Here is a 57,671-nt window from a genome sequence, read left to right as displayed (position 1 = left end):
GTCCGATGTCGCCGGCGCCACCGTCGATGCCGCGGTAGACCTGACCGTCGATGACCACGCCGGCGCTGATGCCGGTCGCCACCTTCACCAGGACGAGCGCCGGGCAGTCGGGGTAATGGATCGCCTGTTCGCCCAGCGCCATGAGATTGGCGTCGTTGTCCACGGAGACCGGCCGGCGCCAGGTGCGGCGCAGCCGCTCGGCGATGGGGTAACCGTCCCAGCCGGGCATGATCGGCGGCTGGACGACCGTGCCGGAGTCGAACTCGACCGGGCCCGGCACGCCGACCCCGATGCCGCGCACCTGGGCGGCGTCCCACCCGGTCGTGGCCAGCACGCGCCGGAACGCGGCGTCGATCCAGGCCAGCACCGCCTCCGGACCGGCCGCGATCTTCATCGGCTCGTGCTCCTCGGCCAGCAGCCGCCCGCCGAGATCCACGACCGCGGCCCGGACGTGGTTGCCGCCGAGATCGGCCACCAGCACGACGCCGTGCGCGGTGTCCAACTCCAGCAGCTCGGCGGGCCGTCCGCCGGTCGACCCCTCGACACCGCTCGCCCGCAGGAAGCCGGCCGCGCGCAACACGTCCATGCGCTGCGTGATCGTCGAGCGGGACAGGCCGGTGTAGCTCTGCAACTCGCCGCGCGTCCGGGCGCGCCCGGTGCGCACCAGCCACAGCAGATGCCCTGCCGAGTTCTGGTTGCGGCCCCATCCATCCCTGGTCAGCACCGGCACAGCGTATGCAGTGCCGCCGCGGGGGAGCGGCTGGACCACCACCGTGGGCGCGGCCCACTATTGCTCGGCGGCTGGGCATAAGTGGGGTGGACATCGGGCGCAACTTCCGGCGTTCTGCCGCGGAACCGGCAACGGTGCGATGAAATGTCCGAGTGTCCCAGACAGTGCAGATCACCAGGCCGCGTTGCGTCGAGGTGATCGATCAGCCCACCCCGGACCTGCGCGCCGGGCAGGTCCGCGTGCGGACCAGCTTCTCCGGCATCTCGGCCGGGACGGAGCTGACCGCCTACCGTGGCTCGAACCCCTATCTGAGCAAGACGTGGGATCCGGACCTGCGGCTCTTCGTGGACGAGACCAGCGGTCTCAACTATCCGCTGGCCGGGCTCGGCTACTCGGAGGTCGGCCAGGTCGTCGAGGTCGCCCCGGACGTCGCCGACGACCCCGGCCTGCCACCGGTCGGTGCGCACGTGTGGGGAATCTGGGGTCACCGCGGCGAGGCCGTCCTGTCCGCCGAAAAGGTGCGCGGTCGCACCGTCCCGGCCGGCCTCGACCCGATCGCGGCGACCTTCGCCCGGGTCGGGGCGGTCGCGTTCAACGCGGTGCTGGCCGCCGACATCCACCTCGGCGAGACCGTCGCCGTCTTCGGTCAAGGCGTCTTGGGGCTGCTCACGACCCGGCTCGTGCGGCTCTCCGGCGGCACGGTCGTGGCCGTCGACACGGTGCCCGGCCGCCTCGAGAAAGCCAAGGAGTACGGCGCCGACGCCATCCTGGACGCTCGCGACGGCGCCGTCGGACGTCGGATCCGCGGGCTCACCGAAGGCCGCGGCGCGGACGTGGCGATCGAGATCAGCGGCTCCTATCCGGCGCTGCACGAGGCGATCCGCGCGGTGGCGGTCAACGGGCGGGTGGTGGCGGCGGGTTTCTACCAGGGCGACGGCGCCGGGCTGCGCCTCGGCGACGAGTTCCATCACAACCGGGTGGGCCTGATCTGTTCGCAGATCGGCGGGGTGCCGCCGGCGATGGCCGGGCGGTGGGACGAGACCCGGTTGAACCAGACGTTCCTGCGACTCGCTTCGGATCGCCAGATAGATCCGGCCGGGCTCGTCAGCCACGTCATTCCGGTGCAGGAGGCGCCGGGCGCCTATCAGATGCTCGACCGCAGTCCCCACGAGGCACTCCAGGTGGTGTTGACCTTCCCATGATCAAGATTTCCTGCCAGGAGCAGTTGCTGCCCGGCCAGACGCTGCAGGAGAAGTGCGAGTTCGCCCGCGGCGCCGGCTACGACGGCATCGAACTGCGCGCCCGTGGCGATCTCGCGTTTCGCGACCGCCTGCCCGAGCTGCGCCGGGCCGCCGCCGACGGGGTGCCGATGCCGTCGGTGTGTGTCGACATGCCGCACTTCTTCGCCGCGTTCGACGCCGACTTGCGCCGCGACGCGATCACCCAGCTCAAGTCGCAGCTGTCGGTGATCGCCGAGGTGGGCGGCCCCGGCGCGGTGGCCTGCACGCCGGCGTCCTGGGGCATGTTCTCCCGCCGGCTGCCGCCCTTCGAGCCGCCGCGCAGCGAGCAGGACGACCGGGCGGTCCTGCTCGACGGCCTCGCCGAGCTCGGCGAGCACGCCCTCCGCGAGGGCGCGACGCTGGCCCTGGAGCCGCTCAACCGGTACGAGGACCACATGGTCAACCGCCTGGGGCAGGCCGTCGAGCTGATCGAAGCGGTGGGGCTGCCGTCGGTGCGGGTGCTGGCCGACACCTATCACATGAACATCGAGGAGGACGAGCCCACGTCGGCGCTGGTCCACGCCGCCGCGCACCTGGGCCACGTGCAGGTCAGCGACTCGAACCGCCTGCAGCCCGGCGCCGGGCACCTCGACTGGGCGGCCCTGCTGGGCACTCTCGACGCCATCGGATATCAGGGCTACCTCGCCCTGGAGTGCCGGCTGCGCGGCGAACCGGCCGCCGCCGTGGCCGCCGTTCCCGGCTTCCTGCGCCGCCACCACGTCAGCGTGCCGGTGTGACCGTCTGCACCGGACTGGACCTCGACCGGGCCGCCCGGCGGGTGCTCGCGACCAACTGGCGGCGGCAGTCCACCGTGCCGGCCGCCCGGCTCTACCCGCACCAGTGGAGCTGGGATTCGGCGTTCATCGCCGTCGGGCTGCGCCACCTGTCGCCCGCCCGGGCGCAGCGTGAGCTGGAGTCGCTGTTCGGCGCGCAGTGGCGCGACGGGCGCGTGCCGCACATCGTGTTCGACCCGCACATGCCCGCCGATGCCTACTTCCCCGGCCCGTCGTTCTGGCGCTCCGGCGCCGTGCCGGGGGCGCCGTCGGTGCCGACGTCCGGCATCGTCCAGCCGCCGGCGCACGCTCTCGCCGCCTGGCTCACCTACCGCGCCGATCCGGCGACGGCCCGCGCCCGTGGATTTCTGCCCCGCGTCTACCCGCGGCTGGTCGCCTGGCATCGCTACCTGACGACCCGGCGTGATCTGACCGGCAGCGGGCTGATGTCGGTCGTGCACCCGTGGGAGTCGGGAATGGACAACAGCCCGGCGTGGGACACACCGCTGTCGCGGGTCACGCCGGTGCCGGCCGGCGAGTTCACCCGCCGCGACCTCGACCACGCGGCGGCCGCCGACCGGCCGACCGACGCGGACTACGGGCGCTACGTGCGGCTGGTGCGCGACTACCGCGACGCCGGGTACGACGACGCGCCGCCGGTGCACGGTTTCGCGGTGGAGGACCCGCTGTGCAACGCCCTGCTGGCCGCGGGTGAGCACGCGCTCGCGTCGATGGCCGCGGAGCTCGGCGGCGACCCGGGACCACACCTCTCGGCCGCCGCGCGGCTCACTCACACCCTGACCGCCACCCTGTACGACCCCGCCGCCGGCACGTTCTTCCACCGCGACGTCCACACCGGCGAGTTGATCCGCTCGTACACCGTCGGTGGTCTCATGCCGCTCGTCGTGCCGGACCTGCCGGTCGCGACCGAGCTGATCAAGACGGCGCTCGGCGACCGGTTCCGGCTGGCTGACGCGTGCCCCCTGCCGTCGTACGACCTCACCGCCCACGACCATGAGCCGGGCCGCTACTGGAGGGGACCCGGGTGGATCAACACGAGCTGGCTCTTCTGGCACGGGCTGGGGCTGCACGGCGAAACCTCGCTCGCCGACGACCTGCGCCGGCGACTGCTCGACCGGGTGCGCGGCGCCGGGTTCCGGGAATACTTCGACCCGCTGACCGGCGCCGGCCACGGCACCGACGGCTTCGGCTGGACGGCGGCGCTGGTCCTCGACCTGACTCGGGCGTCGTGACCGGGCACTCGGTGGTCGCGGGCACCACCTGCCTGCTCACCGTCGCCGCCGGGGCCGACCTCACGGGCGCAGGCGAGGACGGCTTCTTCGTCGACGACTGCCGGCACCTGTCTCGGCTCGTGCTGGGCGTGTCCGGGCCGCCCCTGCGGGTTCTGCGCCGCGACCCGGATTCGACGGTGTACGTGCCCGAGACCGCGCGCCACGCGGATCCGCCCTACGCGCTGGTTCGCCGCCGCAGGGTACTGCCCGGCCGCCTGACCGAGTCGCTGGAGCTGACCGGCTTCGTCGCCACCACGCAGACCATCGACCTGGGCTACGAGGTGGCGGCCGACTTCGCCGACCAGTTCGAGCTGCGTTCGGCGCGGACCTTCGACAAATCCGACGCCATTCGCGGCGCCGAGGTGTCCGGCCGCCGGCTGGTCTTCTCGTACGCCCGGCGGGGCTTCACCCGCGCCACCACGATCGAGGCGGCACCGGCGGCGGGGCTCACCGGCGACCGCGTCAGCTGGTCCGTCGAGCTGCCGCCCGGAGAGTCGGTGACACTGCGCATCACCGTGTCGGCGTCGCCGTCCTCCGAGGGCATCGGCCACCGTGCCACCGCCCCCGGCGACGACCTCTCGAAGTGCGTACGCAAAGGACTCTCCGACCTGGATGCCCTCACGATGCCGGCGCCGGGCGTACCCGGAGGGGTCGTGCCGGCGGCCGGCGCACCCTGGTTTCTCACCGTCTTCGGCCGTGACAGCCTGCTGACCTCGCTCTTCGCTCTGCACCATCGGCCGGAACTGGCCGCCGGCACGCTCCAGGTGCTGGCCGCCACCCAGGGCCGGGCCACCGACGAGGCCCGGGTGGAGGAGCCCGGCAAGGTGATCCACGAGACCCGCCGCGGAGAACTCGCCCGGACCGGCGAGGTGCCCTATGCCCGCTATTACGGGTCGGTCGACGCAACGCCGCTGTTCCTCATGCTGCTCGCCGCCCACCACGAGGTCACCGGCGACGACCGGCTGACCCGGCGGCTGGAGCAGGCGGCGCGGGCCGCGGTGGGCTGGATGCTCGGGCCGGGCGGCCTGACGACCGGTTACCTGCGCTATCGCACCGACCTGCCGGGCCTGGTCCATCACTGCTGGAAGGACTCGGCCGGCTCGATCGTCTTCCGCGACGGCACGCCGGCCGCCGGGCCGATCGCGGTCGCCGAAGCCCAGGGGTACGCCTACCGGGCGCTGCTGGGCACCGCCCGGCTTGCGATCGGGGTGTGGGACGACCCGGAGTGGTCGGCGACGCTCACCGCCACCGCGGCCGCCCTGCGCGACCGGTTCGCCGCCGACTTCCGCCTGCCGGACGGCTTCGTGGCGCTGGCACTGGACGCCACCGGCACGGCGGTCGACGCGGCGGCGTCCAACGCCGGCCACGTGTTGTGGTGCGGATTGCTCGCCGACGACTGGGCGGCCGCGGTGGCCGACCGGCTGTCCCGCGACGACTTCTTCTCCGGCTGGGGCGTGCGGACGCTGGCCGCCGGGCAGGTCCCGTACCACCCGTTGTCCTACCACCGCGGCGGCGTGTGGCCGCACGACACCGCGATCACCGTGGCCGGCCTGGCCGCGGCCGGGCGCCACGCCGAGGCGGCGCGGATCGCCGACGGGCTGCTCGCCGCGGCGTCCTACACCGAGGACCGGCTGCCCGAGGTGATGACCGGCCTGGCCCGTGAGCACGGGTGCGGGCCGGTGCCGTACCCGCATTCGTGCTCGCCGCAGGCGTGGGCCGCCGCCGCTCCGCTGCTGCTGCTGACGTTGTGACCAGGCTGACGGTTCGGCCGTCAGGACGACGTCCGGTTGCGCTCGCGATAGGTGCGGGTCTTGTGGCGGTTGCCGCAGACCTCCATCGAGCACCAGCGGCCCCGGCCGCTGCGTGAGGTGTCGTAGAACGCCCAGTGGCAGTCCGGTGCCACGCACAGCTTGACCCGGTGCCACTCGCCCCGGGCCGCGCTCCGCGCCACCGTCTCGACGATGACGTCCAGCCACGGCCGCCCGGTTCGGGCGGCGATCCGCAGGCCGCTCGACGGATCCGGAGCGAGTCGCAACTCGTAGTCGGTCAGCGCCGTCGTGGCATCGAGCTCACCGAGAAGTAGCCGCCGCAGTGCCGTGCGGAGGGCGACGGTGGCGGTCAGGTCGGCCGGCCGCGGCTGGACCCCGGCGGTCGGCAGATCGTGGGCCGCCAGCCATTCCGACAGGGCATCGGGGGAGGTCAGATGTTCGCCGGCGACGTGGTTCTCGCCGTGCCGGCTGAAGGTTCGCTCGTCGACGGTGTTGAGGAACTCCTCGATCAGGTGCAGGTCGGCCACGACACCACTATACGGCAATGCCGGTGTTGACATCGACGGAACACCGGTATTAGCGTTCAGTGGTGTCGCACCCAGATGAGGGAGGAACCAATGAACGTCTCCGACACCGAACTCGAGGATCTGCGCGACCGCCTGCGCCGGACGCGGTGGGCCACGCTCTGGCCGATCGGCCCGTGGGAGGCCGGCACCGACGGCGGTGAGCTGCGCCGGCTGGTCGACTACTGGGCGTCGGCGTACGACTGGCGCAAGCACGAGGCCGCCATCAACGCGTTGCCGTCCCGAGTCGCCGACATCGACGGAACGCCGGTCCACTACCTGCGCTACGACGCCGAGCGTGAGGGCGCGCTGCCACTGGTCCTGACCAACGGCTGGCCCAGCTCGTTCCTGGAGCTGACCGGCCTGGCCGAGCGGCTGTCCGCGCCGTCGCGTCACGGCGGCGACCCGGACGACGCGTTCACCGTCATCGTCCCGTCCCTGCCCGGCTTCGGACTGTCACCGCAACGCCCCACCTTTCCCGACAGCGTCCTGCCCACGCACGAGATCTGGCATCGGCTGATGCACGACGAGCTGGGCTTCCGGCGCTACGGCGCACATGGTGGAGACATCGGCGCGGGAGTCACCGTCCGGCTCGGACAGGCCCATCCCGAGGCGGTGGCCGGCATCCACGTCCTGAGCATCGCCGACCCGCCCGCGTACGATCCGGCCGGACTGACCGACGAGGAGCGCGCCTATCTGGAGGCGAAGGCGGCCTGGCATGTCGCCGAGGGCGGATATTCCCATGAGCAGCGCACCCGCCCGCTGACCCTCGCTCAGGGCCTGTCCGACTCGCCGTCGGGGTTGCTCGCCTGGATCCTCGAGAAGTACCGCGCGTGGAGCGACTGCGACGGCGACGTGTCCCGCCGGTTCAGCGACGACTTCCTGCTCACCCAGGCCTCGCTGTACTGGTTCACCAACTCGATCTCCACCTCGTTCCGCCCGTACTACGCCGGGGATGGCGGACTCGCACCGGACCGCGGACCGGTCGAGGTCCCGACCGCGGTTGCGCTGTTCCCGGCCGAGATCGGCGCACCCCCACCGCGCAGCTGGGTCGAGCGCGCCTACCGTCTCACCCGGTTCACGGTCATGCCGCGTGGCGGCCACTTCGCCCCGCACGAGGAGCCCGAGCTGCTGGCCGACGACCTGACCGCCTTCTTCCGCCCGCTGGCGGCGGCCGGGGAAAGGAACACGTGATGAGCGAGCACCTCGAGGGCGTCTATCGCGACTACATCGCCGCCCTGAACGACCGCCGCTTCGACGATCTCGATCGGTTCGTGCACGACCGGCTCATCTACAACGGCGAGGAGTGGACCCGCGAAAGGTACCGATCCCTGCTCGCCGATGACGTCCGGAAGATCCCCGATCTGCACTACGACATCCAGTTGCTCGTCGTCGGCCCGGATCACGTCGCCTGCCGAATCTGGTTCGACTGCACTCCGCGGCAGCGGTTTCTCGGCATTGATGCGGGCGGTCGCCGCGTGTCGTTCGCCGAGCACGTGTTCTACCGTTTCCGCGCGAACCGGATCGAGCAGGTCTGGTCCGTGATCGACGTCGACGGCATCCGGCGCCAGCTGACGCCAGGATGACGGGTCAGGGGCGGGGCAGCACGCCCAGGAGGGTCGCGGTCAGGGCCAGCTTCAAATAGTGCTTCAGATCCAGGTGGATCTGGGCCAGCTCGGGCTCGGCCTCGTAGGCCGCACGCAGGCTGGGCGGGGGTGTGCTGTATGCCGGCAGCGCCCCCGCCATGAGCATGGTCTGCAGGCTGAACAGGGCCGCGTTCTCGCCCAGCTCCGGCAGGCACTTCCGCAGCAGGCCGGTCATGGTCGCCAGGCGGTCCAGGGAGGCGCGCTTGTAGCGGGTGACCACCTCGACCGAGACGTTGTGTTCCAGGACGCTCACCTGGGCGCCGAAGAGGTCGCACAGCACCACCCGGTTCGAGAGCGAACGGCTGAGGACCTCGGCCACCGCTGCGGCTCGCTCGGTCATGGACAGATTCCCATCGACGCCGGCGGCCAGTTCGCCGGCCAGTTCCGTCAGCCACTCCCGCAGGAAGTGGTCCAGCAGCTCCAGCAGCACCGCCTCGCGGGACTCGAAATAGCGCAGCACGTTGGGCTTGGCCAGGCCGACCCGGCGGCTGAGCTCGTTCAGAGTGACCGCGGCCACCGGCATCTCGTCGAGCATCGCCGCCGCCACGTCGAGAATCGCCCGGCGGCGGATCTCCCGCTGCTCCTCGGTGCGCGCCCGCTGGAAGGTCATGACCGTCACCCTAACTTACGTACCTGCGGTACGTTGACATCGTACCGGAAGTATCTTAGCGTGGTCGGCAGAAGATACCTCCGGTACGTTGATTGTTGAGGAGCCCGACATGAGCGAGCAGTGGACGACGGCGAACATTCCGGACCAGCGCGGGCGGGTGGCCGTGGTGACCGGGGCCAACACCGGACTGGGATTCGAGACCGCCAAGGCGCTCGCCGAGCGCGGAGCCTATGTGGTCCTCGCCGTGCGCAACGTCGAGAAGGGCGAGCGGGCTGCGGCCCGCATGACCGGCGACGTGACCGTGCAGGCGCTCGACCTGACCTCGCTCGACTCCGTCCGCACCGCGGCGGCGGCGCTGCGGTCCCGGCTCGACCGGCTCGACCTGCTGATCAACAACGCCGGCGTGATGTACACCCCGAAGCAGACCACCCGGGACGGCTTCGAGATGCAGTTCGGCACCAACCACCTCGGCCACTTCGCGCTCACCGGGCTGCTGCTGGACCGGATGCTGCCGGTGCCCGGCTCCCGCGTGGTGACGGTCAGCAGCACCGGCCACCGCATCCGGGCCGCGATCCACTTCGATGACCTGCAGTGGGAGCGGTCGTACGGCCGGGCCGCCGCCTATGGACAGTCCAAGCTGGCCAACCTGATGTTCACCTACGAGCTGCAGCGCCGGCTCGCCGCGCACGGCACCACCGTCGCGGTGGCCGCGCACCCCGGCCTGTCCAGCACCGAACTCGCCCGCAACAGCCCTGCGGCCCTGAGGCTTCCGCTCGCCTGGCTGGCGCCGCTGATCACCCAGACGGCGGCGATGGGCGCGCTGCCGACCCTGCGCGCCGCCACCGACCCCGCCGTTCTCGGCGGCCAGTATTACGGTCCCGGCGGGCGCAACGAGATCAAGGGTCACCCGCGGGTGGTCACCTCCAGCCCGGATTCGTACGAGGTGGCCGTCCAGCAGAAGCTCTGGGCCGTCTCCGAGGACCTCACCGGGGTGAAGTTCGAGCAGGACCCGGCCGGCCTCACATCAGGCATCGCTCGAGGGTGACGGCGAGCCAGCGCTGATAGTCGTCGTCGCTCTCCTGGCTCTCGCGCATCCGCAGCAGATACAGCTCCGGCGAGTTGATCACCCACACCAGGTCGGCGACGGCGTCGGCGTCGAGGCCCGGCCGGGCGAAACCCCGGGCGACGAAGTTCTGCGCGAACATCGTGCTCCCGATCCGCCGCTCGGCGGCACCGGTCCTCGCCAGCTGGTCCAGATCGGGCTCGACCGCCCGGGCGCCGTGCACGAGCTCGAGCACCGGTCGCAGACGCTTGGCCATCTGGGTCGCGACCGCCGCGTACGCGGACAGCAGCGCGCGGCCGTCGGGCGCGTCGCGCATCCGCTGGAACTCCGGGCGCTCGGCCATCGGGATCGGCTGGTCGTCGCCGGCGAGCACGACGTCGTAGACCGCCTTGAGGATCGCGGCCTTGTTGCCGATTCGGGTGTAGACGGTCTGCTCCGACACCCCGGCGGCGGCGGCGATCTGCCGGACCGTGGTGCCGGAGTAGCCGTTGGCCAGGAAGAGCCCGCGCGCCGCTTCGACCATCCGCTGCCGGGTTGTCCGGGCCGCCTCGTCGCGTACCTGGCTGTCGTACTTGCGTGGGGCCATGTCGCCTTTCCGTCAGTAATTCGCTAGTGAAATCTAAATTCAAATTAGTAGCCTCAAGCCATGACTGCTGCAACCACCATCTTGCCGTCCGCCGCGGACCGCCGCGCCCGCCGCACCACGGCTCTGTTCACCGCCACCGCCGTCCTCACCTTCGCGGTGACCGGCACGGGGCTCTTCGAAGGCCACGTGGTCTACCCCTCGTGGTACGACCTGGCGGCCTACGACGGGTTCGCGGACTACCACGGCGCGTTCGGTCAACGCCTCATCCCGTGGCTGCCGGTGCCCCTGCTGGCGGCCACCGTCCTGAACGGTCTGATGCTGCGCTGGCGCCCGCCGGCCGTGCCGCGCGCATTGGTGCTGACCACGTTCGCCCTGCAGCTCGGGATCGGTGCGGTGACGGCGGCCCTCGCCCTCCCGCTGCAGGCGAAGCTGAGCACGGCCGGCCACTCACCCGCGGAGGTGGTGGACCTGCTCGACCAGCTGGTTCGGATCAACTGGCTGCGTGACGTGCCCGGTGTCGCGATCGCGCTGTCGTTCGTCTGGATGCTGCACCGGCAGCTCGGCGCGCGCCGGAGCGGTGACTGATGGCGGGCCGGCCGGCCGCACTGCGGCTCGCGTTCGGGTTGGCGGACAGGGTGGCGCCCGACCTGGCCGCCCTGGTGGCGGGCAACCTGTGGTTCACCCCGCCGCGACGACGAGGCGGCGAATCCGTCGGCCCGCCGGGTGGGGAGGAGTTCGTCGTCGATCTCGGCGCGACGACGATCCGGGGGACGGTCTGGGGGGAGTCGGGTCCCCGGATCTACTTCATGCACGGATGGGGTGGCCGCGGCGCCGACGTCGCCCCGCAGGTGCCCGCACTGCTCGAACGCGGATTCCGGGTGGTCACCTTCGACGGCCCGGCGCACGGCCGGTCCGGGCCCGGCCTGTCCGGGACACGGCGTACGAATGCCGTCGAGTTCGGCCGCGCGCTGGGCGCCGTGGTCACGCACCACGGCCCGGCGTACGCCGTCATCGCTCACTCGCTCGGCGCGGTGGGCCTCAGTCTCGGTCTCCGCGCGGGTGATCTGGCGTGCGACCGGGTGGTCCTGCTGGCCCCCGTGATCGAGGCTCGCGGACAGCTCGCGGCCTTCTGCCGGCACCTGGGCATCGGCGGGCGCACCCGGAGTCGCCTGGACCGGGAGATCCTCCGGCACACCGGCACCACCCTGGACGAGTTCCACCTGCTTGCCGCCGGCGACCGGGCCGGCATCCGGGAAGCGCTCGTGCTGCACGACCGCGACGACCCGATCGCTCCGTTCGAGGCGACCGCCTCCCACGTGCGTGACTGGTCCGCGGCCGCCCTGGTGACGACCGAGGGGCTCGGCCACTACCGCCTGCTCCGGGACCGGGCGGTGATCGGCACCGTCGCGGACCGGCTCGAGGTCGGTAGCCGATCGGTCCTGGGCCCGCCTCAACCGGGCCCGCCTCAACCGGGCCTACCTCAACCAGGCGCGGCGACAGGCGGCTCCGGCCGTCCTGCGTGACGCTGACGACGGCCACGTGAAGGCCGGCCAGGAAGGCCTCTCGTTCTTCATTCGTCATCGCGAGCGTCATCGTCGTCCCTCTCGTTCGGCAAGCTCCACCGGCCAGCACCAATATCGACCGGAATCGCTGTTCGCCGCCAGCGTTGAAGCGGCCGGTTGCCCTGGCCCGGGACCGTCCTGTGCCAGGATCGGGGCCATGGTCGAAAATCGCCGCGCCACCTATCACCACGGCGACCTGCGGTCCGCTCTGATCGGAGCCGGGATCAGCCTGGCCCGCGACGGCGGTCGTGCTGGGCGAGGGTGACTCGGGCGGTCGGGGTGGCGCCGAAGTCCGCGTACGGGCATTTCTCGACCCTGTGAGAGCGACCAGCAGGGCGACACTCGACCACCACACGGTTCACCGACACGGCCCACCGCTCCCGGACACCCAGCAGGAAGGCAGGGCGCCGAGAGACACGAGCCCGGTGATCGGCAAGGGCCATGCTCACCGTCCGGGCTTGCATCCGGTACCCAGGTACAGGCTTACCGTCGGGGTATCCCTTTTGGAGGAGCCTGTGATTCCGTACGTTGTTCCCGATTCCTGCACGTTGCCCACGGTCGATCGGCCGGTGCGGCTGGCCGAGTTCGACGCCCTGTTCGGCACCGCGGTCCGGGCGGTCGAGTCGGTGACGCCGACTCACACCCGCATGCGCCTGACCGGCTCGGACGGCCTCACGGCGACGACTCGCGACCTGACCGCACGCGAGTCGGAGTGCTGCTCGTTCTTCGCCTTCACCGTCACGCCGACCCCGGCCGAGGAGGGCGAGGCGCTCGTCCTCGACATCGAGGTGCCGGCCCGGTACGCCGACGTCCTCGAGTCGCTCGCCGGCCGGGCCCGCACCGCGCTGGTGCGCACGCGACTGCTGGAGGCGGCCGAAGGCGCCGGCATCGACGGCGATGACCTGCGGGGTCTCGCCGCAGCCTGGTCGGCGGGGGAGTGCGGCGACGCTCGGGATCGGCTCGCCGACGCGCTCGCCCACCGCATCGAGGCCGTGCAGCAGAACCTGGCGCGGCGGCTGCGGCAGGCCGCCGATCTCGGTCCCGGAGCCCCGGGATGGGCGCAGGCAACCTCCGCGGTCGTGCCGCTGACCGCGGAGACGGCGCGACTGCAGGCGGCGGCAGCCGCGTTGGCGGCCGCGCCGCACGCCGGGACATGCGACGAGCACTGTGGCTGCGCCGAGGCGCTGGCCGCGACCGGCGACGTCTACGAGTTTCCGGCCGGACCCTCGTCGGAGACCGTGCTGGCCTGCGACCTGAAGGCCGATGGCGGCGCCGCCGCCGACCGGGTCGGCGTGTGGCAGCAGGTGTTCACGCGGGTGCTGGGTCGCGACGCCCTGCCCGACACCGAGACCGGTGTGGCGCTGCGGTTCCCGCTCGACCCCGACCTGGCCGCGACGCTGGCCCGGCTCGCCGCCGCCGAGTTCCGCTGCTGCTCCTTCGGCAGCTACACGCTGGTCGTCGACGGCGCGGGGCTGCGCCTGGAGGTCCGGATGCCCGACGACGCCGCAGGCATGCTCGCCGCCGTGATCGGCATGCCGGAATGACCGGCGGTCTGCGCACCGGTGAGGTCGCCGAGCGGGCCGGCGTCAACATCCAGACCCTGCGCTACTACGAACGCCGCGGCCTGCTCGCCGAACCGGTCCGCTCCAACGGCGGGCACCGCCTCTACCCGGCCGACACCGTGGCCCTGCTCGGCGTCATCAAGGCCGCCCAGCGGCTCGGCTTCACCCTGGACGAGGTGGCCGACCTGCTCGCCGCCGGTCGTGGCCGCCACCCGGCGCCCGACCTGCGGCAACGCGCCACCGACAAGATCGCCGAGATCGACGCGCGGATCGCCGACCTGACCGTCATCCGGACCGCCCTCAACCAGGTCGTCGACGCCCGCTGCGACAGCCTCACCAACTGCACCTGCGCCGACTGCCCCATCCCGTTCCTGACGATCGCGCACCCCGATGGAGATTCCCGATGAGCGTCCCTGCCCCGCCGGTCACCGATGCCGGCCCGCCGACCCGCAGCAAGGTCACCGGTGGTCTGGCCGCTCTCGCCTGCGCCGCCTGCTGCGCCCTCCCGCTGCTGATCGCCGCCGGCGTGCTCACCGGCGCGGGCGCCGCGATCCTGCAGCAGACCCTGCTCGCCGTCGCGGCCGCCCTGGTGGTCGCCGCACTCGGCATGTGGTGGTTGCACCGACGCCGCAGCACGCAGCGGGCCGCCGCCGCGGGCGCGGGTTGTGGCTGTGGCGGAGGCTGCGGATGACCCCGGACGTGCTGCGATGATCGCATGACGATCGTCCGGTCCATCCTGCTGTTCGTCGTCGCGGCCATTGCCGAGATCGGCGGCGCCTGGCTGATCTGGCAGGGCGTGCGGGAACACCGCGGCCTGCTCTGGATCGGCGCCGGCATCGCCGCGCTCGGCGCCTACGGGTTCGTCGCCACGTTCCAGCCGGACCCCAACTTCGGCCGGATCCTCGCCGCCTACGGCGGCATCTTCGTCGCCGGCTCGCTGGCCTGGGCGATGATCGTCGACAGATTCAAACCCGACCGGTGGGACATCATCGGCGCGGCCATCTGCCTGGTCGGCGTCGCCGTCATCATGTACGCGCCCCGCACCGGATCCCGCTGACTCCATGGCCGCGCCGGATTCGTGCAGCCGACACGACAGCCCACGTTCGGCGCGCCGGTCGGAAAGATGCGCGGAAATCGTCGAGGGTGCTGTCGTAATGGGGGACGGCGTCCTCGCCGGACAGGTCGGTGCGGTTCACGGTCGACAACGCCGCCCTCATCAAGATCGCCTGAGCAGGACACGACGCCGTGCCCTATCCCGCTCCGGCGGACGCATCTGGCCACTGACGCGTCCAGACCGATGCGCCTTCGGCGCCTGGATCGACCGCAGCGGCCGGCGGCCGGACCCGAACCGTCCGACCCGATAGCGGTTTCATGCCGTGGCGCGCCGGTAGCGCAGGATCGCGGCCGGAACCGTGGCGGCGAGGAGCCCGCCGATCCAGGCCAGGGCGTGCCACACGGGGGTGGCGGTGGGTCCGCCGAGGCTCAGCACCCGCAGGGCGTCGACGGTGATGGTGATCGGATTGACCTTGGCGAACGCCTGCAGCCAACCGGGGAAGGTCGTGATCGGCACGAAGGTGGAGCTGGTGAAGATCAGCGGGATGACGGCGAGGAGGCCGCCGATCCCGGCCGACTCGGCGTCCCGGACCAGCAGCCCGAGCAGCCCGAAGATCCAGGAGAAGGCGACACCGATGAGGAGGGCGATCCCGATCGCGGCGAACGCGGCGCCGGGCCCGGCGTGGAACCGGAACCCGATCGCGTGTGCCACGCCGGTCATCAGGGTGAGGACGAACAGGTTGCGTGCGGCGTCGGCGGCGACCCGGCCGGCCAGGACGGCGGCGCGGGCCATGGGGAGCGCCCGGAACCGGTCGATCATGCCGGTGGTCAGGTCGTCGGCGATGGCGACGCCGGTCTGCGAGGCGCCGAACGCGATCGCGAGCACCCAGATGCCCGGCAGCGCGTAGTCGATGTAGCGGTCCACGCCGGGCGGGTGGATCGCGCCGCCCCAGGCATAGGTGAACAGCAGCACGAACATGACCGGCTGGGCGGTGGCGAACGCGATCAGCGTCGGTACGCGCACCAGGCGGTGCAGATTGCGGACGGCGATGGTGGCGGTGTCGGCCAGCAGCCGGCCGGGCCCGAAGGTCCGGACGAAGTCTGCACCGGGGGTGGCTGTCATCGGCTGCTCCCGGTGGCCGAGGAATCTGCTGGGGAGGGTTCCCCCGGCCGGCCGGTGAGGGCGAGGAACACGTCGTCGAGGGTGGGCCGGCGCAGCGCCAGGTCGGCGACCCGCAGTCCGGACGCGGCGAGCCGGGCGGCGACGTCGGGCAGAACGCCCGCGCCGTCGCTGACCGGCACCACCACCAGGCCGGCGTCGGCATCGACGTGCGGGGGCGCGGAGCCGAGTCCGGCCATCGCCGCGGCGACGGCGGCCGGGTCGTCGCCGGGCCGGGTGCGCAGCTCGAGGCGGTCACCGCCGACCCGGGTCTTGAGCGCATCGGCGGTGCCGCGGGCGATCACCCGGCCGTGATCGAGCACCACGATCTGATCGGCCAGCCGGTCGGCCTCCTCCAGATATTGCGTGCTCAGCAGCACGCTGGTGCCCTGCGCGCTCAGATCGCCGAGCAGTCGCCACAGGCCGAGCCGGCCACGCGGGTCGAGTCCGGTGGTCGGTTCGTCCAGGAACAGCACGGCCGGCCGCGCCACGAGCCCGGCCGCGAGATCGAGGCGGCGGCGCATGCCGCCCGAGTAGGTGCGCGCGGTGCGGCCCGCGGCGCCGGTCAGGTCGAACAACTCCAGCAGCTCGCCGGCCCGCCGTCCGGCCGCGGCCCGGCGAAGACCGGACAGCCGGCAGATCATCAGGAGGTTCTCCCGGCCGGTCAGGTAAGGGTCGACCGCTGCGTACTGTCCGGAGAGTCCGATCACCCGGCGCACCGCCGGGGCCTGGCGCACCACGTCCAGCCCCGCGACCCGGGCGCAGCCGGTGTCCGGCGGCAGCAGGGTGGTCAGGATCCGCACTGCTGTGGTCTTGCCGGCGCCGTTGGGGCCGAGCAGTGCGAGCACGCCGCCGGTCGGCACCCGCAGGTCCACACCGGCCAGGGCCGTCACCGTGCCGAACCGTTTGACCAGGCCACGCGCCTCGATCGCCGGTTGGTCGGCCATCCGGACCACCTCATAGCTAGGTTTACTACCTATCGATACGGCGGACAGTAGCATACCTACGCATGAGGGCTGTAGGGTCGACCACGTGAAGGCGGAGGCGCAAACCCTCAAGGGTCACCTCGACGTGCTGCTCCTGGCCACGTTGGACGACGGACCCCGGCACGGTTACGCGGTCAAGGAGGCGTTGCGCGAGGGCAGCGGCGGGCTGTTCGACCTGCCCACGGGCACCGTCTATCCGGCGCTGCACCGCCTCGAACGCGCCGGTCTGATCGCGGGGTCGTGGTCAGTGGTGGACGGCCGGCGCCGGCGCACCTATCAGCTCACCACCGCCGGACAGCAGCGCCTGCACGCCGAGCGCGGCACCTGGCGCGAGTTCGCCGCCACGATCACCGCGATGCTGGAGCCCCGGCCATGGCCGGCCACCACCTGATCGACGAGCATCTCGCCGACCTGGCCCGCCATCTGCCGGCCGACGCGGTCGACGAACTCGCCGACGGGCTGCTCGAGACCTGGCAGCGTCACCTCGACGCAGGCCTGGCGCCGGCCGCCGCCGCGCGGGCGGCCATCGACGAGTTCGGCGACCGGGCACAGATCACCGACGCGTTCGTGGCCCAGTCGCCGGGCCGCCGGGCCGCGCGGATGCTGCTGGCGACCGGCCCGCCCGTCGGCGTCTGCTGGGGTGCGAGTCTCGTGGTCGGCGAGGTCTGGACGTGGCCGGTCCCCGTTCTGGCGGCCGCCGGGTTCGGATCGGGTCTGCTGGCGGTGATCGCCGCCCTGATCACCGCGGCCACCAGCCGCCGCGACTACCGCCGCACACGCCTCGGCCGGGCCGGTGGCCTGGGCCTGATGACCCTCGACGCGGTCATGGTCGTCGCCGTCCTGCTGGTCGCCCCGGCCCTGGTGTGGCCGATGCTCGCGGCGATCCCGGCCAGCCTGGCGCGGATCGGCCTGACTCTGCGACTGCTGCCCCCGCCACTAGCACGGTGAGGGGCGGCCCGATCTCCGGGCTACACCCGTTCCGCCACATCAGGTCCGGGTGGACGGGGCATCCGCCGGACCCCGGCCTCCGGATCGTTCTTCGTGAAATGGTTCAGAGTCGCATGTAGTTTCGCGGCGAGCAGATCCCCGACGACCTTGGTCCCGTTGCCGTTGGGGTGCACGGTCCCCTCCATGTCGTCCTGCATGTGGCACGACTCGCCGGCGCTGCGCCAGAACGAATCCGGCGCACAGTAGCCGTGGGTCTTGAACGCCTGGGCGACACCGGTCACCACGGTCCAGCCCAGGGTTTCCGCCGACGATGCGATCCTCTGATTGAGCAGGTTCCCCATCTCCTCGATGAAGCCCGCATCGGACTCGGAGATGCCCATCGGATAGACGACGCCCGCCTCCTCGGTGAGGTCGAACAGGCCACATCCGGCGTGCGGCCGGCCGTCCGCGCCGTCGAAGATCGGAGCCGGATACTCGGGGATCAGAATCTCCTTGGGGTCGAGACTCCGCCGGATGACGTCATCGAGCTTGACGTATTGCGTCCGTAGGCCTTTGATCGCCTCCTCGATGGTGTCCCGAGCCTCCTGCTGGGTCTTCTTGCCGAGCAGTCCGATGATGAATCTCTCGTTGGTGAGGTCGGACAACGTTCCGGAAAATCCGCAGTCGTTGCCGCCGATCGACATCATGAGCACGTCGACCGGCCGGATGAGGCTGGTGAGGTCGGCCGGATTGGACAGCATGCGGCGAACCTCCTCGATCTGGCCGGTCTTCTGGAAGGGGCGTTGGGGGCCGAGGAGCCCTTTCTCGATCTCCGCGCCCGACGAAGCGACCGAAACGAAGGTCGTCAGCCGGGCCCAGCCCCTGATCTCGGCGGCCTGGGTCGCGAGCGACATCGCCGACTTGAGAGACCGCCACGCCAGCGGCTCCAGCCAGCGCGCCGGCTCGGTCATGTGGACGAACTGCTGCGGCCCGCCACCGAACCCGAGAAGGTCCCCGATCTCGTCGACCGCGCCGCCGATCAGGTCGTGCAGCTGGCCGGTCAGATCTTCGGAGAGGCCGACCAGCTCGCCCAGGCCGGGGACGTTGTCCTCGACCCAGTCCAGGCCCTTCTCCTTCGCGTCGGCGACGGCCTGAGCGAGAATGACCAGGGTGGGCACCTCGCACAGGGCGCGGCTCCCGATGCTTTCGACGCCGGCTCGGTCGGGATTCCCCTGACCCGACGAGAACGAGTCGCCGACCGAGACGACGAGGAAATCCCGCAGGTCGATTTTCGCCTTGATCTCCCTGCCCTTCCACGTCGACGAGACGTTGATCGGACCGGCGAAGGGGACCCGTGCGACGACCGTTCCCCTGGCCGGAGCGCCGAACCCGCCGATGTGGATGCCGTTGTCGATGATGTCGATGGGCCCTTGGCGACCGTCCGGGGACGTCAGATGCCACTTCACCGGATCCGCCGGGGTTCCGGTGGACTGGGTGCGGCGCAGAGACAGCCGATATTCGGTCGGCTGCACGTAGGGCGGGGCCCACCGGTGCGTCCGCGGGTTGTAGAGATCCTCGAACCTGGTCGGAGCGTTCGACGCCGCGGAGACCTGAATCTCGGGGTCGGGTGCCACCGCACCTGGCCTGGTCGCGTGAGTTTCCGGCTGCAGAGATCTGATGCTCGCCAGAGCATCGAATCCGCCGACGTGATCTGGGTTCATGGCGCCCTCGCGCATCCGGACCAGCGGCCGGACGGCGGCATTGCCTCCGGCATTCGTCCTGTCATGGACGCTAGGACCGCCCGTGCGACACGGTCAAGGACACGGGAGGGGGAGTCGGCGCAGGTCCGGACCTCGGTGCTGACTGTCAGCGACACTCTGGACAGCCGAGAACCATTCCTGCGACGGCAGTCCGTCTCCACTCTGGATGGCGCCGGGTCCTCTCCCGGATGTCCAGAAGGGAAACACCATGCTCAAGAAGAACGTAGGTCGTGGACTCGCCCTGGCCGCCGCATCGATCGCGGCGGTCTCCGGCCTCACCGCCGGTGCCGGACCGGCCGCGGCCGTGCCGACCAAGGGCGACGGCGCGACCGCCGCTGCCGTCGCCGAGGCTCCCCGGCGTCAGGCGCCGCGCGGGCCCTTCACCGTCGACGGCGTCCGTTACCAGCCGGGCGACATGGCCCGGTTCGCTGGTCAGGACCTGTATTTCGTGGTCGATCTGCGCCGGCCGAACGACCTCGCCGGATACACGAAGAAGGCCGCGTTCGACAAGGCCGTGACCCAGGCGCAGGCCGCCGCAGGCCCGGCGACCCAGGTCGCCGGTCAGTACGTCACGCTCTTTTCCGGCGATGAGCGCACCGGCGACTGGGTCGACATCCAGTCGGGCTGGGGAGTCAACAATCTGGTCGCGGTGAACCGCGGCTGCGGCCTGTTCGGTTGCGCCGGAGTGTGGAACGACGTGGCGTCGTCGATCTATCTCAACGGCCGCGTCACGCTCAACGACAACATCGAGTACGGCGGCAGCTGGCTCTACTTCCAGGGCACCGGCTGGGCGAACCTGTCCTGGTACGGCTTCGACAACATCACGTCATCGGCCAACGTCTGGTGGTGATCCGGCACGGGGGGGGGGAGGGGGCGAGGGGGGGGGGGGGGGGGGGGGGGGGGGGGGGGGGGGGGGGGGGGGGGGGGGGAAGGGGGTTACGTCCCCCCCCCCCCCCCCCCCCCCCCCCCCCCCCCCCCCCCCCCCCCCCCCCCCCCCCCCCCCCCCCCCCCCCCCCCCCCCCCCCCCCCCCCCCCCCCCCCCTTGCGCCGGCCGGGGGTGTCTCGCGCCGCGATCGCGTGGACCACGGCGGCCATGTCCAGACCGCCGTGGCCCAGGTCGGCGGTCTCGGCGTAGAGGCGGTGGCACACGTCCAGCACCGGTGACGCGACGCCGGCGGCGCGGGCCGCCTCGACGATCAGCCGGTTGTTCTCCAGCACGTCGCGGATCCCGGCCTGCACCGAGAAGTCCTCGCCGACCAGTTTGGCCACCTTGACCGCGGAGATCGCGCTGGCCATCTGCCCGGCGTTGAGCACCGTCGCCAGGGTGCTGAGGTCCAGGTCGTGGCGGCGGGCGAAGTGCACCGATTCGGCCAGGCCGGTCACGGTGCTGATCAGGAAGACGTTGACCGCCAGTTTCATCAGCAGGGCCTGCGGGACCGGGCCGCAGACGACCGTCTCGTGGCAGATCGGGGCCAGCAGCGGGCGTACCCGGGTGATGTCCTCCTCGGCGCCGGCCAGCATGGCGACCAACCGGCCGGCCTCGGCCGGCACGCGGGAGCCGGACACCGGCGCCTCCACGTAGCGGCCGCCCGCCGTTTCGACGCGTTCGCTCAGGGCCTGCGAGAACTCCGGGGCGGTGGTGCCCATGTGCACGATCGTGGTGCCCGCGAGGTCCGGCACCTGGTGCAGGACCTCGTCGATCGCGGCCGGGCCGGCCAGCATCATCAGCACCACGTCGGCCGCTTTCACCACCTCGGCCGGCGTCGCGGCCACCGTGGCGCCGGCCGCGCGCAGTTCGTCGGCGGCCGCCGGGCTGCGGTTCCAGACGACCAGCGGGACTCCGGCCCGGACGAGGTTGAGCGCCATCGGCCGGCCCATCACGCCGAGTCCGAGAAATCCCACGGTCATGGCCGAACCCTAGCCACGCCCGCTGCCCCGGTCAGTGGCCAATCCGCAGATCATGGTTCTGGTCACCGTGATCCCGCGGCCACCAGAGCAGCGGTGATGGGCTCGAGCTCGGCGATCAGCGTGTCGAGCTCGGCGGGAGTGAGGGCGTCGTACGGCGCGGCGGCGAGCTCGTCGGTCAGGGCCTCGATGCGTTGCTGGATCTCGCGGCCGGCGTCGGTGAACCGGCCGTCGGTGTCCACCAGCCCGCGCTCGCGCAACCCGTCCATGACCGCGGCCAGCCGCTGCTTCGGCAGGTGATGGATGCGCCCGAACGACTCGGCCGGATAGATGTCGTGCGCCAGCGCGGAGAGCACGTGCGCCTCGGTGCCGCCGATGCGCGCGCCGACCAGCGCGGCGATGTGCCCGTCGGCGCGGTGCTCGCGCAGCATGGTCGCGGCATGCCACAGCCGGGCGACCGGGTCGCTCGGCACCGCGAGGGTGCGCATCCCGGCGTACATCACCCGACCCGCGGTGGACGCGCTCGTCGCGGCCTTGGTGGTCAGGTCGGCGGCGCGCATCAGGCCGGGGGATCCGGCCAGCTCGTCGCCGAGGATCCGCCGTACGGAGGCGGCGCTGCCTCGCTCCCGGGCGGCGACCGACGCCTCGGGCGGGATCTTCTCCCAGGCGCTCGGGATGTGCCGGGCGGCCTCGCCGTCGGCGAAGCTGTAGAACGCCGCGTGCACGACCTGCGCCGGCACCCGCCCCAGCGGCGCGGCACGGCTGGCGAAGTAGCCGTCCCAGTAGGTGCGGTGGCCGAGCGCGGCCAGTTCCTCGTTGCACTCGTCGGCGAAGAAGGTGACCAGGCAGATCGGCTCCAGGAGCTCGAACATGCGACGGGCGAGGGCATTGCCGGTGGTGGGCACGGGGGAGTTCCTTTCTCGGCGGGCCGCCCGGTGCGACCCGCTCATCCCACTCCACGATCGGGTCGTCCCGGATCCGACACCGGGAAAGAAAATCAGGCGGGTTCGACGTGGTCGTCGGCGTCGTCCTCGGCCGGCAGGGTGTGCCAGATGTCGAACGCCACCGACGCGGCTCCCTGCGCGTCGCCGGCCGCGATCAGTTCGATCAGCCGCCTGTGCAGCTCGACCGACGTGTGCCCGTCCGCGCTGAAGCGGAGGCGCTCGGCACGGCGTACGAGGGGGTCGAACTGGTCGAGCACGGCCTCGACCGCATGGTTGCCCAGCGCGGCGACCGGGATCCGGTGCATCTCCTCGTCGGCGTCCAGCGCCGCGCCGATGTCACCCGAGTCCACCGCCGCGGCGAAGCGGCGATTGGCGTCCCGCATGCGATCGAGGTCGTCTGCGCTCAACCGGCCCGCCGTCTGGCGCACGGCCCATTCGTGCATCGTGGCGATGACGTCGCGGGCATCGCGCACCGCCCGCGCGTCGATGGTGCTGACCCTGGTCGATCGGCCCGGCAGTGCCACCACCAGTCCGCTGCCGCCGAGGCGCAGCAGAGCCTCGCGCACCGGAGTGCGGCTCACTCCGAGCCACGCCGCGAGCTCGCCGTCCTTGAGCTGCTCGCCGGGCCGGAAGGTGCCGTCGATGATGGCGTCGCGAAGACGCCGGTAGACGTCGTCGCGGAGCAGTGATCGGTCCACCGCAAGGCTGCCCGAGGGAATCGGCATGCAACATATTGCACACACTTCGCACGTCTCGACAAATCGAGGGCGCCTTGTCGGCGTGTCTTGCATGCAATATATTGCACATCGGGAGTCGGCGGAGAGGCCGACGCGATGACGGAGGGCAGAGCATCATGGGCACCACCGGTCAAGAGATCAAGAACGTCGTGCTCGTGCACGGCGCGTTCGCCGACGGTTCGGGATGGCGCGGCGTGTACGACAAGCTGACGGCCCAGGGCTACCGGGTCACCGTCGTGCAGAATCCGCTCACCTCCCTGGCGGACGACGTCGCCGCGACCACGAGAGTGCTCGACCTGCAGAACGGCCCGACGATTCTGGTCGGCCACTCGTGGGGCGGCACGGTCATCACCGAGGCGGGAGTTCACCCGAACGTCGCCGGACTGGTCTACGTGTCGGCGCTGGCGCCGGATGCGGGCGAGACCACCGCCCAGCAGTACGCGGGATTCGCCCCGACGCCCGACTTCGTCATCGACGTCGTCGAGGGCGGGTTCGGCTTCCTCAACCACGACAGGTTCAAGGCCGGGTTCGCGGCGGACGCCGGCGACGAGGAAGCCGCCTTTCTCCGCGACACGCAGGTGCCCATCAACATGGCGGTGTTCGAGACGCCGGTGACGAACGCGGCCTGGCGTGACAAGCCCAGCTGGGCTGTCATCGCGACCGAGGACAAGGCGTTCGACCAGGCGATGCTCCAGCACATGGCCAAGCGTGCGGGCGCGCGGATCACCAACGTCCCGGGCAGCCACGCCGCATACGTGACACAGTCCGCCGCCGTCTCCGACGTCATCGTCACCGCCGCGCAGACCGCCGGCAGCGCTGGCTGACCGGTGGTCAGGTGGCCGGGCGGAAGCTCTCGAAGATCAGTTCGAGGTCGTCCCGCGCGCCGTCCCAGGCCGCGTCGCTGGTCTGCCACCAGATGCCGTAGGCCTGCTTGCGCGAGGTGATGAACCCGCGGTTGTTGACGTGTTGCCGCACTCCCGAGCGGGTGAAGGTGAACTCCCAGTCCGCGGCCTTCAGGAAGTAGTCCACCTCCTGGATGTGGATCTCGTCGTAGCCGGGGAAGTCGCCGATGCCCACCCGATAGGTCGCCTTGCCCCGCCAGTCGGCGACCGGATCCCACTGTGGCTGCTTGGTCTGGTCGATCCCGAGCACCCGTCCCCGGGAGCGGAAGTACACGATCGACCGCTCCTTCGATCTCGACCAGCCTTCGGGCACGTACAGCGAGAAACCGGTGGGGTCTCGATAGTCGATCCAGCCGGCCGGGAGCGGCGGCCGGGAACCGGCGGAGGCGCCGGCCGAGGCCGGGGCGGACGGGCTGCCAGGCGGTCCGGACGACGGCGCGAGGCCGGCCGGCGCCGGGGATGCCGGGGAGGTCGCCGGCGCCGTGGCGACTGCGCTCGGTGCAGGCACGGCGCTTGTCCTCGCCCGGTCGTCCGGCTTCGTCACCGCCCACAGGACCGCACCGGCCACGAGAACGAGCGCACCGATCGCCGCGACGAGCCAGAGCCTTGGCGGGCGGCGCGGGGCGAGGACCACGCGCAGCCGCCGCTGTGCCTCGGCCGCGTCGATCCGCTCGCCCGGGTCCTTGCGCAACAACCCCTCCAGGGCGTCGCGCAAGGCCCCCGCCCGCTGCGGCGGCTCGGGGTCGTCGGCGGCGATCGCGGTGACCGTCTCCATCACCGAACCGCGCTGGTAGGGAGGCCGGCCCTCGACCGCCGCGTACAGCGTGGCCCCGAGCGACCACAGATCGCCGGCCGCCCGGTCCTCGCCGTCCCGGACCCGTTCCGGGGACATGTACTGCGGAGAACCCACCACCAGCCCGGAGCTGGTGGCGATGCTCTCGCCGTCGACCGCGGCGACGCCGAAGTCGGTGAGCACCACCCGGCCGTCGTCACCGAGCAGAACGTTGGACGGCTTGACGTCACGGTGCCGCACGCCCGCCGCGTGCGCCGTGGTCAACGCGTCGAGCACCGCCAGGCCGACGCGCGCGGCCCGGTCCGGCGGCAGCGGCCCGTCCTGATCCAGCACCTGTTGCAGCGAGCGAGAGGGCACGTACTCCATGACGATCCAGGCCCGGCCCGCGGATTCGAACGCGTCGTAGACCCGGGCCACGTTGGGATGGCTGATCCGGGCGCTGGCCCGCCCCTCGCGCAGCATGTAGCGCCGCAACGCCTCCCGATCGGCCTCGAGGAGCTCGTCGGGCAGCAGGATCTCCTTGACCGCCACATCGCGATCGAGCGTCTCGTCCCGGGCCAGCCACACCCGGCCCATGCCGCCGGCGCCCAGCATCCGGCCGAGCCGGTACCGGCCCTCGACGGTGGCGGGCTCGGTGGTCATGACCGCCGATGTACCCGAACCGAGCGCATTCCACGCGCCGTGTGCCTCGCCCGCCGAACAAAGCCGACGATCGCGTGCCACGCCGAGTGCGTCTGTCCGCGTCTTCCACTGCGGACAGATTCCCGCTTTCTGTGGAGGACGAATGCGACACGCAGTGGTGGCCGCCGTGGCGGCCGTCGGCATCGGCATACCGGTCACGGTGGCCGGGATGCCGGCCCTGGCGGCCGACGGGCCGGCGACGATCGTCGTGCGGGACGGCGCGACCCAACCGGTATTCGACTACGACCAGGCGATCAACGAGGAGATCTGGGTCGAGGTGCCGCTGGACAGCGACGGGGACGGGACCCAGGACCGCGTCCACCTGGATGTCACCCGGCCGGGCGAGACCGAGACGGCCGGCCTCAAGTCCGGGGCGCTGATGATCGCCACGCCCTATATGGGCGACTTCGTGAACGCGCCGTACCACTCGGTGGACGTCGACCGGCTTCCGCAGGAGGGGAGGGCGACGGCCGGGCGGGCGCGCGGCGCGGCCGCCGCCGCCCGCGCGGGCGGCGACGACGACGAGGAGGGCTTTCCCGAGGAGGGTTACTGGGAGTACTTCGTCCGGCGGGGCTACGCCATGATCACCATGGAGAGCCTGGGCACCGCGCGCTCCACCGGCTGCCCGGACGCCGGCGGCCCGCACGAGGCGGCCGCGACCCGCGCGGTGATCGACTGGCTCGGCGGCTCCGGCCGCGCCTACGACGCGGCCGGGAAGGTGGTCTCGGCGCACTGGTCCGCGCACGCCGTCGGGATGTACGGGGTCTCGTACAACGGCACCCTGCCCCTCGCCGCCGCCGTCACCGGCCGCTCCGCGCTCAAGACCGTCATCCCGATGTCGGCGGTCTCCAGCTGGTACGACGAGTACCGCGCCAACGGCCTGGTCGTGGCGCCGTACGAATGGCAGGGCGAGGACGTCGACATCCATGCCCGGATCATCCTGACCCGCACGAATCCGGAGGTCTGCGCGGCCGCCATGGACAAGCTGACCCGCGAACAGGACCGGGTCACCGGCGACTACTCCGCGTTCTGGGCGTCGCGTGACTACGCGTCGAAGGCCGGCAACATCGAGGCCAGCGTGTTCATCGTGCAGGGCCTGCGCGACTGGAACGTCAAGACCAAGCAGGGCATCCAGCTGTGGGACGCGCTCGGCCGGCACGGCGTCGACCGCAAGCTGTGGCTCTACGACGGCGAACACGGATCGGCGACCGCGCCCGCCTTCTTCCCCGCGATGCGCCGCTGGATCGACCACTACATCTACGACGTGGACAGCGGCATCGAGGACGAGGCGCCGGTCACCTTCGAGGACTCCGCCGCCACCGTGACCGGGACGGCCTCGGCCTGGCCGGTGCCCGGTTCGGCGCCGGCCACGCTGCCGCTGGCCGTGGGCCGGCCGCGGACGGACACCTTCGTCGACAACGGCCGTGACGTGGTCGCGGAGGAGCTGCTGCAGCCGTCCGGCAACTCCCTGGCCTACCGCACCCCGGCGTTGCGGACCCCGGCCCGGCTCAGCGGCACGCCGCGGGTCACGGTCGACGTCAGCATCGACAACCGCACGGCGGCCAACCTGACCGCGCTGCTGGTCGACTACGGCCCCGCCGGCACGGATCCGGTCATCGTCACGCGTGGCTGGATCGACCCGCAGAACCGCGGTTCGCTCACCCGGTCCTCGGCGGTCACTCCCGGGAAGACCTATCGGCTGTGCTGGGACATGCAGCCGCAGGAGCACACCTTCGCGGCCGGTCACCGCCTCGGCGTCGTGGTGCTCTCCACCGACTACGACTACACGCTGCGGCCGTCGCCCGGCACGCGGATCTCGGTGCGGCCGACCAGCAGCACCGTCCAGTTGCCGATGGTCGGCGGCCGCGCCGCGCTGCAGTTCTGACCACGAGGCCGGTGACCTGAGGAGAAGCAGGTCACCGGCCTCGCGGTCGGGGTCAGTGGCCGGTGGGCGGGATGTTCGATGACCGCGTCGACTTCTCGTCGCGCTTCTCCCGCTTCGCGGTCTGCTTCTCCTTCAGGGTCTTGCCCTGCTTCTTGCCGCCGTCTTTCCGTGGAGATTTGCCGGACATAACTCATCCCTTCCGGGACTGCTGTGCGACGGCCCGGCGAGAATCAACCTGGACCGTGGCGGGCGGTGAACAAGCGGTGAACCTCACCGTACGCTCATTCGCCGCCTATCGGCCGGTGCCGGTGATGAAGCGGTGCGGGCCACGGCGGGCCGGGCGGGCGACCGGGGGCGGCGTCTCCTCGGTGTCGTCCCCGAGCTCCTGCCGGAGGTGCGCCGGGGTGCGGGCCGAGGTCGCCAGCGCCCGCCGGACGTCGGCCGACCGGTCCTCGGCCAGCAGCCGCAGGTCGTCCTCGGCCAGGTCGACCTCGCGCACCAGCGCGGCCCGGACGTCGGGTGCGGTGTCCAGCGCCAGGGCGTGCCGGTGCTCGGCGGAGGTGCGCTGGTTGTGCGCGAGACCCTTGCGGACGCGCACGGTGCGGTCGGCCAGCAGCGCGGTCATCACGGCCGGATCCCGGGTGTGTCTCGCCAGCCGTTCCCGCACCTCGGGGGAGCGATCCTCGAGCAGGGCATCGGCCAGATCCGGCTCCAGGTCGGGCATCTCCGCGAGGAGGCCGCGCAGTTCCTTGTCGGCGGTGGCCGCCATCGCGCGGCGGACCTGCTCGTCACAGCCGGGATTACCGGCGACCGCCCAGCGGACCCACCGGTCCGGGTCGCCGACGAGGCGCAGCAGATTGCCCCGCGAGGTGGACGGGTTGCGGGCGACCGCTTCCCGCACGTCGCGGTCGAAGTCGCGGGTGAGCGGTCGCAGCGCCTGCGCCGGAGCGTTCGGCTGGGCCGCCACCGCGGCCCTGACCTGCGACGCCGGGTCGGCCGCGAGCTCGATCAGCGTCATCGCCGGGGTGCCGGGGTCATGCGCCAGGGCGAGTCGCTCGTCGAGTTCCACCCGCGAATGGTCGCACGGAGGTGCCGCGCCGATCGCAGCGGACGCCCGGCTCACCGGCATCACCAGACGCTAATCCGCACCTATATGAGATTGTTTGCGGCGATTGCGGCAGAATCGAGATCGTGCCCGATGATCAGGCGGTTTCGCGCCGCGCCCTGCTCGCCGCCGCGGTCGCCGGAGTCGGATCGACGGCCGCTCACGGCGCCCCGTCGGATGCCGCGGTCCCGGCGGTCAAGCCGGTCAGCATGGCGATGCACATCCACGGGCCGTTCAGCGAGGGCGGCGCCAGTTTCGAGGCGCATCTGCACGAGGCCCGCCGTCTCGGGGTCGACCTGGTGTGGTGGACCGACCACGACTGGCGGGTCGCCGCGCACGACTACCGGCGGGCGGTGCGCTTCGACGGCGCCACCGAGCTCGAGGACGGCCTGGCCTGGACCTGGACGCCGAGCACGGAAGGTGTTCTCGCGACCGCCGCCTCGACCTTCGTGGACGGCCCGCACAGTCCGGACGAGCCGGGACGGGCGCTGCGGTTGTCCGCCCGCGCGGCGGCCACCGCCCGCGGAATTCTGTGGCAGGTCGGTTCGGCGTGGAACTCGATCTACCACACGTGCGTCGCCGACACGGTCCTCACCGTGGACGTCCTGCCGGAACGGGCCGGTCCGGACGCCAGCCTGCTGGTGCAGATGAAGCTGTCCTACCACCCGGCCCGCGGTGCGCTGCCGGCCGGCGAATACCTCCTGCGTTATCGCATCGGCGGCGGCGGGCCGCCCGCGTACACCAGGGATGGCCTGCTCGGCGTCGTGGATCTCCCCGCGCCGGCCGGCGTCTGGACCCGCCTGACGCTGCGGCTCGCGGACGACATCGCCCGGCTCTGGCCGGAATCGGTCGCCGCCGACAACACCATGCGGGGCCTGCGGGTCGGCGTCGCCGCCGGCCCGGGCCGCCAGGCCGACTTCGTCGTCGACCGGCTCACCTTCCGCCGTGACCGGCGAACCGGCCAGGCCGGCGAGGACCTGCGCGAAGAGGTGCTTTCCGGGTACGCCGAGGAGTACGCCGACGTGAAGCACTATCGCGCCTACGAGGTCTCCCTGGTGCGCCACCTGAACTGGTACGGCGGTGATCAGACCCTGCCGGCGTTCCCCTCCCCGCCGGTGCGCGACGACGAGCCGTCGGCCACCGCCAAGATGGTGAAGTTCCTGCACAGCCACGGGGGCATCGTGTGCTGGAACCATCCGATGGACGTGGAGACCCGCGAGGGACTCGCCACCCTGATGATCGAACGTGACGCGCTCGGCGTCGACCTGGTGGAGATCGGCCGCGACCCCCAGGAGGACCTGCTGTGGGTCTTCGACGTCGCGGCCCGCAACGCGGTGTTCTTCACGGCCGTGGGCGCCAGCGACGACCACGACGGCGACGACTGGCTGGCCGAGCCGGAGCGCGGTCTGACATATGCGTGGGCACCGTCGCGCCGCCGCGGCGACGTCGTGCCGGCGCTGCGGCGGGGAGCGGCCTGGTTCGTCGACCCGGCGCACTACCGGGGATCACTGGACCTGCACGTGGCCGGCGGCTCCGCGATGGGCGCGGTCTGCCTCACCAAGGCCAAGTCGGTGACCGTCGATGCGGTCGCGACGTCCCTGCCCGCGGGTTCGGTCCTGGAGATCGTCACCGGAGTGACCGACCTGGCCGGCAAGCGCGCGCTGTCGCCGGCGGTCACCGTGCAGCGCGTCCCGGCGGCGTCGCTGGCCGCCGACCGGCATCGGCTCACGGTGCGGCCGGGCCCGGGCGCCTATGTGCGCACGCAGGCCCGGCTCGCCGACGGCAGTGTGATCGCGGTGTCGAACCCGGTCTGGTTGCTGCCGAAGGCGCCGCCGCGCGGTGTGCCGGCCGACCGCAAACGACGGCTGCCGGCCTGAGACCCCCTCGAGTCAGGCGGGCTTGCGGCCGAGACCGATGAGGTTGTGCAACGGCTCCGCTTCGCCCGGGTCGTTGTGCCACCGGGTGACGTCGACCAGACCCGGTTCGACCAGGTCCAGGCCGTCGAAGTAGCTCGCGATCTCCTCCGGGCTGCGCATCGCGTAGGGCGGGTTCGCCGTCGCGTTCCAGATCTTCATGACCTCGTTGAGCTCGGGGTTGGTGTTGGTGCCGTCGACGACCAGCAGATAGCTCCCGGGCGCCAGATTGTCCATGATCCGGCCCACCACGGTGCGGGCCTCCTCGGCGCTGGACAGGTGGGCGAGGATCCCGGACAGCATCAGCGCGACCGGCTGCGTGAGGTCGAGCGTGCGTCCCGCCTCGCGCAGGATCGTCTCGGTGTCGCGCAGGTCGGCGTCGATGTAGTCGGTGGCGCCCTCGGGGCCACTGGTCAGCAGGGCGCGGGCGTGCACCAGCACCAGCGGGTCGTAGTCGACGTAGACGATGCGGGCTTCCGGGTTCACCGCCTGGGCGACCTCGTGCGTGTTGTTGGTGGTGGGCAGCCCGGTGCCGATGTCGAGGAACTGGCGGACGCCCGCCTCGCCGGCGAGGTAGCGCACCGCCCGGTTGAGGACGGCACGGTCGCCGCGGGCGATGTCGACGATGATCGGGTATTCCTTGGCGATCTGATCGCCGAGGGCTCGGTCGACGGCGTAGTTGTCCTTGCCGCCGAGCCAGTAGTTCCACACCCGGGCCGTCTGCGGGACGGTGGTGTCGATCTTGTCATCGGTCATCAGCATGCCCCTTGCGGTGTGCGTGTCCACCTTGGATCGGCGACAGACTACCCGTGTTCGTCACCGGGCATCGCCGAGGTCGTCGACGATGCGACTCAGCAGCCGGACGGTGTCCTTCAGCGGAGCGGCCTCGATGGAGAGGCGGTTGACCGCGTCGAAGTAGAAGTCGACGTCGTCCCGGCTCTCCAGATAGAGCGCGCTGGTCAGCTGCTCGAGATAGACCAGGTCGGGCATCTCCTGCTGCGGGAAACGCAGGAGGGTGAACGAGCCTCCGGCGGCGGCGTGCCCACCGGCCGCGAGCGGGAGCACCTGCAGCCGCACGTTCGGCGTCTTGGTGACGATGCCGATCAGCGTCTCGAGCTGGTCACGCATCACGCGCGGTCCACCGACCGGGCGCCGCAGCGCCGCCTCGTCCACGATCGCCCACAGTTTCGGCGGATCGGGCCTGGTCAGCACCTGTTGGCGGGTCAATCGCAGCTGCACGCGGCGGGCGATCTCGTCCTCCGGAACGACACCGGGGCCGAGGGGCATGACCGCCCTGGCGTACGCCTCGGTCTGCAGCAGCCCGGGGACGAACTGGACCTCGTAGGTGCGGATCAGGGTCGCCGTGGCCTCCAGGCCCAGGTATCGCTGGAACCAGTTCGGCGTGATGTCGTTGTAGGAACTCCACCAGCTCGGCGCGTTGGCTTCCCGCACCCGCGCCAGCAGCGCCGCCCGCTCCTCGTCGTCGTGCACGCCGTAGAGCGCGAGCAGATCGAGGACGTCGCGCTCCTTGAAGCGCACCCTGCCCAGTTCCATCCGGCTGATCTTGGACTCCGAGGCGCGGATCGGTTCGCCGGCTTCGGCCCTGGTCAGGCCGTGGTTCTCGCGCAACCGCCGGAGGTGGGCTCCGAGCAGAACGCGCATCGCGGTGGGACCGTCGCCCACCTCATCGTGCTGTCGTGACGTGTCCACCACGCACCTCCGGGGCTCTGCCCGGCGTCAAGCATGCCACCGAGCGGCGGCCTCGGCCAGCGGGCTCCCGGCCCGGCCTCAGTCCGGGACCTGATACGTCACCGCTCCAGGACACCGCGCGGGAGCTCGCCGGGCCGCAGCCGGCGGCGTCTGTCGCCGGCGCCGCGCCGGGCGTACCCGTCGTCGAAATAGTCGAGCAGGACCCGGATCGCGGCCTCCGGGCGGCCGGCATGGAAATGGCTGATCGCCCGGTCGGCGCGGCTGTTGTTCAACCGGCGACGCATCCGCTGGGTGGCATCGATCAGTTCGGCCGGGTCGGCGCGGCCATAGGTGTCCGCCAGCCGCTGGATCCGCTCCTCGAGAGGGGCCGTGATCTCCACCGTGTCCGCGGCCGCGATCGACCGGGTGACCTCATCGGGGAGCCAGAGCCGGCCGATGTGCGGGCCCTCGTCCTCCAGCCAGACCGGGCGATCGTCCCGGCAGGACGCCAGGGCGTCCCGGACCAGGGTGTGGAACTCGGGCTCGCTCGGCTGTCGTGCGGTGATGCCGATCCGGCCGAACGCCGAACCGCGGTGGGCGGCCAGCTCCTCCAGATCGACAACCTGCTCGCCGGCGGCGGCCAACCGGCCCAGCAACGCGGTCTTGCCGACCCCGGCCAGGCCCTTGAGCGCGATGACGCGCATGGCTCCTCCCGGAGGCGGCCTCGCGACGGAGGCCAGTGCCCCCTGAACGGAACACCGCACGGAACCCCGCATCCGCGGGGAAGAACGCACGAGCGAACCGCCCAGGAGGACTCCCAACGGCTCTGAAATTCTTCTGATTACCCGGTCCAAATTCGAGCGTGCATTGCACTACCGAAGGTCTGTCCATCGTGTGCCCGGCGGGCGGCCGGGTCAAGACACGATGCGGTCGAAGGCGAGCCCCGAACGGGCCTCCCCGCGGCCGGTGGTGACCCGGCGCGCGTGCCAGACGACCGGCGTGCCGTCATAGGCCCGCGCCCGGCGCAGCAGTCCCTGCACGCGGACCCCGGCCCGGGGCACCTCCTCCTCGTGCACGTAATACGCCGCCACCCGGTTGTCCTCGTCGTCGATTCCCTCGCGCAGGATCGAGGTGAGCGGCCGGATCAGTGAGTCCTCCGGCCCGATCGTTCGCCGCATGGTGCCGCGTTGCAGCTGGATCGCGCGGAGCTGGCCCGGCAGGTGGACCGGGAGGAACGGGATCCAGTTCTCCGCGACCTCGGTCTGCAGGATGTAGCGCAGTCCGGCTGTCGGCGCCGAGGGCTCGGGGCCGAGCTGCTGCCGCAGGCGCCGGGAGGCCTCGGCGGCGTCCCGCGAGCCGTCCAGACCGTCGCGGATCCGCTGCTCGATCGCCCACACCATGTCGGCGGTCTCGTCCCGCACGAACACCACCTGCTCCAGCGGCTCGGAGTCGCTGATCACCGGCAGCGTCCGCGGCAGATAGAGGTGCTGCGGCAACGGTCCCTGCGCCGGTCCGGACGGGCGCGGCGCGAGGCTGAACGCGTCCCAGCCGGTCCAGTCCCCACCGGCCGGTGCGACCGTCGGCTGCACCAGCGTCCGCCAGCCGAACGTGTCGGTGACGATGACGCCCTGCAGCTCGGCGACGCTGCCGACCGGTTGCCGGCAGATGATCGTGAACCAGTCGTTGCTGTAGAGCAGCGCGAACTCGCTGACCACGATGCGGGCCACGTCGGTCGCGTCGGCGCTGAGCTTGCCGAGATCGACCGCGGCGTCCTCGAACTGCCACCAGCGTGGCTTGGGCATCCCCGGGTATTCGGCCGGCACCGGAATCACGGTGCGGACGTCCATCGTGACCGCGCCGGCGTCCTCGCCGGAGGCCGGCGCCGTGGCGCCCTGGTCGAAGGAGTACCAGTCGAGGCGGCCGCCCTGGTGCTCGGCGGCCTCCACCTCGGTGCTGCTCGTGCCGCGGGCGACCACCCCGCCGACCGCGTACTCCAGCTGGTCGCCCTCCCAGCGGCTGCCCTGTGCGCCGGTGCCCGGCATCGGCTGCAGGTAGGTGCGTTCGAACCAGTCGCGATAGGCCAGCAGGACGCCCACCACCACGTCGGCCTGGCCGGGCGGCAGCGCGGACACGAGCGTCGCCGGGAGCGCCGCGACGGACAGGCCGGGCGGGGTCGACTCGTAGACCCGGACACCGTCGACGCAGCGGCCGCGCAGGGCGTGCCGGGCGCGGACGGCGCGCGGCGCGGTGCGGTCGCGTGCGGCCTCGATCGGCTGCGTGGGCTCGGGATCGAGCGGTCCGAAGTGGCGGTAGAAGAGATCGCGAGATGCCGCCGGGTCGTAGTCGTCCGGATCGATCCCGCTCTCGATCATCCCGGCGTCGAGCAGGCCGAGCACGATCCGGCCCAGCCGGGCCCGCACGATCAACGGGAAGTCGATCGGCAGCCGTTCGGTGACCGCGTCCACGCCGTCCGCGGCGCCGGCGCCCGGGATCCGCACCGGACTGATCTGGCGGGCCAGGGTGGCGAAGATGGCGGATCCGGCGTCGGCGCCGGCGAACTCGCCGAACTGCCACTGCCGGCCCAGCATGAACATCGGGTCGGAGATCTTGGCGGCCAGGCTGCCGGCGAAGTCGAGCTGCCGGGTCCGTGGCTCGAGCCGCGACCAGATTCGCAGCGGCTCACAGGTCGCGGAGATGAATGCCATGTCCGGTCCTCACGGGTTGTTCTGGTCGAAGTCGAGGATGACGCGGTCACCGGCGACGTCGGCGTCGGCGGCGTGCGGCACCACCTCGCCGACCAGCAGCGGCAGCAACTGGCCGTAGCGGCCGGCGCCGATGTGCTCGAGCTCGACCGTCCGGTTGCGCGCGACCCCGAGGGTGTCGTGCAGGGTGGCGGTCAGATCGGTGAGCGTCCAGGGTGTGTTCAGCACCGGCGGCACGGCGACCAGAATGGCCTGGGGCGCGGTCGCGTCGGGCTGGTCGTAGTGCAGGGCCACGCCGGTCATCTCCTCGCGGTAGGGCACCGATTCGCTCCACTCGTCGATCAGCAGCGTCGTGCCGCTCGCGCCGGCGGGGGGCAGGTGTTCCGGCCCGAAGATCACCACACTGGTCTTGCCGGTCAACGTGGCCGGGTCGGGAACGGGTCCACCGAGCCACGGATCGCCGTCCGCGTGCGGCAGCTGGGCGACCGCCGCCGCGATCGAGGTGCGCCCGAGCGCCTCGGCGAGGACCTGGAGGTCGGCGAGGTCCGCGGCGCCCGGCCGGACCGCGGCGGCTCCCTCGAGCCACGCGTCGAGGTCGTCGGCGCCGACGAGGTGAGCGTCCAGCGCGGTCCGCAGATCGGCGCGGATCGGGTCGAGCGTGATCCTCGGCGCCAGCGTGAGGCCGTCGCCGAGCAGCACCTTGGCGGCGTCCGTCCAGGTGCCCGCCGGCTTCGGGTCGGCCACGGCGTCGAGGATCGTGGCCGCCGCGCGGCAGCGGGTCGCCAGGTCGAGGAAGGCCACCTCCGCCGACTGCAGCAGCTCGGTGCCGACCTGGGTGCGCGACAGGAAGCGGCGGGGCAGGCCGACGCGGATCCCGTACCCCTGGGCGGCCGCCGCCGCGTCGTGCCACGCCTGGCGGGCCGCCCAGAAGCCGTCCAGCCGCGCGAGCTGCGCGGCCACCTCGTCCGGCGGGCTGGTCGTGAAGTCCAGCTCCGGCAGCCAGGCGCTGGGGTGCTCCGCGGACGGATCCAGGGGCACCCGGGTGCGCACGGTCCCGAGCCAGACCGCCGGGTCGCCGTCGAGGACCGCCACGGTGAGCGCCGCATCCTCGGCCAGCAGACGGGCGAGCGCCACCGCGTCGGCGCGAGCACCGTCGAGCAGTCGTTGCACCCGGATGGCGAGATCGCCGGCGTCGAAGCCGTCGCCGGCGGTCGCGGTCGCCTCGGGGGCTGCGAGGTCGGACGCGCGTGCCGGTTTGGCGCGGCCGAGCAGGTCGACACAGGTTTCGAGCAGCGGCGCCAGGTCGGTGATGCTGCGGATCGCCGGCCCCCACGCCGGTGCGCGGCGCGCCTCGATCCGCCAGGTGTCGGTCGCGGTGGTCTGCGGCCCGTCCGCGGTCACCACCCCCGGCTGGTCGGGCGGCAGGTCGGCCGGCCGGAGCAGATCGAGCACCCGGGCGGTCAGGGCGCCGACCGCCGAATCGAAGCCGTCGGCGAGCAGCGCGACCAGGTCGAGCGGTTGCAGACCCAGGTCGGCGACGGACGCCTCGGGCAGCGCCGCACCGGGGGCGAGCCGGTCGGAGCCGAGCCGGACGCGGATCATCGCCGGATCGCCCAGCAGCTCGGCCAGCCAGGCGTTCACGGCCGGTTCGAGGGTGGCCCGCGGGCTCATCGGCACGGATTCCCAGCCCGCCGGCGCCGCGACCGGCACGGCGTCCACGGCCGGGAGCTGCAGCAACACCTTGTGGCTGACCGGGAGCCCGGTGCGGGGCGTGTCGGTGACCTCCGGGTGCGGGATCGCCCGGCCCTCGCTGAGCGCGGTCAGCACGGCGGCTGCCCGGGGGTGGTTGCCGCGCACCAGCTGGTGCACGGTCTCGCTCGTCGTGAGGTCGCCCAGCGCGTCGAGCGCGTCGGCGATCGAGTCGATCCCGCGCAGCACCCCGGTCAGCTTCGCCAGGTCCGTCTTCGGCGGCAGCGCATCGGGCGCGGTGCCCCACGGGTGGCCGTCCAGCCGGGCCGTCAACGTCTCGACCAGGGTGCCGGTGGCGTCCGGGGTGTTGATCTCCACCCAGCCGAGGACCGTGCGGACCAGCGCCAGCCCGTCGATGACGAAGCGGGTCGGCTCCGGGACCGCGCCGGCAGCGGGATCGACCACGCTCACCGTCGGGTACGCGCGCCGCAGCGGGAAGATCGCCGAATCCAGCTCGACCATCTGCGGGGTGTCCGGTCGTGCGTAGTACTCGTGCAGGAAACGTTCGAGCCGATAGCCCAGCAGCGCGCCGAGGTCGTTGCCGGCGCGCACGCCGTCGATCAGGGAGAGGGCGACGCGCACCCGGTTCGAGGAGAGGTTGACCGACATCTCGTTGCCGAGCGACCCCTCCGCGGCCTGCGAACGGTAGGCGGCCCGCAGGATCGCGGCGGTCACCGCATGAGTCGGCGAGGGGGTCTGGATGAAGCCCTCGCCGGTCGGGTCCTGTGTCAGCGGCCGGCCCGGCAGCCCGGCCAGAGCGGCCGGCACGCCGGTGGCGGCCGGTGCGGTGGGCTTGCGGCGCAGGTTCTCGACCCAGCCGTACGCGCCCACCTGCGCGCCCGCCGGGGTGCGCCGTCGCATGCCGCGCAGCCGCCGGTTGGCCAGGCCGGTGATCCAGGCGTCGAGCCGATGACCGGCGAGGTCCAGGTGCTCGCGGGTGAGCGCGGCCATCCGGTCGGCGGGCAGCTGACCGAACGCGGTGACCGCGGTCCGGTGCGCCTCGACCGCCGGCGGCAGCCCGGCCTGGATGACCGCCGACATCGTGCGGTTGTTGAGATCGGCCGGGATGGCGGCGCCGGAACCGCCGACCGCGACCACGTCGTTGACGGTGCCGAACAGCAGGCCCCACGCCGAGGTCCGGGACAGCGTCCCCGCCGACCAGGTCTGGTAGAGACCGGACGTGCCGATGACGGCCAGCGCCTCCTCCGGCACGAGGGCGCGGTCGACCAGGATGGCGGCGGCGGCGCGGCGGGCTTCGGCCAGCAGCGCCTGCCGGGCGAACATCTCGGCCAGGCCGACGTTCGACAGGTTCTGTTCGGTCCGCTCCCGCAGGTTCTCGAGGGTGCGGGTCAGCAACGTGAGGATCCGCGACCCGGTGTCCGATGCCGCCACCTCGCCCTGCAACGGCCACAGCCCGGTCAACAGCCGCAGCCCGTAGGCGCGGGAGGTGCGGAGCAGCTCGTACAGCTCCGCCCAGTCGGCCGACGCCAGTCCGGTCAGCGGGTCACGCGGCGGGACCGCGGCGGGCAGCGCGTACCCGGTGCGGAAGACCTCGGACAGGTGCTCCATCAGGGCGAACGGACCGAACTCGGCGGCGGCGTCCGGGGCCGATCCGTCGGTCCGCGGAATCCCGAAATCGAGCCCGAGGTCGGGTTCGCCGCGCACCCCGGCGCGGTCCGCCACGTTCACCGAGAACCGGTAGCTCGCCTCGACCGACGCGTACTCCAGGCCCAGCATCGCGAGGAAGTGCTGCTGGGCGTCGAAGCCCGGCTGCCCGACGTCCGGACTGTGCGCGTGCTTCACCGCCGGGCCTCCGTCCACCCCCTCGCGGATCGCCGACCAGTCCTCGTGCAGGTGCCGGAGGAGGCCGAGCAGGGTCGCGTCGAACCTCTGCTGAGCCGTCCGCTGCGGTGCGGCCGCCGACTCCAGCCCGGCGTCGCGCAGATCGGGCTGGAACCGGCTGAGCGCGACCGCCGGCAGCAGACCGTACGGCTGATCGTCGACCCGGATCGCGGGCAGCAACCCGCGGGCGGCGACGTCGCCGAGCGCATATGTGCGCAGCCGGTCGCGTGCGTCGCGGCCGACCAGGCCGGGCGCCAGCTCCTCGAGGGCGTGCCCGATGGTGCCGGGGTAGAGCGCGTGGTTCGCCACCAGCGAGTCGCGGGCGTCGGTGCCGCCGGCGCCGCTGACGTGGGCGAGGACGCCGGCGTCGACGCCGAGGGCGGTCGCCAGCCGCAGCCCGTCGGAGTCGCTGACGGCGGTCGTCAGGTCGGCGCCGCGCTCGACGGTGAAGGCCGCGTCGACGTCGTCGGTGCTGGACTGCCCGGCGGACTCGTCCTCGGTGTTGTTCGTCGGGGTGCCGACCGGCAGCAGCGAGAGACCCGCGCCGGTGTAGTGGTGGGCCTCCAGCATCGCGGTCAGCCGGGTCGCCCCGTCGGCGGCGTCGCCGTCGGACAGGCCCAGCACCAGCAGTTCGTCGAAGCCCTGCGCGGCCTCCTGCTCGGTGAGGGTCATCCGCAGCGCCATGCCCGTCGCCTCGGCCGCGGCGAAGTCGGTCATCCATCTGATCGAGTCCGGCACGATCAGGTTTCCGTCGTCGTCGAGGCTGAAGGTGTCCGTGCCGGGGTCGAGGCCGAGCTTGAGGTCGGCGGGGACCGGATTGCCGGCGGCGACCTTGGTCGCCCGGCCGTCGACGATGGCGAAGGCCGCGAAGCGGGTCGGCAGCACGGTCGAGGACGCGGCCCGGGTCCAGGTGCCGCTGCGCGTGCCGGCGGCCGGCCCGGACGTATCGGGTGGTGCTTCGACCGGCAGCCGGACGACCAGGCGGCCCAGGTCGTCGAGCAGCCCGGTCCACTCGGCCGGCACGTTGACATAGATCTGGGTCAGCGCGGCGACGGCGGCCTGCTGGGTGCGCAGGCGGGCGGTGATCGTCGGCCCGGCGGCGGCCGGCAGCGCGGTCGCCGCGGCGACGGCCTGGTCGAGGGTACGCAGGGCGCGCTCGACGGCGGCGATCTGCCGTCCGGTCAGGACGGTGGTCGCCGGTGGCAGCGGCTCGCGGGGTGGCCGCTCACCCGGCACCAGCCGTGGCCGGCTGGTGTCGAGCTCGGCCAGGCGTTTCCCGACGACGGTGATCGCGTCGTTGATCGCGGTCGCCTGGCGCGCCCCCTCGGTGGGCCGCGTGTCGACGGGCTCGGTAACACGGGCGACCCAGGCCGCGCGCCGGGTGCTGCGGCCGATGCACAGCGCCCGCCAGGCGCCCTTGCGGAGCTCCTCGTCCTTGCCGGCCGCGGCGGTCTCGGCCCAGAAGTTGGCGCCGTCGGTTCGTTCGGTCTTGGTCAGGTCCTCCTCGTGGCTGTCGACCGCCAGCGGTTCCGGATAGATCCGGACGAGCAGCTGGTGCACGGTTCTGGTCGGCCCGGCCAGGGTCCACACCGTTCCGGCCGAGCGCCCGGGGACCGAGACGTCGAGATCGGGGCGGTCGCTGGGGGTGGCGGCGATCTCGGCGCGGAGCTCGGTGGCGCCGAGCCGTCCCGCGACGGTGTCCAGCTTGGCCAGCAGCTCCGCCTTGAGCGTTCCCGGCAGGACCACGATGCCGGCCGCGGCGGACCGGAGGTCGTCGGTGAGCTCCGCGGCCGGGTCGGCGAGCCGGTCGAGGATCAGGCCGGCGGCCTCGGCGGAGGCCACCAGCTGGGCCCGCTCCAGCCGGACCAGGCGCTGGGCGCCGAGCGCCTCGGCGCTGGTGCCGTCGTCCAGCACCACCCGGTGCGCCGGATGGGCGGCGACCGGCTCGATCGGCCGCGCACCGGGGAGCAGATCGGGGCGCATCGGCCGGCCGTCGGGGGTGCGCCCGAGCCGGCCCGCGGCCTGGGCGCCGGCCCGGATGTCGAGGTCGGCGACCAGCCGCAACGCGGGTTCGACCCGGGTCCGGATCGCCTTGATCTGCTCCTCGGCAACGGCCAGATGCCCGTCGAGGAGCGCCACGTAGTGGGTGCGCTGGAAGTCCGAGCGCAGCTGGCCGATCGAGCGCCGGGCCGCGGTGCCGCGCTCGCGCAGTGTTGCCACCGCGGCCTTCAGGGCTCGGACGTCGGCCGCCGTGCCCGTCGTGATCGGCTGGGCGATCGCCGTCCGCAGGGCCTCGAGTTCGGTGGCGAGCGCGTCGAGGCCGGTTTCGGTCCGGGCGTACAGCGGTGCTTCGACCGCCACCTTGATCCGCTTCTGCTCCTGGACGTTGCCGGTGAGCTCGGTCGCGTACCGCACTTCGGCCAGCCGTTGCAGGCCGGCGGCGATGGCGGCGAGGTGGGCGAGCAGTTCGGCGAGGTGGTCGGTGGGGTCGGGCACCTCGGCGGTGGAGAACCGGGTCTCGATCCGTACCGGGATCAGCACCGCCGGCACCCGCGGATCGAGCCCAGCGGCGAGCGCGCCGAGGGCGTCGACCGCCTTGGCGGTCGCGGGATCGGCGCCGAGCGTCGACCAGTCGACGGTGTTGAGGCTCATGTTTCTCATCCGAGGGGAAGCATGTCGGTGGCGTGGCGGGCCAGCCACACCGGGTTCTGCGACAGGATCGAGGCCATGTGGGCCGAGGTCAGGCCCCAGCCCGGCAGCCCACCGGTGCTGGGAGTCAGGCCGGTGTTCGCGCCGAGGAGGACCTGGTTCGCCGGCTCGCCGCCGATCGGCTGCAGGTGTTTCCAGTTGAGGTCGTTCCAGCTGGACAGCGCCGGCGCCGGTGCGTCGGGGTCGTCGTCGAGGTCGAGGCCGAAGCGCAGCTGACCGGGCCGTTCCATGAAGCAGAAGAAGAACCCGGCGTCGGCGGTGGTGCCGGCCGCCTCCGCGACGGTCATCTCGAACCCGTAGAGGGCGATGTCGGGATCCAACCGGCCACGGACGACCGGATAGCGGACCTCGCCGGTGAGGTCGAGCGTGCGCCGGCGAGCGGCGCCCGTGCCGGTGTACGCGCCGTGCTGGGCGAACACGATCGTGTCCGGGAACTTGATCAGCAGCTCCGCGCGGACGACGAGCACCAGCAACCCGGACAGCTCCGGGGAGTTGCCGCCGAGGTCCTTCTTCCAGCGGTGCACCTCGGGGATGTCGGGTGGCCGCTCCTGGCCGGCGTCGGCGGGATCGAAGAACCGGGCGAAGTACGTGCCGCGCTGATCGGTCGGATACTCGTTCCAGAGCAGCTCGCGGGCGAACTCGGTGTTCACCCCGGCGAGCAGCGACTCGATGAAGCGCACGTTCGGGAGCATCAGCGCGATCGACTCGGCCGGCAGCTTCGCGATGCTGGGCACGATGTAGTCCTGTCCGAGCAGGCGCAGCGGCTCGAACAGCGGGTCGTCGAAGGTGGGATAGGCCAGCACCGGCCGGAGCCGGCGGTTGTCGGCGAGGTCGGCGGTCAGATCGTCGACGCCGCCGAGCACGGTGGCGAGCTGCTTCGGCATCGCCACCGTCGGCCGCACCTGGCCGGCGACCAGCTCGGCGAGGGTGGCCGGGGCGGTCAGCGGCCCCGCCGGCGGAGGGACCGGCCGGGAGTTCGCCAGGCTGGAGAAGTCCGAGAGGGCCGCGGCGAAGTCGGCGGCGTTGGTCAGGCCGGCGGTGGGCGCCAGATTGCCCAGGGTGACCGCCGTGTCCGGGGCGATCACCAGGGAGAGGTAGTTCTTGCCGTCGATGGCGTCGCCGTAGTGGGCGGTGAAGGTCGCCGCGGGGATGCGCAGCACGGTCGGATCGGCGCCGTTCGCGCTTCCGGCGGTCAGCGTGCTGACCGCCGGGGCGGCGATGAGCACGTCGTTGAGCGCGATCGCCTCGGCCCGCAGCGCCGCGTTCGCGGTGTCGGCGGCCGGGTAGCGAGTGTCGAGGCGGTTGCCTATCCCGGTGTTCATCGCGGTGAGCGTGAGGGTGCTCAGCGTGCCGGCCCGCCTGCGGTCCTCGACGAGATCCCCGGCCAGCGCCGGAAAGACATCGCGGCCGCGCGGCAGTTGGTCCTCCACCGCCTGCACGGCGGTGAGGACCAGGGACGGCGCGACGCCGAGCGCCGGGTCGGGGACCGGTGGCGCGGCCGAGACGGCGGTGTCCGGGTCCTCGTTGAGCCGGCCGAGCAGTCCGGTCTGGAGGCCGGCGGGCGTCGTGGCGGTGAGCGACTCGACCAGCGACCGGCCGGGACGGGCGATGCGCCGGAAGGCCGGCGCCTGGGCCGCGGCCGGCACCCGGCTGCCGTCGACCTCGCCGCGGATGGTCAGGTCGCCGGTGGCCGCCGTGGGCAGCGCCGACTGGGCGCCGGCGGTGAGGCCGAGCAGCCGATCGTCGCCGGACCGGGACAGATGCTTGGCGAAGACCCGCTCGCTGGTGGCGATCGCCAGGTCGGCCTCGCGGAGCCGTTGGTTGACCGCGTCCAGCTCCTCGACCTGGGCCCAGGCCCGTTCCATGTACTGCTCGTCGCGCTGCCGGACGATCTCGGCGCCGAGCCCGGCGGCGGCCCGGTTGCGCGGGTCGAGGTTGAGCTCGGCGACCCACCGATTCGCCGGAGTGGTCGCGTCGGCGACCCGTTCCAGACCGGCGTGCTTGCGGGCGTACGCGGGCGGGGTCACGATCGGGTCCTCGCCGGGGTCGGGCACCGGGACGGCGGCGTCGCGCAGATCGACCGCCAGGTCGACCACCTCGCGCAGCTGGTTTCGCACCGGGACGCCGGGCGAGGCCGGGAAATCCGTCCGGGTGTGGTCGATCGGCACCAGCGCGCCCTCGAACGCGACCGTCGTGCCGGCCGGCACCTCGACGCCCGCGCCGGGATTCGAGATGTCGAGGGCGCGGGTGCCGAAGTCCTCGGACTCGATGCGCAATGCGCTCGGGCGCCGGGCCAGCACCTCGAAGTCGGCCGGTTCGGGGCTGGTGCGGAAACTCCAGTCGTGGAAGACCGGAAAGACCCGCGGCTGGTTCTGGCCGCCCCAGGACGGCTGCTGGGCGGGTACGGTGCCGGGCTCGGGAGGCGTGCGCAGCCCGGCGAGCCGGCCGGTCTCGAACGCCGGCACCACGAACGCGTGGTAGCTCGTGCCGAGGTCGAGGCGGCGCGGCGACACCAACCGGGAGCGCGCGAGGTCGGGGGTGGCGGTCACCTGCTGGTCGAGGACGTCACCAGGGTCGCCGGCGCTCAGGTCGCCGTGGCCCTGGACGTGCGCCCACGCCCAGGTCTCGGTGACCGGGGGCAACGGCGCGGATTCGGTGACGGTCAGGATCGCCACCTCACCGGGCACCGGAGTGAGCGTGTACTCGTCCTCGGCGAGCACCAGCAACGTGATCCACGGCCGGAGCCGGTGGTCGACGTCGGCCTTTGCCGGGGTGTACCGCCACGGGAAGTCCTCGTCGTAGAAGTCGACGTAGGCCAGTTCGCCCGGGGTGGCGTTGACGGTGCCCGGCGCCGGCACCGACAGCACGACCACACCCGGGGCGAGGTTCTTGACGTCGCCCGGCCCGACCAGCGACACCGTCTGGCTGACCGCGCCCGGCGCCACGGCCGGCGCGCCGGGCACCGGGATCACGTCGAGGGTGATCGACGCGGTCATGGTGGCGCGATCCTTCGGCCCGGCGGCCGGGGTGGCGCCGAGATGGTCGACCTCGTCGACCCGGACCGCGATGCCACGCCGCGACCACGGGAAGAAGCTGTACTCCGGCAGCTCAGTGGACAACCTGCACCTCCGGGACGAGTTGGAAGCGCCGGCCGTCGGACGGCATCGCGGCCAGCCGCTGCTCGGCGTCGGTGCGGGACAGCAGTCCCGAGCCGGCGGCCGCGGGCTGCCCGTCGGAGCCGAGCGCCACCAGGGAGTCGGTGCTGGTGATCGCGTACCGCGGCTCGGCGGTGGTGGCGGCGCTGGCCTTGCCGCGCTCGGCGTTCAGGCGCTGGGTGCGGGCCGCCGCCGAGCTGCCGATGGTGCCGCCCGCGACCAGGGCCGAGAAGGCGAGCTGCGGGTTGATCGCCGACCGTTGCGGTGCCGCTTCCGGGTCGGGGTCGTCGATCACGATCATCTCGTACGTCTGCGGGTGGTGGACCGCGAGGTCGGCCTCGAGCGCCTGCCCCGACGTGGCGCGTACGCCATGGGGTCGTTCTTCGAAGGCCGGCGCCTTGAGCAGGTCGGGGTTGGTTCCCGACGAGCCGGCGAAGGTGGACGGCGAGAACGGGGCGGTGACGTCCTCGAAGTCGGCCGGCACGGCCGTGCCGGAGCCCAGGGACAGGCCGGTGACGGCGACCTGCTGGACGTCGCTCGGCGGGGTCTTGCCGACCAGGCCGATGGCGGTCTCGAGCGGGATCAAGTTCTGCCGGGCCGACAGCATGCCGCCGGCGTCGACCACGAGCTCGCCCTGCGGCAGCGGGAGCAGAGTGACACCGGCCGACGCCGAGGCGGAGAGTTCGGCGACCCAGTTGAGCGGGTCGCGGAACTGCTCGAGCACCTTGGGCAGCACCGGTTCGGCCGCGATGCTGGTCTCGTGCGCCTCGCCGAGCGTGGCCTCGACATCGACGCTGACCTTGAAGAAGAGGACCTTGAAGCCGGCTGTGCCGTGTGCGTGCCAGGGGGTCGGGCCGCGCAGGGTGAGGTCGAGGCTGACCGAGCAGACGTCGCATCCGCCGGCGGTGACGGCCAGCCGGCCCCACATGTGCGCGTCGATCAGGAACGGCACGAACTGCACCAGCACGTCGAATCCGAGGCCGCCGCTGATCGAGAAGCCCTCGACGCCGACGAAGAAGTCCAGTTCGGCGCCGAACTGGATGGTGTTGCTGGTGACCGCGAAATAGAGGCTCAGCGACAGGCGGGGGTTGTCCTTCATCAACGACACCGAGAGTCGCCGCATCGCCGGCAGCTTGAGATTCGCGGCCGGGGTGTAGCTCGGGTGGAAGCCCCCGACCGAGACCACGAGATCCGGTGTGGCGCCCCAGCACAGGCGGATCGCGATGTCGCCCTCGAGGCTGATCTTGAAGTCGCCGTAGCCGATGAACGAGTCGTAGATCGCGGCGTCGAAATAGAGCAGGGCGGCGGCGATGTCGATGCCACCGATGAAGGCCACCTTGAGGTCGATGACGGCCTCGTCGGGTGTCGGCAGCGCCAGCCGGAGCACCCCCAGCAGCGCGATGTTGGGCTGCGGCGCGATCTCGAGAATGATCCCGATCTTCAGCGTCACCAGCGCCGGGTTCATCCAGGTGATCATCGCCATCGGAGCGATCAGGAAGTGGCCCTCCTGCGCGGGGAAGGACTCCTCGAGATCGCGGACGATCACGTCGATGCGGTTGATGATGTCGGTCGGGAAGAGGATCGAGTCGGCGGTTCCGGTGCGTAACCCGTCGCGGATGCGGTCGACGTCCATGCCGCGGTTGAGGCCGAGCAGGCCGCCGGCGCCGGCGAAGAAGAAGCCGTAGCCGAGCGGGATCGGCACCGGCAGCGTGACCGTGATCAGCATCAGGAGTGAGAAGCCGGGGGAGCCGTCCGGATTCTTCGTGGTGACGATGCCGATCGCGGTGAGCGCGAACTTCTCCAGGACCGCGATCTCCAGCGCGCCCACGTAGCGGCCGCGGGCCTCGTCGACGAGCAGGAAGCCGCCGAGTCGGATCGTGGAGGCGTCCAGCGAGAAGCCGAACCCGTCCGGCGGCTTGAAGGTCAGGCTCGCGCCGGAATCGGTGATCGCGACGCGGAGGCCGACGCGGGTGACGGTGACCGCGATCGGGCCGATCTCGGCGTTGCCCGACAGCGCGGCCACGATGTCGGTCTGCTGCCCGAACAGCGCGGCCAGATACAGCTCACGCAGCAGGATCACGTCGAAGAGGTTGAGGTTGAGCGGGAAGGTCAGCTCGATGCCGTTGGTCAGGTCGCCGGGCCCGCCGTGCACCTCGAGCCGGCCGTCGCGATAGGCGACGGCGGTGGTGAACCCGGCGCCGAGCTCCTCGGGGATCAGCTGGGCGACGAAGGAGTCGCCGTCCGAGCCGTTCACCCGGACCGCGGTGTCGATCAGCTCGACGGCGCCGCCCAGGCCGTCCACCGCGAAGGTCGCCCGGCTGGTGGCGGAATCCCAGAACGAGAAGGTGCCGAAGAACATCGCCGCGATCCCGCCGACCTCGACCACGCTGTCGTCCTCGCCGAACAGCGGGGTTCCGGCGATCTGCAGACCGACGCCGATCACGTCGAGACCGGGTGCGGGCGCGACCGGCAGTGCCGGGTCGGCCGACGGACCGACGATCCACGCGGTGACGCCGGCGCCGTCGCCGATCCAGGGATGCTGCCCGAACAGCAGCGTGACCGCGACGTCGCCGGGGAAGGTGACCGATCCCTGCAGGCGGATGCCGAACCGGCCGTCGGCGTCCTGCGCGAAGCTGAGGGCGAGGTCGTCGGTGATGTCGATCGCGACGCCGGCCAGCGCGACCTGGAGGGCGCCCATCCCGATCACCGCCGGCTCGGGGAACCGGGTGACGATCTGCAGCGGGCCGGTGTCGCTGGTGACCAGCCCGGCGCCGTCCAGGATCCGCCGCGCGCTGGGGCCGGTCGGCCACAGTGGCCGGGTCAGCAGGTCCTCGACCTGCGGCAGGACATAGTGGGTGAGCAGCGGCACCAGCCAGGACCCGGCCAGCTGCAGGCCGCCCTCCGGGGTGAGGGTGAGGCCGGGGACGGGCAGCAGCACGATCTCCACGTCGCTCACGGCCGGTTCGCCGAGCGGCAGGATCCGCGCGCCCAGCCGGGTGCCGGCGGCGCTGAACTCGATCTCCGGGGTGAACCACTCCAGGGGCTCGCCCACCTCGACCCGGGCCCGGACGAGTCCCTCGAAGTCGTCGAGGAAGCCGAGCCTCGCGGTGACGATGGTGACCGGGCCGGTGTCGAGGTTGTCCAGCGTGATGAGCACCTGCGGATGGCCGGCCGCGGCCCAGCCGAGCTCGGCGCCGAGCAGGCAGCCCGGGAACAGGTCCATCTCCCACCGCAGGCGGTTCTCGACGCGGCTGACGCGATGACCGGACGGCAGCGGGACGGGCCCCGGGCCGTTGAGGGTCGGGAACAGGCCCTGGATGTGGCCGATGATCAGAGCGGGGTCGGCGACCTGGGCCTGCAGCCAGCCCGGATCGAGCATGTCGCGCAGCCGGTCCGTCTGGGTGCTGCCGATCCAGCCGCCGGCGGCCGCGTCATAGATGCCCAGGGCGTCGGCGATCCGCAGGGCGACGTCGAGCACCGGGTGCTGGGGGCGGCCGAGGATCTCGTCGGTGATCTCCTGCAACACCCTCGGCACGAGCTCCGTGACCGCGCCGCCGAGCAGCCCGCCCAGACCCGAGACGGTGGGCAGCAGCTGGATCGGGGCGACGTTGTCCGGCGTGACCACCAGCCGCACGCCGCCGGCGTCGACGCCGAACGCGATCCTCAGGTCACCCCAGTCGCCCGGCAGCGACAGATCGAGCGTGATCGCCCCGGACGGGGTGATCCCGGTGGTCCGCAGATCGAGGCCCAGGGCGACCGTGGCGCGCAGTGCCGGGGCGCCCTGGTCGAATTCTCCGGACAGCTGCACGTGCAGCGGATCGCTGCCGGACGTGGTGAGCAGGAAGCCGCCCGGCAGTTCCAGGCCCTGCTGATCGTCGAGCCCGAACGCGCCGGCGATCACCTGCAGCAGCTCGTTGATCCGGTCGCCGTCGAGCATCCCGGCCGCGGTGCCGAGCGCCTGCGGGCTTCTGAGCCAGCCGCCCGGATCGCGGATCAGGGCACTGATCGGCGGGATCGACACACCGCCGCCCACACCGGCGCCGAGCACCGCGCTCGCGATCGCGGACGCTGACAGGTCGGTGATCAGGTCGAGCAGCCGGGACCGGAACGCCGCCGGGTCGAAGGGCCGCAGCACGAGCGGCGACGCGATCCACGGCGCCCCGCTCACGTCGATGACGCCGGTGGCGTGGCGGCGCAGCACCAGCGGTCCGGCCGGCAGCGAGACGTCGAGGGTGCCGGCCAGCGTACGGGTGTCGAGGTCGAGCCGCCCACCGACCGCGAACGGGCCGGACAGGGTGATGTCGGCCGTGGTCTCCAGCCGCAGCACCATCGTGGTGTCGTCGAGCGACAGCAGCAGCGGCACGTCGGGCAGGGTCACCGACAGGTCGCCGACGATGTCGCGCAGCGCTGCCAGCAGACGGGCGCGGCGTTCGGTCAGGGTGCGGACCGGCACCGTGGCCAGCGCGGTGAGCCCCTGAATCGAGGCCCGCGGCCCATCGGCGGTGGTGAACACCACGCCGGCCGCGTCGAGCAGGCCGAGCACGGCTTGCGCGGCGGGATCGGCGGCCGCAGCGTCGATTTCCGCGAGCACCGCGTCGAGCGCGTCGCGCATCCGCTGATCGCCGGCCTCGATCGCGTGCTGGACCGGGGTGGCGTCGACCGACGCGTCGACGAGCCGCAGCCACGGCGCGATCCCGAGTCCACCGGCGCCGGCCGGCGTGACGGTCACCCCGGCTTCCATCAGTCGCACCCGTGGCGTCAGGGGACCGTCCGGCAGGACGCCCGCGCCGACCAGCCAGCCGTCCGCACGAGAGGTCCGCGTCGACAGCGAGACGGCGGTGGCGGGGCGTGGCGGCTCGGGCGCCGCGGCCGCGTCCGGCGCGAGCCGGAGTCGCGCGAGGTCGACCCGCGCATCGGCGGCGAAGGCGATCGCGCCCGGGACCGCGGCTGGTGTGGCCAGTCCGAGCCGCAGACCGAAGGCGACGTGGGTGGGCGGCTCGGCCGCGGCCAGCTCGGTGACGGTGGCGCCGGCCAGCAGTCCGATCAGGTCACCGCTGAGCTGGGAGCCGATGGCGAAGCCGGGCACGGCGTCGACGAGGCCGTCGGCGACCCCGGCGAACCAGCCCGGTTCGATCGCTCCGCCGAGCAGGGGACTGCCGGTGCCGTCGAGCAGGCCGCCGAGCCAGGCGACGGTGCCGCCGAGTGCGGTGCCGGCGATCGGGCCGGCGATCGACCCGGCGACCCGGACCGCGTCGGCGAGCACACCGTCGATCAGCGGCTGGAGGTCGGATCCGGCGTGCGGGCTGGCCAGCGTGATCAGGCCGCCGATCAGTTCCGGGTGCGCGGCGGCGAGAGTGCGGGCCACCACACCGGTCGTCGAGTGGCCGAGGACCCGCACAGATTGCCCGGTGATGGTCGCGATCCGCTCCACCACCAGCCGGAGCTGGTCGGCCTCACCGACCGCGTGGCCGGCGAGCAGGTCGGCGGTGTAGACCGTCGCGTCGTCGGCGATCCGGGTCAGATCGACCTCGGCCGGGTTCGGCAGCGCACGGAGATCGAAGTGCCGGCCGGCCGCAGGCGCCGCACCGGTGATCGCGGTGACGAGGTCGGTGAAGATGCCGTGATCGGCGAACGGTGGCGCGACCAGCAGCACCGGCCCGGTGCCCGTCGCCAGGTGCGCGACGACCTGGGCGATCACAGCCGGATCCCGTGGCAGCAGGGCGTGCGTCGTGCCCGCGACGGTGCCGTGGATCCAGCCCGCGGGCAGTTGCGAGGCCAGCGGCACCAGGCCGTCGCCGCTGGTCAGCCAGGCGGTCAGATCATCGAAGCCGCGGGCGAGGGCATTGAGGTTGCGCCCGCCGAGCTGGGTCGCGAGCTCGGGCCGGAACGCCGCGGCGCCGGACAGGAAGTTGGTCAGGAACACGCCGTCGCGAACCTGGTCGGCGAGCCGGGCGACGGCCGCGATCCACTCCGCCGGTGGTCCGGCCGGGTCGAGCCAGACCAGGCCGTCGACCGCCGTGACGCCGCCGGAGGGATCGGCGGACCGGTCGACGATCGGGATCACCCACGGATCGTCGTAGCGTCCGCCGCCGGTGATCGACCGGAACACCGGGAGTTCGAGCGCGGGAGGGCTGTCGGACGGGAGCAGGCTGCCGAGGGTCTGCAGGAACGCTCCGATGTGCGCCGCGCCGTCCGCGGCCACGCCGGTGAGGATCCGGTTCAGATGCGCCCGCAGCACGCCCGCCGGATCGTCGAGGAACTGCTGGAGATCGGCGCCGCCGGGAGCGTCGGCGAGCAACGGCCAGTCGGCGGGCAGCTCGGGCAGGTCGCGGTGCAGGCCGAGTAACGCGCTGAGGACGTATGCCGGATGCCCGGCCCACGACCGCACCGCCGAGCTGATCAGCCGGCCGAGCAGCCGCACCGCGTCATCGCCCAGGCCGAGGTCGGCGCCCAGGCCGGGCAGCAGGAAGTCGTACGGTCCGAACGTCTCACCGTCGAACGTGACCGTGACCCCGGTGATCCCGGCCTGCCAGACCGGCGGCTCACCCGGCAGCCAGCCGGCCAGGGCCCGCGCCGGTCCCGCCGTGATCGCCAGCCCGGCGAGGTCGAGCGGGCCGTCCGGGGTGATCCCGACCGCCAGTTGCGACCGGCCGATCAGGCTCACCGAGCCGGTGCCGGTCGGCGGCAGGTCGATGGCGAGCAGCTCGACCAGCAGCCGCCCGTCGAACACCCCCTGAGTGGCGCCGGCCGTGATGCCCAGGCGCAGCCGTTCGAATCCGGCCGGGTCGGTGTCGGCGCGGGCGTTCCAGGCGGCCAGCGAGAGCTGGACTTCTCCGGCGGCGGCGATCGGCGTGAGCCAGGGGCTGCCGGCGGTCCCCGATCCGGTGACGTCGGGGACGAGCCCGATCAGCACGGCGACCTGCCCGAGCAGGTGCGACCACGGGTGCGCCGGGTCCTGCAGGATCGCCCGGTGCAGGTCGCCCAGGGCGATCGTCGGCCCTCGGCCGAGAGCGGCCGGATCCAGCAGGTGGGGTGAGGCGGGATCGGAGTCCGGCCTGCGCAGGCCGAGCAGCGTCAGCAGCGCCCGCGCGACCTTCGAGTCACCGAAGGCGTCCTCGATGATGTCCAGCGCCGCATCCGAGACGACACCGATCACCGCGTCCGCGTCGGTCAGGTCGACGGTCCCGTGGTTCTCGCCGTCGATGGTCACCTCGGTGATCGACAACCAGGGCTTGATCTCGCCGCCGGTGAGCCGGAACCCGGCGCCGAGCTGCCCGACTCGCAGCGCGGGCCCGTTGTCGACGAGATCGCCGGACGTGGGGGCGACCAGCGCGACGGTCGCCTCGGGGACGATCGCCGTGCGCCGGACGGGCGCGCCGGGGTCGGCCGTGGCCCCGGGCAGCGGCGGCAACGGGATCCGCAGCACGGTGACCACACCGGACAACGCGACCGGCCCGGCCTCGACCCGAACGTCGAGACCGATCGCGAGCTCGCGGTTGGCGGTGGCCTCGAGCACCAGGAAGAGGTCGACGACGTCCGAGTCCACCAGCCTGGCCCGGAACGGATCGCCGGGGCTGCCGTCGCCGGAGACCGCCAGGTCGTCGCCGATCAACCCGGCCAGATGAGTGGCCCAGGCGGTGAGCGTGTCCGGGGTGTCGACGATGTCGACGAGCCAGTCGACCACCGCCTCGGGACGCCCGAAGAGCTGCTCGAACGGCAGCGGCGGGATCGGCGCGGCGTCGATCCCGAGCAGGTCGAAGAAGTGGTCGGCCAGCCGGGCCAGCTGGTCGTTGCCGGCGGCCTCGGCGACCAGCAGGTCGACGACCTCCTTCAGGAGCACGCGCAGCGCGCCGATCAGGTCGGCGCCGACCGTCGCCGAGTCGATCGTCAGGTCGACCGGGTCGCCGCCGCCGAGATTGAAGTCGTCCACCGTGACCCGGATCCCGGCCTGGACGCCGAGCGGCGCGTTCTCGTCGAGGTGGACGGTGACCGCCGCGCCCACGCCGGTCAGCGGGATGCCGGCGTCCGTGAAGCCGATGTCGACGCCGACCTGCACCGGTCCCGCCGCGGTGCCCGCGATCGCCTCGAAGTCGCCGGCGACGCTGATCAACGGCAACCGCACGGTGCCCCGGACCCGGCCGACGCCCGATCCGAGCTCGTCGCTGCGCAGGTCCGCCGCGACGCCGATGACGTCGTCCTCGACCGTGATGTAGAGGTTGCCCGCGTCCGTGCCGAGCAACGGGTACCAGCCCGGCGTCGCCGGGTCCGGTGGGAGCAACTCGTCGAGCAGCCGCAGCAGCGCGTTCCGCTGCGCCGGGTTGGTGAGGATCCGGCCGATCGCGGCGAGTGGGTCGTCGAACCAGCTCGCGATCAGTTGCCCGTCGTCGTCGGTGATCCCGATCGCGGCGAGCAGCGACGTGGTGTTGGGGTCGATCCCGATGCTGAGCGTCATGGCCGGGCCGCGATCGTCGCCGTGAACCGGACCGGTCCGAGGGTCTGGGTCCCCACGCGAGGATGCTTGACGCGGGCCGTGAGGGAGAACTCGGTCGAGCCGGTCACCTCGGGAACCTGCCACAGCTCGCTGATCAGCGCGTCGGCCCGGCGGATCGCGCAGGCGAGGTCGATGTCGCGCGCGCCCGGGCGGCTCAGCGTGAACTCGATGTCGGTGGCCGGCGTCCGCCAGGCCGTGCCCGCCGTCTCGATCGTGAGCAGGACGTGGCTGCCGGCGATCAGAGGTGGGACCACGGCGGCGCCACGGCAGTCGGTCGCGCGGACGGCGGCCAGCCGGTAGACGTCGATGGGCCGCACCGAGCCGATCGCGGTGACCGCGGCGTCGATCGCCCGGGTCGGTACGAACGCGTCCGGGACCTCGACGGCGCCGGCCGAGGCCAGCACGGTCACGCCGTTGACCGGCCGGGTCACCGATGCCAGGTCGGCCGGCCGGATCCCGAGCCCGCCCGCCAGCAGGGCGGCGGCGTCGGCGCGGGTCGGCGGCCGGGCGGGCCGGGGCAGGTCGGCGATGACCGGCGCGACACCGTCGGCAATGGTCGCGCCGAGCGCCACCAGGAGTGGCCCGAGGACGGCTTCGGCGACCGCGCGGCGCCGGTCCGTCTGGGCGGCGTCGACCGGCCCCGGCAGCGGATGGTCGACATCGGCGTCGAGGTCGGCGACGTCGTAGCCGGCCAGCGGCGTCAGCGCGGTGGCGATCCGGAGGACCAGTTGCCCCCGGGTGGCCAGGTCCCGGGCATCCTCGATCGCGGTGACCACCGCGTCCAGGCCGCGATCGACCAGGGCCGGGCGCCGGCCGGTGGCCGCCTCGACGGCGTCGACGATCTGAACGACGGTCGGCGCCGCGACCAGCGGATTCGGTCCGCCGACGAGGGCGGCGACGGCCGGCACGTTGCCGAACATCGACTGGAGCAGGGCCACGACATCGGGCCCGGTAACCGGATCGGTCCGCTCGCGCAGTGTGATCTCGCACGCCCGCGCGAAACCGACGGCCGCGGTGTTCTTGAACCAGACCTGGCCCAGCAGGGCCGCGTCGTCGGGACTGGTGTGGAAGCCGAGTTCGACGTACCCGATCGGCACGTCACGACCGCCGGGGCGCGGCATCGCGACCAGCGGAGCCGGGGTGAGCCCGGCCCCCGCGGCGACCGACCGCACGGCCTGCACCGCGTTCCCGGCACGGAAATGATTGGTCGTGTAGGCCAGCTCCAGGACGATGCCGCCGTTGTTCGCCCAGTACGACCGGGTGGGTCCGCCCGACGGCGGGATCCCCGCTGTCGCGGCGAACTCGGCGCCGAGCGTCTGCGCGAAGTTCGCACTGGCCGGGTTGCCTTCGACGTAGCCGGCGGCGCCGGGCGCGGGCGAGGCGGCGGTCGGCCGGATGTCCAGGTACATGGCGAAGAACCCGCGAGCGTTCGGGGCGCCGGCGGCGTTCGTGTGGATGGCGACGAACAGATCCAGCGGCGCCGCGGCGCGGCCGGACAGCTTCCTGAACATCTGGATCTTCGCCCAGAGACCGTGCCCGTCGAGCGACAGGACGTTCGGAGCGGAGTCGACGTTCGGCACATGGTTGATCGTTGCCGCGCTGGTGAAGGGCAGGCCGTTGACGACCCGGTCGGCGAGGGGGAGCGGGGCGTCGTAGCTCACGCCGATGCCGAAGTACGCGTTCTGCTGCCAGAGCCGGGGATGGTCGGGAAACGCCACCGGATCGACCGCGACGAACGTGGCGTTGCCGGCGGCGTCGACCACCATCCGCCGCCCGGGCACCGTCTGGTCGACCTCCCGCGCGCTGATCACATCGGCGCCGTTGGCCTTGGCGACGGCGTGCAGGCGCACCCCGATGCCGGCCGCGTTCTCGTCCTCGCCCGCCCAGTTCTCCATCGTGTCGTCGTCCAGGTAATTTCCCTGGCCGCCCGCCGCCGGTGGCTGCCCATAGCCCACCCATTCGGGCCTCCGGGTGCGGAAGATCATGTTCTGGGCGTTCCGGTTGGCCCCCGGCAGCTCGGTGTAGAGCCCGTGGCCGGGGGAGAGGTTGATCGTCCGCCGCGCGAACAGTCCGAGCATCCGGGGAGTCGTCGCGGCCAGCACCGGAATCAGCTCCCAGCGCAGCGACCGGGTGGCGAAGGCGGCGCCGATGCCGAGATCGATCTGGGCGAAGTCGGCGGCGCTCACCGCGTCGGCCCGCCACCAGAGCCGGTTCGGGTTGCGCCAGTCGGCGTCGGCGAGCCGCGGGCTGACCAGCAGGGTGTGCTCCAGGGCCTGGCAGGCCGCCGAGTTGCGCCAGGCGCCCGCCGGGCTGGCCGCGGTGACCGTCGGGCCGCGTTGCGGGTCCAGCAGCCAGCGGACGCCGGCGGTCAGCACGCCGCGCGGCACCGGCGGCAGCGTCCCCGCTCGGGGGTTCGTCGTGTCGAGCAGGGACTGGAACCGTTCGATCCGGCTGCGCGCCGACGCGGACCGGTCCTCGAGGTTCTCGAAGACCGGGATCAGGGGCAGGACGGTGATCTCCAGGCCGGTGACTCGGCGAGCGGCGGCGTCGACGGGAGTGTCGTCGGTGTCGACCGGCGGGACCTGATCGATCCCCGCGAGATTGGCGGGGCGCGGCCGGGCGAGGCGCAGGCCGGGTGCGCCGCCGGCCGCGGCGAGCACTCGTACGGTGTCGATCACGTCCCCGACGCCGCCGGCGTTCAGCGGCGCGCTGACGACGACCCGGCGATCGTCGTGATGCGCCGAGAACACGACGCCGTTCGCGTTCCGGGCGAGTCCGGCCCGGCGCATGTCCGGGATGCGCAGGGTGCGGACCACCGCGTCGAGGACCGTGCGTGTGCGGTCGGCCGGATCGGTGGACTCGACCCACAGCAGGTATTGCGCGCCCGCCTGGAGATCGACGAAGGACAGCTCGAATCCACCGTCGGCGGTGGTTGCCTCGCGCCGGGCCGGCCGTCGGAGCCGGGCGGAACGCAGCACGTCCGGTCGCTGCCGGAGCCGATCCCACTCCCGGCTCGTTTTGGGCAGCTGGTCGCGAATCCGCGCGCCGTCGACCTTGAGCGCGCACACGTATCGGTCGGCCAGTGTGATCGGAGGATTCGCCGCGGCCGGTGGTGGCGGGACGATGCGGGTGTCCGGCCAGACGACGGTGCCGGAGATCCGGTGCACCCGCGCGGTGACGTTGAGCGGCAGCCGGGCCAGGGCCGGGTCCGCCCCGGCGGCGATCGTCACGGCCGCGGCTCGAGCACCCGCCTCGTCCAGCACGACGACGTCGGTTGCGCCACCCGCGGCCGCGGACAGACGCACGGTGAAGGTGCGGGTGTCGATGCCGGGCCGAGCGACGGTGAGCGGGGTGTCGCCGATCGGCAGCCGGGCGTCGATGAGATAGCCGCCGTCCGGGCCGGACGTCGTCGTCCGGCCGCCGAGCGTGACGGTCGCCCGTGGCACCGGCTGGGCGTTCTCGCCGGCGTCCACGACCGAGTCGGCGATGGTGCCGTTCAGCCGCACCGAGGCTCCCGGCGGCGCGGTGCGCGCGACCCGCAGCTGAACCGACGTGGCGTCGCGGACCACGTGATCCGCGTCCGGACCGGGCAGCTCGGCGACGAAGTAGGCCCGCGGCTCGCGATCGTCGACGATCGGCACCCGCCACCAGGCCACGATGTCCTTCCAGCCGGTGCGGGGCTCGCGAACGACGAGGACGCCGATGTCGAAGTCCGACGGCCGGGACACGCGGTAGCCGTCGACGACCGCCTCCAAGGTCGTCTCGGTGGCGGAGTACGGCCGCTCGACCAGGGTGCGTTCCAGCACCGTGAAGCCCTCGGACGGGTCCGCGGCGCCGGGCGTGCGGAGGCTCTGCAGCGGATCGTCCGCGCCGCTGAAGAAGAGCCAGTCGAACTCGAGGATGTCGAACCGCAGCGGCGGATCCGGCTGCGGAAGGAGGAGATCCGGGGGGACCGTGACGTGCATCTCGACCAGCTCGCCGGGCTGCACCTCGGTCTCACCCACGGGCAACAGATCACGCCGCCAGCGCGCGACGACGCCGGCATGCTGGACGGTGTTGTCGGTGAAGATGTGCAGCCGTTCCCACCAGAGGCCGATGGACTGCAGAACGTCCTGCCGCGCCGCCATCCGGGCCTCCTGACGGGCCTCCTCGTCCACATCGGCGTGGAGGAGCCACCGCCTAGCCTGTCCGGCCAGGCCGCGCCGGAATATCGGACGATCAGGCAGAGTCGCCAGTGGACCGTGGCCTTGATGTCATCAAGTTGACAAAGGCAAGGAAGACTGGCCCCTGAGCATCAGCTCCCGATGGAAGCCGCACATCTGGTCCGATTCACGCGGGTCTCAAGACCGGCTCGGCCAGCAGCGACCAATCAGGAAGAAATGGTCTGTCGAGATCGACTTCAAGAACGACGACAAGACCAATGCATGGCTACGTTCCGGGGCCCTTCCCGGGACGATGTCGATGGAGCACGACCGCCGCACCTGCTGGCGCGTCCTGGTCCACGCCGCGAATATGAACGCCGCTGCCACGAAGGCGTTCAAGCTCATCGCCGATGCCGCGGCGCACTCGGCGGATCCCGAAATACTCGCCCTGCGGATGTGGCCCGCCCGCGAGGCCGACTGCCTACCGGAACTGGTCGGGTTGGCGGAGATCTCGATGATGTTACGCCGACAAACTAGGCCGGTCCGTCCACCCCCTCGTCCGGCACAAGTGATCTGGCAACACGCAGTCGACTCACCCGGCCGGTTACTTGAAGAGCTCGCCGATCCGGTCCTGGAAGGTCAGCACCGACAGCACGCCGAAGAGCAGGAACGACCAGATCAACGCGCCCAGTCGCACGCCGCGGATGCGGATCGGCGCGGGCAGGGTGCGGCGGTTGATCAGGATCAGCAGGCCGGAGTAGATGAACATCATGAAGCCGCCCACCACGGCCGAGATCACCAGCAGCACGATGGGCTGGCTGAAGCCGGACAGCAGGACCACGATGCCGATCAGGATCAGGCCCCAGACCAGCGCGGCGTAGACCTTGCTCTCGTTGGCGTCGCGGGCATAGGAGGTCTTGATGACGTCGGCCGCCAGCCGGCTGGTGTAGTCGACGATGCCCATCGACGCGGCGAACAGCGAGAACGCGCCGATGAACCAGAACAG

At 72.3% G+C, this 57,671-nt stretch carries 41 protein-coding genes (2 of these 41 running past the window's edge); 19 read left to right on the top strand and 22 right to left on the bottom strand.

Annotation, left to right across the window (positions count from 1 at the left end):
• Positions 1-724, bottom strand: the 5' portion of a protein-coding gene (locus tag ACZ6TI_RS12810; RefSeq protein ID WP_465345185.1) for an ROK family protein. The gene continues 485 nt to the left of window position 1, outside the view; 724 of the gene's 1,209 nt are visible here — the first part of the coding sequence; it begins with the start codon at positions 722-724; the stop codon falls past the left edge of the window.
• 158 nt (positions 725-882) lie between these two features.
• On the opposite strand from ACZ6TI_RS12810, the gene ACZ6TI_RS12805 reads away from it, so the two are divergent.
• The 4 genes from ACZ6TI_RS12805 to ACZ6TI_RS12790 are packed head-to-tail and all read left to right on the top strand — an operon-like array spanning position 883 to position 5,826.
• Positions 883-1,932 (top strand): zinc-dependent alcohol dehydrogenase, encoded by a 1,050-nt coding sequence (locus ACZ6TI_RS12805; RefSeq protein ID WP_465345184.1) that lies wholly within the window; start codon positions 883-885, stop codon positions 1,930-1,932.
• Positions 1,929-2,747 (top strand): sugar phosphate isomerase/epimerase family protein, encoded by an 819-nt coding sequence (locus ACZ6TI_RS12800; RefSeq protein WP_465345183.1) that lies wholly within the window; start codon positions 1,929-1,931, stop codon positions 2,745-2,747. Before ACZ6TI_RS12805 ends, ACZ6TI_RS12800 begins: the two co-directional genes overlap by 4 nt.
• Positions 2,744-4,036, top strand: coding sequence for an MGH1-like glycoside hydrolase domain-containing protein (locus tag ACZ6TI_RS12795; protein WP_465345182.1), 1,293 nt, complete (start codon positions 2,744-2,746; stop codon positions 4,034-4,036). Before ACZ6TI_RS12800 ends, ACZ6TI_RS12795 begins: the two co-directional genes overlap by 4 nt.
• The gene (locus ACZ6TI_RS12790; protein WP_465345181.1) at positions 4,033-5,826 is read left to right on the top strand and encodes an amylo-alpha-1,6-glucosidase; all 1,794 of its coding nucleotides are present in this window, start codon (positions 4,033-4,035) and stop codon (positions 5,824-5,826) included. Before ACZ6TI_RS12795 ends, ACZ6TI_RS12790 begins: the two co-directional genes overlap by 4 nt.
• Positions 5,827-5,846: 20 nt before the next feature.
• Here ACZ6TI_RS12790 and ACZ6TI_RS12785 read toward each other — a convergent pair whose 3' ends face one another.
• Positions 5,847-6,371, bottom strand: a complete 525-nt coding sequence (locus ACZ6TI_RS12785) for a CGNR zinc finger domain-containing protein (RefSeq protein ID WP_465345180.1) — start codon at positions 6,369-6,371, stop codon at positions 5,847-5,849.
• A gap of 90 nt (positions 6,372-6,461) precedes the next feature.
• Between ACZ6TI_RS12785 and ACZ6TI_RS12780 the strand changes: the two genes are divergently transcribed.
• Together ACZ6TI_RS12780 and ACZ6TI_RS12775 are read left to right on the top strand one after the other, a co-directional pair.
• Entirely contained in the window at positions 6,462-7,601 is a 1,140-nt protein-coding gene (locus ACZ6TI_RS12780) for an epoxide hydrolase family protein (RefSeq protein WP_465345179.1), read from the top strand.
• Positions 7,601-7,993 (top strand): ester cyclase, encoded by a 393-nt coding sequence (locus ACZ6TI_RS12775; protein ID WP_465345178.1) that lies wholly within the window; start codon positions 7,601-7,603, stop codon positions 7,991-7,993. Before ACZ6TI_RS12780 ends, ACZ6TI_RS12775 begins: the two co-directional genes overlap by 1 nt.
• A 4-nt stretch (positions 7,994-7,997) precedes the next feature.
• Here the strand turns inward: ACZ6TI_RS12775 and ACZ6TI_RS12770 are convergent, their stop codons facing one another.
• A complete protein-coding gene (locus tag ACZ6TI_RS12770) occupies positions 7,998-8,663 on the bottom strand; it encodes a TetR/AcrR family transcriptional regulator (RefSeq protein ID WP_465345177.1) in 666 nt (221 codons plus the stop codon).
• A gap of 109 nt (positions 8,664-8,772) precedes the next feature.
• Between ACZ6TI_RS12770 and ACZ6TI_RS12765 the strand changes: the two genes are divergently transcribed.
• Positions 8,773-9,708 carry an SDR family NAD(P)-dependent oxidoreductase gene (locus tag ACZ6TI_RS12765; protein ID WP_465345176.1) on the top strand — a complete coding sequence of 312 codons (936 nt, stop codon included), beginning with the start codon at positions 8,773-8,775 and terminating at the stop codon, positions 9,706-9,708.
• Here the strand turns inward: ACZ6TI_RS12765 and ACZ6TI_RS12760 are convergent.
• Positions 9,683-10,312: a TetR/AcrR family transcriptional regulator gene (locus ACZ6TI_RS12760; protein ID WP_465345175.1), complete on the bottom strand. Its 630-nt coding sequence runs from the start codon at positions 10,310-10,312 to the stop codon at positions 9,683-9,685. The genes ACZ6TI_RS12765 and ACZ6TI_RS12760 overlap by 26 nt on opposite strands.
• A gap of 60 nt (positions 10,313-10,372) precedes the next feature.
• Between ACZ6TI_RS12760 and ACZ6TI_RS12755 the strand changes: the two genes are divergently transcribed.
• The 6 genes from ACZ6TI_RS12755 to ACZ6TI_RS12730 all read left to right on the top strand — a co-directional run bounded on the left by ACZ6TI_RS12755 (position 10,373) and on the right by ACZ6TI_RS12730 (position 14,493).
• Positions 10,373-10,897, top strand: coding sequence for a hypothetical protein (locus tag ACZ6TI_RS12755; protein WP_465345174.1), 525 nt, complete (start codon positions 10,373-10,375; stop codon positions 10,895-10,897).
• Positions 10,897-11,835, top strand: a complete 939-nt coding sequence (locus ACZ6TI_RS12750) for an alpha/beta fold hydrolase (RefSeq protein WP_465345173.1) — start codon at positions 10,897-10,899, stop codon at positions 11,833-11,835. Before ACZ6TI_RS12755 ends, ACZ6TI_RS12750 begins: the two co-directional genes overlap by 1 nt.
• Before the next feature lie 554 nt (positions 11,836-12,389).
• Positions 12,390-13,418, top strand: a complete 1,029-nt coding sequence (locus ACZ6TI_RS12745; RefSeq protein ID WP_465345172.1) for a hypothetical protein — start codon at positions 12,390-12,392, stop codon at positions 13,416-13,418.
• Complete coding sequence (locus tag ACZ6TI_RS12740) at positions 13,415-13,843, top strand: MerR family transcriptional regulator (protein ID WP_465345171.1); 429 nt, start codon at positions 13,415-13,417, stop codon at positions 13,841-13,843. Before ACZ6TI_RS12745 ends, ACZ6TI_RS12740 begins: the two co-directional genes overlap by 4 nt.
• Complete coding sequence (locus ACZ6TI_RS12735) at positions 13,840-14,127, top strand: hypothetical protein (protein ID WP_465345170.1); 288 nt, start codon at positions 13,840-13,842, stop codon at positions 14,125-14,127. Before ACZ6TI_RS12740 ends, ACZ6TI_RS12735 begins: the two co-directional genes overlap by 4 nt.
• 24 nt (positions 14,128-14,151) lie before the next feature.
• The gene (locus ACZ6TI_RS12730) at positions 14,152-14,493 is read left to right on the top strand and encodes a YnfA family protein (protein ID WP_465345169.1); all 342 of its coding nucleotides are present in this window, start codon (positions 14,152-14,154) and stop codon (positions 14,491-14,493) included.
• A gap of 312 nt (positions 14,494-14,805) precedes the next feature.
• Here ACZ6TI_RS12730 and ACZ6TI_RS12725 read toward each other — a convergent pair whose 3' ends face one another.
• Positions 14,806-15,612, bottom strand: a complete 807-nt coding sequence (locus ACZ6TI_RS12725; protein ID WP_465345168.1) for an ABC transporter permease — start codon at positions 15,610-15,612, stop codon at positions 14,806-14,808.
• Complete coding sequence (locus ACZ6TI_RS12720) at positions 15,609-16,595, bottom strand: ATP-binding cassette domain-containing protein (protein ID WP_465345167.1); 987 nt, start codon at positions 16,593-16,595, stop codon at positions 15,609-15,611. Before ACZ6TI_RS12720 ends, ACZ6TI_RS12725 begins: the two co-directional genes overlap by 4 nt.
• Before the next feature lie 85 nt (positions 16,596-16,680).
• On the opposite strand from ACZ6TI_RS12720, the gene ACZ6TI_RS12715 reads away from it, so the two are divergent.
• Both ACZ6TI_RS12715 and ACZ6TI_RS12710 read left to right on the top strand, forming a co-directional pair.
• Complete coding sequence (locus tag ACZ6TI_RS12715) at positions 16,681-17,025, top strand: PadR family transcriptional regulator (RefSeq protein WP_465345166.1); 345 nt, start codon at positions 16,681-16,683, stop codon at positions 17,023-17,025.
• Positions 17,007-17,582 (top strand): hypothetical protein, encoded by a 576-nt coding sequence (locus ACZ6TI_RS12710; protein WP_465345165.1) that lies wholly within the window; start codon positions 17,007-17,009, stop codon positions 17,580-17,582. The genes ACZ6TI_RS12715 and ACZ6TI_RS12710 overlap by 19 nt, the downstream gene beginning before the upstream one ends.
• A 20-nt stretch (positions 17,583-17,602) precedes the next feature.
• On the opposite strand, the gene ACZ6TI_RS12705 is transcribed toward ACZ6TI_RS12710, so the two are convergent.
• Positions 17,603-19,195, bottom strand: a complete 1,593-nt coding sequence (locus ACZ6TI_RS12705) for an SGNH/GDSL hydrolase family protein (protein ID WP_465345164.1) — start codon at positions 19,193-19,195, stop codon at positions 17,603-17,605.
• A gap of 334 nt (positions 19,196-19,529) precedes the next feature.
• Between ACZ6TI_RS12705 and ACZ6TI_RS12700 the strand changes: the two genes are divergently transcribed.
• Positions 19,530-20,171: a hypothetical protein gene (locus ACZ6TI_RS12700; RefSeq protein ID WP_465345163.1), complete on the top strand. Its 642-nt coding sequence runs from the start codon at positions 19,530-19,532 to the stop codon at positions 20,169-20,171.
• An 86-nt stretch (positions 20,172-20,257) separates the two neighbouring features.
• On the opposite strand, the gene ACZ6TI_RS12695 is transcribed toward ACZ6TI_RS12700, so the two are convergent.
• From ACZ6TI_RS12695 to ACZ6TI_RS12685, 3 genes are all read right to left on the bottom strand, one after another.
• Positions 20,258-21,229: an NAD(P)-dependent oxidoreductase gene (locus tag ACZ6TI_RS12695; RefSeq protein ID WP_465345162.1), complete on the bottom strand. Its 972-nt coding sequence runs from the start codon at positions 21,227-21,229 to the stop codon at positions 20,258-20,260.
• Positions 21,230-21,291: 62 nt separating this feature from the next.
• Positions 21,292-22,131 carry an SCO6745 family protein gene (locus tag ACZ6TI_RS12690; protein WP_465345161.1) on the bottom strand — a complete coding sequence of 280 codons (840 nt, stop codon included), beginning with the start codon at positions 22,129-22,131 and terminating at the stop codon, positions 21,292-21,294.
• Positions 22,132-22,223: 92 nt separating this feature from the next.
• Positions 22,224-22,895 carry a GntR family transcriptional regulator gene (locus tag ACZ6TI_RS12685; RefSeq protein ID WP_465345160.1) on the bottom strand — a complete coding sequence of 224 codons (672 nt, stop codon included), beginning with the start codon at positions 22,893-22,895 and terminating at the stop codon, positions 22,224-22,226.
• 128 nt (positions 22,896-23,023) lie between these two features.
• Here ACZ6TI_RS12685 and ACZ6TI_RS12680 point away from each other — a divergent pair, with 128 nt between their 5' ends.
• The gene (locus ACZ6TI_RS12680) at positions 23,024-23,731 is read left to right on the top strand and encodes an alpha/beta fold hydrolase (protein ID WP_465345159.1); all 708 of its coding nucleotides are present in this window, start codon (positions 23,024-23,026) and stop codon (positions 23,729-23,731) included.
• A gap of 7 nt (positions 23,732-23,738) precedes the next feature.
• On the opposite strand, the gene ACZ6TI_RS12675 is transcribed toward ACZ6TI_RS12680, so the two are convergent.
• A complete protein-coding gene (locus ACZ6TI_RS12675; RefSeq protein WP_465345158.1) occupies positions 23,739-25,244 on the bottom strand; it encodes a serine/threonine-protein kinase in 1,506 nt (501 codons plus the stop codon).
• A gap of 142 nt (positions 25,245-25,386) precedes the next feature.
• Between ACZ6TI_RS12675 and ACZ6TI_RS12670 the strand changes: the two genes are divergently transcribed.
• Entirely contained in the window at positions 25,387-27,168 is a 1,782-nt protein-coding gene (locus tag ACZ6TI_RS12670) for a CocE/NonD family hydrolase (RefSeq protein WP_465345157.1), read from the top strand.
• 52 nt (positions 27,169-27,220) lie between these two features.
• On the opposite strand, the gene ACZ6TI_RS12665 is transcribed toward ACZ6TI_RS12670, so the two are convergent.
• A complete protein-coding gene (locus ACZ6TI_RS12665) occupies positions 27,221-27,355 on the bottom strand; it encodes a hypothetical protein (protein ID WP_465345156.1) in 135 nt (44 codons plus the stop codon).
• Positions 27,356-27,460: 105 nt separating this feature from the next.
• The gene (locus tag ACZ6TI_RS12660; protein WP_465345155.1) at positions 27,461-28,237 is read right to left on the bottom strand and encodes a hypothetical protein; all 777 of its coding nucleotides are present in this window, start codon (positions 28,235-28,237) and stop codon (positions 27,461-27,463) included.
• Between the two features lie 122 nt (positions 28,238-28,359).
• Between ACZ6TI_RS12660 and ACZ6TI_RS12655 the strand changes: the two genes are divergently transcribed.
• Complete coding sequence (locus ACZ6TI_RS12655) at positions 28,360-30,150, top strand: CehA/McbA family metallohydrolase domain-containing protein (RefSeq protein WP_465345154.1); 1,791 nt, start codon at positions 28,360-28,362, stop codon at positions 30,148-30,150.
• A 12-nt stretch (positions 30,151-30,162) separates the two neighbouring features.
• On the opposite strand, the gene ACZ6TI_RS12650 is transcribed toward ACZ6TI_RS12655, so the two are convergent.
• From ACZ6TI_RS12650 to ACZ6TI_RS12610, 9 genes are all read right to left on the bottom strand, one after another.
• Positions 30,163-30,942, bottom strand: coding sequence for an SAM-dependent methyltransferase (locus ACZ6TI_RS12650; RefSeq protein ID WP_465345153.1), 780 nt, complete (start codon positions 30,940-30,942; stop codon positions 30,163-30,165).
• A gap of 60 nt (positions 30,943-31,002) precedes the next feature.
• Entirely contained in the window at positions 31,003-31,848 is an 846-nt protein-coding gene (locus ACZ6TI_RS12645; protein WP_465345448.1) for a helix-turn-helix domain-containing protein, read from the bottom strand.
• Positions 31,849-31,994: 146 nt separating this feature from the next.
• A complete protein-coding gene (locus ACZ6TI_RS12640) occupies positions 31,995-32,579 on the bottom strand; it encodes a hypothetical protein (protein ID WP_465345152.1) in 585 nt (194 codons plus the stop codon).
• 210 nt (positions 32,580-32,789) lie between these two features.
• Positions 32,790-34,580, bottom strand: a complete 1,791-nt coding sequence (locus tag ACZ6TI_RS12635; protein WP_465345151.1) for a hypothetical protein — start codon at positions 34,578-34,580, stop codon at positions 32,790-32,792.
• A gap of 9 nt (positions 34,581-34,589) precedes the next feature.
• Positions 34,590-40,820 (bottom strand): hypothetical protein, encoded by a 6,231-nt coding sequence (locus tag ACZ6TI_RS12630; protein WP_465345150.1) that lies wholly within the window; start codon positions 40,818-40,820, stop codon positions 34,590-34,592.
• 5 nt (positions 40,821-40,825) lie between these two features.
• Positions 40,826-43,996 (bottom strand): hypothetical protein, encoded by a 3,171-nt coding sequence (locus ACZ6TI_RS12625; protein ID WP_465345149.1) that lies wholly within the window; start codon positions 43,994-43,996, stop codon positions 40,826-40,828.
• Positions 43,986-52,484 carry a DUF6603 domain-containing protein gene (locus ACZ6TI_RS12620; protein ID WP_465345148.1) on the bottom strand — a complete coding sequence of 2,833 codons (8,499 nt, stop codon included), beginning with the start codon at positions 52,482-52,484 and terminating at the stop codon, positions 43,986-43,988. The genes ACZ6TI_RS12625 and ACZ6TI_RS12620 overlap by 11 nt, the downstream gene beginning before the upstream one ends.
• A complete protein-coding gene (locus tag ACZ6TI_RS12615) occupies positions 52,481-56,650 on the bottom strand; it encodes a hypothetical protein (RefSeq protein WP_465345147.1) in 4,170 nt (1,389 codons plus the stop codon). Before ACZ6TI_RS12615 ends, ACZ6TI_RS12620 begins: the two co-directional genes overlap by 4 nt.
• A gap of 619 nt (positions 56,651-57,269) precedes the next feature.
• Positions 57,270-57,671 carry the 3' portion of an Nramp family divalent metal transporter gene (locus ACZ6TI_RS12610; protein WP_465345146.1) on the bottom strand. Its footprint extends 1,038 nt past the window's final position, so only the last 402 of its 1,440 coding nucleotides appear in the window; the start codon falls outside the window, past its right edge; its stop codon occupies positions 57,270-57,272.

Source organism: Actinoplanes sp. NPDC051388, assembly GCF_055586225.1.
Note: the sequence above shows the minus strand (reverse complement) of the source record. Positions and strands in the feature narration are given on the sequence as shown.

Coding starts and splice junctions, on each gene's coding strand:
- ACZ6TI_RS12640 (WP_465345152.1), bottom strand. CDS start 32,579: ATGCGCGTCATCGCGCTCAAGGGCCTGGCCGGGGTCGGCAAGACCGCG.
- ACZ6TI_RS12700 (WP_465345163.1), top strand. CDS start 19,530: ATGCTCAAGAAGAACGTAGGTCGTGGACTCGCCCTGGCCGCCGCATCG.
- ACZ6TI_RS12800 (WP_465345183.1), top strand. CDS start 1,929: ATGATCAAGATTTCCTGCCAGGAGCAGTTGCTGCCCGGCCAGACGCTG.
- ACZ6TI_RS12615 (WP_465345147.1), bottom strand. CDS start 56,650: ATGGCGGCGCGGCAGGACGTTCTGCAGTCCATCGGCCTCTGGTGGGAA.
- ACZ6TI_RS12760 (WP_465345175.1), bottom strand. CDS start 10,312: ATGGCCCCACGCAAGTACGACAGCCAGGTACGCGACGAGGCGGCCCGG.
- ACZ6TI_RS12730 (WP_465345169.1), top strand. CDS start 14,152: ATGACGATCGTCCGGTCCATCCTGCTGTTCGTCGTCGCGGCCATTGCC.
- ACZ6TI_RS12665 (WP_465345156.1), bottom strand. CDS start 27,355: ATGTCCGGCAAATCTCCACGGAAAGACGGCGGCAAGAAGCAGGGCAAG.
- ACZ6TI_RS12695 (WP_465345162.1), bottom strand. CDS start 21,229: ATGACCGTGGGATTTCTCGGACTCGGCGTGATGGGCCGGCCGATGGCG.
- ACZ6TI_RS12750 (WP_465345173.1), top strand. CDS start 10,897: ATGGCGGGCCGGCCGGCCGCACTGCGGCTCGCGTTCGGGTTGGCGGAC.
- ACZ6TI_RS12685 (WP_465345160.1), bottom strand. CDS start 22,895: ATGCCGATTCCCTCGGGCAGCCTTGCGGTGGACCGATCACTGCTCCGC.
- ACZ6TI_RS12780 (WP_465345179.1), top strand. CDS start 6,462: ATGAACGTCTCCGACACCGAACTCGAGGATCTGCGCGACCGCCTGCGC.
- ACZ6TI_RS12650 (WP_465345153.1), bottom strand. CDS start 30,942: ATGACCGATGACAAGATCGACACCACCGTCCCGCAGACGGCCCGGGTG.
- ACZ6TI_RS12735 (WP_465345170.1), top strand. CDS start 13,840: ATGAGCGTCCCTGCCCCGCCGGTCACCGATGCCGGCCCGCCGACCCGC.
- ACZ6TI_RS12675 (WP_465345158.1), bottom strand. CDS start 25,244: ATGACCACCGAGCCCGCCACCGTCGAGGGCCGGTACCGGCTCGGCCGG.
- ACZ6TI_RS12670 (WP_465345157.1), top strand. CDS start 25,387: ATGCGACACGCAGTGGTGGCCGCCGTGGCGGCCGTCGGCATCGGCATA.
- ACZ6TI_RS12770 (WP_465345177.1), bottom strand. CDS start 8,663: ATGACCTTCCAGCGGGCGCGCACCGAGGAGCAGCGGGAGATCCGCCGC.
- ACZ6TI_RS12620 (WP_465345148.1), bottom strand. CDS start 52,484: ATGACGCTCAGCATCGGGATCGACCCCAACACCACGTCGCTGCTCGCC.
- ACZ6TI_RS12755 (WP_465345174.1), top strand. CDS start 10,373: ATGACTGCTGCAACCACCATCTTGCCGTCCGCCGCGGACCGCCGCGCC.
- ACZ6TI_RS12680 (WP_465345159.1), top strand. CDS start 23,024: ATGGGCACCACCGGTCAAGAGATCAAGAACGTCGTGCTCGTGCACGGC.
- ACZ6TI_RS12725 (WP_465345168.1), bottom strand. CDS start 15,612: ATGACAGCCACCCCCGGTGCAGACTTCGTCCGGACCTTCGGGCCCGGC.
- ACZ6TI_RS12765 (WP_465345176.1), top strand. CDS start 8,773: ATGAGCGAGCAGTGGACGACGGCGAACATTCCGGACCAGCGCGGGCGG.
- ACZ6TI_RS12635 (WP_465345151.1), bottom strand. CDS start 34,580: ATGGCATTCATCTCCGCGACCTGTGAGCCGCTGCGAATCTGGTCGCGG.
- ACZ6TI_RS12720 (WP_465345167.1), bottom strand. CDS start 16,595: ATGGCCGACCAACCGGCGATCGAGGCGCGTGGCCTGGTCAAACGGTTC.
- ACZ6TI_RS12775 (WP_465345178.1), top strand. CDS start 7,601: ATGAGCGAGCACCTCGAGGGCGTCTATCGCGACTACATCGCCGCCCTG.
- ACZ6TI_RS12740 (WP_465345171.1), top strand. CDS start 13,415: ATGACCGGCGGTCTGCGCACCGGTGAGGTCGCCGAGCGGGCCGGCGTC.
- ACZ6TI_RS12710 (WP_465345165.1), top strand. CDS start 17,007: ATGGCCGGCCACCACCTGATCGACGAGCATCTCGCCGACCTGGCCCGC.
- ACZ6TI_RS12645 (WP_465345448.1), bottom strand. CDS start 31,848: ATGCGCGTTCTGCTCGGAGCCCACCTCCGGCGGTTGCGCGAGAACCAC.
- ACZ6TI_RS12630 (WP_465345150.1), bottom strand. CDS start 40,820: ATGAGCCTCAACACCGTCGACTGGTCGACGCTCGGCGCCGATCCCGCG.